The 56,538-nt window shown below is 71.2% G+C and carries 49 protein-coding genes and 5 tRNA genes (1 of these 54 only partly in view); 33 read left to right on the top strand and 21 right to left on the bottom strand.

What is annotated here, in order from left to right:
* A partial coding sequence (locus tag ABD236_RS18110; protein ID WP_344074902.1) for a PucR family transcriptional regulator occupies window positions 1-782 on the bottom strand: 782 nt, incomplete at its 3' end.
* Between the two features lie 184 nt (window positions 783-966).
* On the opposite strand from ABD236_RS18110, the gene ABD236_RS18115 reads away from it, so the two are divergent.
* Window positions 967-1,893 carry a proline dehydrogenase family protein gene (locus ABD236_RS18115; protein ID WP_344074807.1) on the top strand — a complete coding sequence of 309 codons (927 nt, stop codon included), beginning with the start codon at window positions 967-969 and terminating at the stop codon, window positions 1,891-1,893.
* A gap of 34 nt (window positions 1,894-1,927) precedes the next feature.
* Window positions 1,928-3,559, top strand: coding sequence for an L-glutamate gamma-semialdehyde dehydrogenase (pruA, locus tag ABD236_RS18120; protein WP_344074808.1), 1,632 nt, complete (start codon window positions 1,928-1,930; stop codon window positions 3,557-3,559).
* A gap of 78 nt (window positions 3,560-3,637) precedes the next feature.
* Here pruA and ABD236_RS18125 read toward each other — a convergent pair whose 3' ends face one another.
* Together ABD236_RS18125 and ABD236_RS18130 are read right to left on the bottom strand one after the other, a co-directional pair.
* The gene (locus tag ABD236_RS18125) at window positions 3,638-4,504 is read right to left on the bottom strand and encodes an alpha/beta fold hydrolase (protein ID WP_344074809.1); all 867 of its coding nucleotides are present in this window, start codon (window positions 4,502-4,504) and stop codon (window positions 3,638-3,640) included.
* A gap of 113 nt (window positions 4,505-4,617) precedes the next feature.
* Window positions 4,618-5,322, bottom strand: a complete 705-nt coding sequence (locus ABD236_RS18130; RefSeq protein ID WP_344074811.1) for a nitroreductase family protein — start codon at window positions 5,320-5,322, stop codon at window positions 4,618-4,620.
* A gap of 66 nt (window positions 5,323-5,388) precedes the next feature.
* On the opposite strand from ABD236_RS18130, the gene ABD236_RS18135 reads away from it, so the two are divergent.
* Window positions 5,389-5,931 (top strand): GNAT family N-acetyltransferase, encoded by a 543-nt coding sequence (locus ABD236_RS18135; protein ID WP_344074814.1) that lies wholly within the window; start codon window positions 5,389-5,391, stop codon window positions 5,929-5,931.
* An 84-nt stretch (window positions 5,932-6,015) separates the two neighbouring features.
* Here the strand turns inward: ABD236_RS18135 and ABD236_RS18140 are convergent, their stop codons facing one another.
* On the bottom strand, window positions 6,016-6,864 hold the full coding sequence (locus ABD236_RS18140; RefSeq protein WP_344074815.1) for an NAD-dependent epimerase/dehydratase family protein: 849 nt from the start codon (window positions 6,862-6,864) through the stop codon (window positions 6,016-6,018).
* A 124-nt stretch (window positions 6,865-6,988) separates the two neighbouring features.
* On the opposite strand from ABD236_RS18140, the gene ABD236_RS18145 reads away from it, so the two are divergent.
* Entirely contained in the window at window positions 6,989-7,822 is an 834-nt protein-coding gene (locus tag ABD236_RS18145) for a helix-turn-helix transcriptional regulator (protein ID WP_344074816.1), read from the top strand.
* 57 nt (window positions 7,823-7,879) lie between these two features.
* Here the strand turns inward: ABD236_RS18145 and ABD236_RS18150 are convergent, their stop codons facing one another.
* The 3 genes from ABD236_RS18150 to ABD236_RS18160 form a co-directional block, all read right to left on the bottom strand.
* The gene (locus ABD236_RS18150; RefSeq protein ID WP_344074817.1) at window positions 7,880-8,629 is read right to left on the bottom strand and encodes a hypothetical protein; all 750 of its coding nucleotides are present in this window, start codon (window positions 8,627-8,629) and stop codon (window positions 7,880-7,882) included.
* On the bottom strand, window positions 8,626-8,976 hold the full coding sequence (locus ABD236_RS18155; RefSeq protein WP_344074818.1) for a PadR family transcriptional regulator: 351 nt from the start codon (window positions 8,974-8,976) through the stop codon (window positions 8,626-8,628). Before ABD236_RS18155 ends, ABD236_RS18150 begins: the two co-directional genes overlap by 4 nt.
* A gap of 67 nt (window positions 8,977-9,043) precedes the next feature.
* Window positions 9,044-10,045: a zinc-binding dehydrogenase gene (locus ABD236_RS18160; protein ID WP_344074819.1), complete on the bottom strand. Its 1,002-nt coding sequence runs from the start codon at window positions 10,043-10,045 to the stop codon at window positions 9,044-9,046.
* Between the two features lie 119 nt (window positions 10,046-10,164).
* Between ABD236_RS18160 and ABD236_RS18165 the strand changes: the two genes are divergently transcribed.
* Window positions 10,165-11,049, top strand: a complete 885-nt coding sequence (locus ABD236_RS18165) for a LysR family transcriptional regulator (protein WP_344074820.1) — start codon at window positions 10,165-10,167, stop codon at window positions 11,047-11,049.
* A gap of 228 nt (window positions 11,050-11,277) precedes the next feature.
* A complete protein-coding gene (locus tag ABD236_RS18170; RefSeq protein WP_344074821.1) occupies window positions 11,278-11,424 on the top strand; it encodes a hypothetical protein in 147 nt (48 codons plus the stop codon).
* 113 nt (window positions 11,425-11,537) lie between these two features.
* Here ABD236_RS18170 and ABD236_RS18175 read toward each other — a convergent pair whose 3' ends face one another.
* The gene (locus ABD236_RS18175; RefSeq protein WP_344074822.1) at window positions 11,538-13,115 is read right to left on the bottom strand and encodes a purple acid phosphatase family protein; all 1,578 of its coding nucleotides are present in this window, start codon (window positions 13,113-13,115) and stop codon (window positions 11,538-11,540) included.
* Window positions 13,116-13,358: 243 nt separating this feature from the next.
* On the opposite strand from ABD236_RS18175, the gene ABD236_RS18180 reads away from it, so the two are divergent.
* On the top strand, window positions 13,359-14,399 hold the full coding sequence (locus tag ABD236_RS18180) for a 3-isopropylmalate dehydrogenase (protein WP_344074823.1): 1,041 nt from the start codon (window positions 13,359-13,361) through the stop codon (window positions 14,397-14,399).
* Between the two features lie 239 nt (window positions 14,400-14,638).
* Window positions 14,639-15,724 (top strand): branched-chain amino acid aminotransferase, encoded by a 1,086-nt coding sequence (locus tag ABD236_RS18185; RefSeq protein ID WP_344074824.1) that lies wholly within the window; start codon window positions 14,639-14,641, stop codon window positions 15,722-15,724.
* Between the two features lie 207 nt (window positions 15,725-15,931).
* On the opposite strand, the gene ABD236_RS18190 is transcribed toward ABD236_RS18185, so the two are convergent.
* Window positions 15,932-17,359 carry a cytosine permease gene (locus ABD236_RS18190; protein ID WP_344074825.1) on the bottom strand — a complete coding sequence of 476 codons (1,428 nt, stop codon included), beginning with the start codon at window positions 17,357-17,359 and terminating at the stop codon, window positions 15,932-15,934.
* Between the two features lie 146 nt (window positions 17,360-17,505).
* Between ABD236_RS18190 and ureA the strand changes: the two genes are divergently transcribed.
* The 7 genes from ureA (at window position 17,506) to ABD236_RS18225 (ending at window position 26,659) form a co-directional block, all read left to right on the top strand.
* Window positions 17,506-18,207 (top strand): urease subunit gamma, encoded by a 702-nt coding sequence (gene ureA / locus ABD236_RS18195; protein ID WP_344074826.1) that lies wholly within the window; start codon window positions 17,506-17,508, stop codon window positions 18,205-18,207.
* Window positions 18,204-19,937: an urease subunit alpha gene (locus tag ABD236_RS18200; protein WP_344074827.1), complete on the top strand. Its 1,734-nt coding sequence runs from the start codon at window positions 18,204-18,206 to the stop codon at window positions 19,935-19,937. The genes ureA and ABD236_RS18200 overlap by 4 nt, the downstream gene beginning before the upstream one ends.
* Window positions 19,938-19,947: 10 nt before the next feature.
* Window positions 19,948-20,994 (top strand): agmatine deiminase family protein, encoded by a 1,047-nt coding sequence (locus ABD236_RS18205; protein ID WP_344074828.1) that lies wholly within the window; start codon window positions 19,948-19,950, stop codon window positions 20,992-20,994.
* Between the two features lie 40 nt (window positions 20,995-21,034).
* Entirely contained in the window at window positions 21,035-21,652 is a 618-nt protein-coding gene (locus ABD236_RS18210) for a TetR/AcrR family transcriptional regulator (RefSeq protein ID WP_344074829.1), read from the top strand.
* A 102-nt stretch (window positions 21,653-21,754) separates the two neighbouring features.
* On the top strand, window positions 21,755-23,107 hold the full coding sequence (locus tag ABD236_RS18215; protein ID WP_344074831.1) for an MFS transporter: 1,353 nt from the start codon (window positions 21,755-21,757) through the stop codon (window positions 23,105-23,107).
* 280 nt (window positions 23,108-23,387) lie between these two features.
* The gene (cimA, locus tag ABD236_RS18220; protein WP_344074832.1) at window positions 23,388-25,028 is read left to right on the top strand and encodes a citramalate synthase; all 1,641 of its coding nucleotides are present in this window, start codon (window positions 23,388-23,390) and stop codon (window positions 25,026-25,028) included.
* A 227-nt stretch (window positions 25,029-25,255) separates the two neighbouring features.
* Window positions 25,256-26,659 carry a hypothetical protein gene (locus tag ABD236_RS18225; protein WP_344074833.1) on the top strand — a complete coding sequence of 468 codons (1,404 nt, stop codon included), beginning with the start codon at window positions 25,256-25,258 and terminating at the stop codon, window positions 26,657-26,659.
* Between the two features lie 9 nt (window positions 26,660-26,668).
* On the opposite strand, the gene ABD236_RS18230 is transcribed toward ABD236_RS18225, so the two are convergent.
* Window positions 26,669-27,280, bottom strand: coding sequence for a YceI family protein (locus tag ABD236_RS18230; RefSeq protein WP_344074834.1), 612 nt, complete (start codon window positions 27,278-27,280; stop codon window positions 26,669-26,671).
* A gap of 560 nt (window positions 27,281-27,840) precedes the next feature.
* Complete coding sequence (locus ABD236_RS18235; RefSeq protein ID WP_344074835.1) at window positions 27,841-29,187, bottom strand: helix-turn-helix domain-containing protein; 1,347 nt, start codon at window positions 29,185-29,187, stop codon at window positions 27,841-27,843.
* A 112-nt stretch (window positions 29,188-29,299) separates the two neighbouring features.
* Between ABD236_RS18235 and ABD236_RS18240 the strand changes: the two genes are divergently transcribed.
* The 4 genes from ABD236_RS18240 to ABD236_RS18255 all read left to right on the top strand — a co-directional run bounded on the left by ABD236_RS18240 (window position 29,300) and on the right by ABD236_RS18255 (window position 35,024).
* Complete coding sequence (locus ABD236_RS18240; RefSeq protein ID WP_344074836.1) at window positions 29,300-30,646, top strand: M64 family metallopeptidase; 1,347 nt, start codon at window positions 29,300-29,302, stop codon at window positions 30,644-30,646.
* Window positions 30,647-30,745: 99 nt separating this feature from the next.
* Window positions 30,746-33,067, top strand: coding sequence for a polysaccharide lyase 8 family protein (locus tag ABD236_RS18245; RefSeq protein WP_425543899.1), 2,322 nt, complete (start codon window positions 30,746-30,748; stop codon window positions 33,065-33,067).
* A 154-nt stretch (window positions 33,068-33,221) separates the two neighbouring features.
* On the top strand, window positions 33,222-34,805 hold the full coding sequence (locus ABD236_RS18250; protein WP_344074837.1) for an acyl-CoA carboxylase subunit beta: 1,584 nt from the start codon (window positions 33,222-33,224) through the stop codon (window positions 34,803-34,805).
* Between the two features lie 12 nt (window positions 34,806-34,817).
* A complete protein-coding gene (locus ABD236_RS18255) occupies window positions 34,818-35,024 on the top strand; it encodes an acyl-CoA carboxylase subunit epsilon (RefSeq protein WP_067164654.1) in 207 nt (68 codons plus the stop codon).
* Window positions 35,025-35,316: 292 nt separating this feature from the next.
* Here the strand turns inward: ABD236_RS18255 and ABD236_RS18260 are convergent, their stop codons facing one another.
* From ABD236_RS18260 to ABD236_RS18295, 8 genes are all read right to left on the bottom strand, one after another.
* Window positions 35,317-35,898: a GTP-binding protein gene (locus ABD236_RS18260; protein WP_069978110.1), complete on the bottom strand. Its 582-nt coding sequence runs from the start codon at window positions 35,896-35,898 to the stop codon at window positions 35,317-35,319.
* Window positions 35,879-36,448: a DUF742 domain-containing protein gene (locus tag ABD236_RS18265; RefSeq protein WP_067164656.1), complete on the bottom strand. Its 570-nt coding sequence runs from the start codon at window positions 36,446-36,448 to the stop codon at window positions 35,879-35,881. The genes ABD236_RS18260 and ABD236_RS18265 overlap by 20 nt, the downstream gene beginning before the upstream one ends.
* Window positions 36,449-36,563: 115 nt before the next feature.
* Window positions 36,564-36,977: a roadblock/LC7 domain-containing protein gene (locus ABD236_RS18270; protein ID WP_026057603.1), complete on the bottom strand. Its 414-nt coding sequence runs from the start codon at window positions 36,975-36,977 to the stop codon at window positions 36,564-36,566.
* Between the two features lie 10 nt (window positions 36,978-36,987).
* Window positions 36,988-40,323 carry a nitrate- and nitrite sensing domain-containing protein gene (locus ABD236_RS18275; RefSeq protein ID WP_344074838.1) on the bottom strand — a complete coding sequence of 1,112 codons (3,336 nt, stop codon included), beginning with the start codon at window positions 40,321-40,323 and terminating at the stop codon, window positions 36,988-36,990.
* Window positions 40,324-40,663: 340 nt separating this feature from the next.
* A complete protein-coding gene (locus tag ABD236_RS18280) occupies window positions 40,664-41,245 on the bottom strand; it encodes a GTP-binding protein (RefSeq protein WP_190091018.1) in 582 nt (193 codons plus the stop codon).
* The gene (locus ABD236_RS18285; protein ID WP_067164662.1) at window positions 41,226-41,633 is read right to left on the bottom strand and encodes a DUF742 domain-containing protein; all 408 of its coding nucleotides are present in this window, start codon (window positions 41,631-41,633) and stop codon (window positions 41,226-41,228) included. Before ABD236_RS18285 ends, ABD236_RS18280 begins: the two co-directional genes overlap by 20 nt.
* Window positions 41,634-41,745: 112 nt before the next feature.
* Window positions 41,746-42,159 carry a roadblock/LC7 domain-containing protein gene (locus ABD236_RS18290; RefSeq protein ID WP_067164664.1) on the bottom strand — a complete coding sequence of 138 codons (414 nt, stop codon included), beginning with the start codon at window positions 42,157-42,159 and terminating at the stop codon, window positions 41,746-41,748.
* 9 nt (window positions 42,160-42,168) lie between these two features.
* Window positions 42,169-45,837 (bottom strand): sensor histidine kinase, encoded by a 3,669-nt coding sequence (locus ABD236_RS18295; protein WP_344074839.1) that lies wholly within the window; start codon window positions 45,835-45,837, stop codon window positions 42,169-42,171.
* Between the two features lie 584 nt (window positions 45,838-46,421).
* Here ABD236_RS18295 and ABD236_RS18300 point away from each other — a divergent pair.
* The 9 genes from ABD236_RS18300 (at window position 46,422) to ABD236_RS18340 (ending at window position 50,539) form a co-directional block, all read left to right on the top strand.
* Window positions 46,422-46,607: a hypothetical protein gene (locus ABD236_RS18300; RefSeq protein WP_344074840.1), complete on the top strand. Its 186-nt coding sequence runs from the start codon at window positions 46,422-46,424 to the stop codon at window positions 46,605-46,607.
* Between the two features lie 169 nt (window positions 46,608-46,776).
* Window positions 46,777-47,550: a fumarylacetoacetate hydrolase family protein gene (locus ABD236_RS18305; protein WP_344074841.1), complete on the top strand. Its 774-nt coding sequence runs from the start codon at window positions 46,777-46,779 to the stop codon at window positions 47,548-47,550.
* A complete protein-coding gene (gene gltX, locus ABD236_RS18310; protein ID WP_344074843.1) occupies window positions 47,543-49,027 on the top strand; it encodes a glutamate--tRNA ligase in 1,485 nt (494 codons plus the stop codon). The genes ABD236_RS18305 and gltX overlap by 8 nt, the downstream gene beginning before the upstream one ends.
* A gap of 170 nt (window positions 49,028-49,197) precedes the next feature.
* Complete coding sequence (locus tag ABD236_RS18315) at window positions 49,198-49,917, top strand: HAD family hydrolase (protein WP_344074845.1); 720 nt, start codon at window positions 49,198-49,200, stop codon at window positions 49,915-49,917.
* Between the two features lie 89 nt (window positions 49,918-50,006).
* Window positions 50,007-50,078 (top strand) — tRNA-Gln (locus tag ABD236_RS18320).
* Between the two features lie 41 nt (window positions 50,079-50,119).
* Window positions 50,120-50,192: transfer RNA gene (locus ABD236_RS18325), tRNA-Glu, on the top strand.
* A gap of 62 nt (window positions 50,193-50,254) precedes the next feature.
* Window positions 50,255-50,327: transfer RNA gene (locus ABD236_RS18330), tRNA-Glu, on the top strand.
* Between the two features lie 16 nt (window positions 50,328-50,343).
* Window positions 50,344-50,415 (top strand) — tRNA-Gln (locus tag ABD236_RS18335).
* Between the two features lie 51 nt (window positions 50,416-50,466).
* Window positions 50,467-50,539, top strand: a tRNA-Glu gene (locus ABD236_RS18340).
* Window positions 50,540-50,628: 89 nt separating this feature from the next.
* Here the strand turns inward: ABD236_RS18340 and ABD236_RS18345 are convergent.
* Entirely contained in the window at window positions 50,629-51,276 is a 648-nt protein-coding gene (locus tag ABD236_RS18345) for a MerR family transcriptional regulator (RefSeq protein ID WP_344074846.1), read from the bottom strand.
* 84 nt (window positions 51,277-51,360) lie between these two features.
* Between ABD236_RS18345 and ABD236_RS18350 the strand changes: the two genes are divergently transcribed.
* Window positions 51,361-51,846, top strand: coding sequence for a DUF4188 domain-containing protein (locus tag ABD236_RS18350; RefSeq protein ID WP_344074847.1), 486 nt, complete (start codon window positions 51,361-51,363; stop codon window positions 51,844-51,846).
* A 518-nt stretch (window positions 51,847-52,364) separates the two neighbouring features.
* Here ABD236_RS18350 and ndgR read toward each other — a convergent pair.
* A complete protein-coding gene (gene ndgR / locus ABD236_RS18355; RefSeq protein WP_005311436.1) occupies window positions 52,365-53,081 on the bottom strand; it encodes an IclR family transcriptional regulator NdgR in 717 nt (238 codons plus the stop codon).
* A gap of 170 nt (window positions 53,082-53,251) precedes the next feature.
* Here ndgR and leuC point away from each other — a divergent pair, with 170 nt between their 5' ends.
* The 4 genes from leuC to ABD236_RS18375 all read left to right on the top strand — a co-directional run.
* On the top strand, window positions 53,252-54,676 hold the full coding sequence (leuC, locus tag ABD236_RS18360) for a 3-isopropylmalate dehydratase large subunit (protein ID WP_344074848.1): 1,425 nt from the start codon (window positions 53,252-53,254) through the stop codon (window positions 54,674-54,676).
* 6 nt (window positions 54,677-54,682) lie between these two features.
* Window positions 54,683-55,276, top strand: a complete 594-nt coding sequence (leuD, locus tag ABD236_RS18365; protein ID WP_344074849.1) for a 3-isopropylmalate dehydratase small subunit — start codon at window positions 54,683-54,685, stop codon at window positions 55,274-55,276.
* A 247-nt stretch (window positions 55,277-55,523) separates the two neighbouring features.
* Window positions 55,524-55,751: an SCO5555 family protein gene (locus ABD236_RS18370; RefSeq protein ID WP_344074850.1), complete on the top strand. Its 228-nt coding sequence runs from the start codon at window positions 55,524-55,526 to the stop codon at window positions 55,749-55,751.
* A gap of 143 nt (window positions 55,752-55,894) precedes the next feature.
* Window positions 55,895-56,538: the 5' portion of an HU family DNA-binding protein gene (locus ABD236_RS18375; RefSeq protein WP_344074851.1), read on the top strand. 37 nt of this gene lie beyond the right edge of the window; only the first 644 of its 681 coding nucleotides appear in the window; it begins with the start codon at window positions 55,895-55,897; its stop codon lies off the right edge, out of view.

Genomic DNA, 56,538 nt, shown 5'->3' on the forward strand with positions numbered 1-56,538 from the left:
GCGACCCCGGCCGCGGCGCCCGGCCCGGCCATCGCGCGCAGCCGCTCGGCGGCGGTCAGCGCGGGCGCGAGCGCCTCGGCCGAGCGCAGCCGGACCAGCGCGCCCAGCACCTGACCGGCCCCGGGGCCGCTGGGCTCGCCCCCCTCCTCACCGTGCGTCCCCCACGGCACCGAGCACACCGCCGCCGTCCCCGGTACGGCCCGTACGGACGGGGTCTCCTGGGGCCAGGGGCTGACGCAGACCACCGCGTGCAGCCCGTCCGCGTCCGGGCCGAGCGCCGCGCGCAGCGCCGCCGTCGCCATGTCGCGCTGCCAGCCCCGCCCGGCGGTCAGGGCCGCCCGGAACTCCCGGGAGAGGTCGGTGCCCGCCCGCGCCTCGTCGGCGAGCAGCCCGCCGATCCGGGCGGCCACCTCCATCGCCGCGGCCAGCCGGTCCTCGGCCGGGCCCGGGTCGGCGTCGAGCAGCCACACGTAACCGAGCACCACGCCCCGGTGGCGCACCGGCAGACAGATCCGGTCCCGGAAGACGCCCGCCTCGGGGGCGGCCGGGATACGGACGGGGCCGGTCGCCCGGGTGATGCCGAAGCCCTCGAACCAGGCGCGGACGGCCGGGGTGGAGCGGCGGGTCAGGATCGAGCGGGTGCGCACCGGGTCCATCGCCGCGTCGTCCTCGGAGTCGTGCGCGCCGAAGGCGATCAGCGCGAAGTCCCGGTCCTCCAGGGTCGCGGGGGCGCCGAGCAGCGCCGAGATCTCATCGACCAGGTCCTGGTAGTCGCCCTTCACAGCAGCCATTCTCGCGCACTCCGGCCCCGCCTTCATACATCTGTCTGAGATGCGGGGCACGGATGCGTGACAGGTGTCGATGGCCCACGATCGGAAGGATCCTTAGGTTTCACGGTGGTTCTCCGTGCCGTTCCCCGATTGTCGGGTTCCGGCCCCCTGCTACCCCTTTCCATGGAGGTGCCCCGTGCTGGGTCCCGTGATCCTCGCCGCGTCGCGCAGCGACAAGATGCGCCGTTTCATCTCGGCCGCCCCCGGCACCAAGCAGGTCGTCGACCGGTTCATCGCCGGCGAGACGGTCGACCAGGTCGTGCCGATCGTCAAGGACGCCGCCGGCAAGGGCCTGGAGGTCACCCTGGACGTGGTGGGCGAGGACATCACCACCGTGGAGCAGTCCTACGCCGCGCGGGACGCCTACCTCCAGCTGATCGAGCGCCTCAAGGACCTGGACCTGGGCACCCGCGCCGAGATGTCCGTGAAGCTGTCGATGTTCGGCCAGGCGCTGGAGGGCGGCCACGAGCTCGCCCTCGCCAACGTCCGCCCGGTCGTCGAGGCCGCCGCCGCGATCGGCACCACGGTCACCCTGGACGCCGAGGACCACACCACCCTCGACTCGATGTTCGCCATCCACGAGGAGCTGCGGAAGGACTTCCCGCAGACCGGCTGCGTCATCCAGGCCTACCTCTTCCGCACCGAGGAGGACGCCCGCCGCCTGGCCGCCGCCGGCAGCCGCGTCCGCATCGTGAAGGGCGCCTACAAGGAGCCCGCCTCCGTCGCGTACCAGGACAAGGGCGAGATCGACAAGGCGTACGTCCGCATCCTGAAGATCCTGATGGACGGCGACGCGTACCCGATGATCGGCTCGCACGACCCGCGTCTGATAGCCATCACCCAGGAGCTCGCGCGGCGCGCCGGGCGCAAACTGGACGAGTACGAGTTCCAGATGCTGTACGGCATCCGCGGCGACGAGCACGTGCGCCTCGCGGCCGAGGGGCACCGGATGCGCGTCTACACGGCGTACGGCACCGACTGGTACGGCTACTTCATGCGCCGTCTGGCGGAGAAGCCGGCCAACCTGCTCTTCTTCGCCCGCTCCATCCTCACCAAGGGCTGAGCCCACCACCCCTCACCAAGGAGTTCAGAGACTCATGGACGCTGTGACCCAGGTCCCCGCTCCCGTCAACGAGCCGGTGCACGGCTACGCCCCGGGCTCGCCCGAGCGCGCGCGCCTGGAGGCCAAGCTCAAGGAGCTGGCCGAGAACCCGATCGAGCTGCCGATGACCATCGGCGGCGAGAAGCGGATGGGCGGCGGCGAGCGCTTCGACGTCGTGCAGCCGCACAACCACAAGGCCGTCATCGGCACCTTCGCCAACGCCACCACCCAGGACGCGCAGGACGCCGTCGACGCGGCCCTCGCCGCCGCCCCGGCGTGGCGCGCGATGTCCTTCGACGACCGCGCCGCGATCATCCTGCGCGCCGCCGAGCTGCTGGCGGGCCCCTGGCGCGAGACGCTGGCCGCCTCGACCATGCTCGGCCAGTCGAAGACCGCCCAGCAGGCCGAGATCGACACCCCGTGCGAGCTCGTCGACTTCTGGCGCTTCAACGTCCACTACGCCCGCCAGATCCTGGCCGAGCAGCCCCCGGCGAACTCCCCGGGCGTGTGGAACCGGATGGACCACCGTCCGCTGGAAGGTTTCGTCTACGCGATCACGCCGTTCAACTTCACGGCCATCGCGGGCAACCTGCCGACCGCCCCGGCCCTCATGGGCAACGTGGTCGTGTGGAAGCCGTCCCCGACCCAGACCCACGCCGCCGTGCTGCTGATGCAGCTCCTGGAGGAGGCGGGCCTGCCCAAGGGCGTCATCAACCTGGTCACCGGTGACGGCCTGGCCGTCTCCGAGGTCGCGCTGAACCACCGCGACCTGGCCGGCATCCACTTCACCGGTTCCACCAAGACCTTCCAGCACCTGTGGAAGACGGTCGGCACCAACATCGAGAAGTACCGCGCCTACCCGCGCCTGGTCGGCGAGACCGGCGGCAAGGACTTCGTCGTCGCGCACCCCAGCGCCGACCGCGCCGTCCTGAAGACCGCGCTGACCCGCGGCTCCTTCGAGTTCCAGGGCCAGAAGTGCTCCGCGTCCTCGCGTGCGTACATCCCGGCCTCCATCTGGAACGACGGCTTCAAGGAGGAGTTCGCGGCCGAGGTCGACGGCATCACCATGGGTGACGTCACCGATCTGTCGAACTTCATCGGCGCCGTCATCGACGAGCGCTCGTTCGCCAAGAACAAGGCCGCGATCGACCGCGCCAAGGCCGACGCCTCCTGCACGATCGTGGCCGGCGGCACCTACGACGACTCGGTCGGCTACTTCGTCCGCCCGACCGTCATCGAGTGCTCGGACCCCGAGAACGAGGTCTTCACGACCGAGTACTTCGGCCCGATCCTGGCGGTCCACGTCTACGAGGACGACAAGTACGACGAGATGCTGGAGCAGATGGAGTCCGTCTCGGACTACGCGCTCACCGGCTCGGTCATCTCCGGCGACCGCGCGGCGGCCGCGTACACGATGGACAAGCTCCGCTACGCGGCGGGCAACTTCTACATCAACGACAAGTCGACCGGCGCCGTCGTCGGCCAGCAGCCCTTCGGCGGCGGCCGTGCCTCCGGCACCAACGACAAGGCGGGTGCCCCGCAGAACCTGATGCGCTGGACGCTGACCCGCGCCATCAAGGAGACGCTGGTCCCGCCGACCGACTACGCGTACCCGCACATGGGCTGACGCACGGTCACCTCTGAACCCCGCCCCCGTCCTTGGTCCCCCAACCGAGGACGGGGGCGGTTTCCCTTGCCGCGCGGCTCACAGCCTCCGGGTGAGGAAGTCGTCGATCAGCGCGGCGATCTGGGCCGCGTGCGTCTCCAGGGCGAAGTGGCCGGTGGGCAGCAGATGGACCTCGGCCTCGGGCAGGTCGCCCTGGAAGGCGAGTGCCCCGGCCGGGACGAAGATCTCGTCGTGGGCGCCCCAGGCCGCCAGGAGCGGGACCCCGCTAGTGCGGAAGTACTCCTGGAAGGCCGGGTAGAGGTCGAAGTTGGAGCCGTAGTCGGCCATCAGGTCGAGCTGGATGGCGTCCTGGCCCTCGCGGGCCATCAGGGCCGCGTCGTGGTGGTACGCGTCCGGGCTGACCAGGGACGGGTCCGGGAGGCCGTGCAGGTACTGCCACTTGATGCCCTCCAGGGAGCGTATCTCGCGCACCGGCGCCTCGGTCTCGGGCGTGCGCTCGGCGATCAGCGCGAGCGGCGCCGCCCAGGCCTCGCCCAGGCCCTCGGTGTACGCGTTGCCGTTCTGGGTGACGATCGCGGTGATGCGCTCGGGGTGCTTCAGCGCCAGCCGCAGCCCGATCGGCGCGCCGTAGTCCTGGATGTAGAGCGCGAACCTGGTGAGCCCGAGCTGCTCGGTGAACTCCTCTGTCAGGGCGGCCAGGTTGGCGAAGGTGTACGCGAACCGGTCGGCGGGCGGCGCCGAGGAGTGGCCGAAGCCGAGGTGGTCCGGGGCGATCACGTGATGGCGCGCGGCCAGCCGGGGGATCAGGTCGCGGAACATGTGCGAGCTGGTGGGGAAGCCGTGCAGGAGCAGCAGGGCGGGAGCGTCGGGCGAACCCGCCTCCCGGTAGAAGATCTCGTGCCCGCCGACGACGGCCGTCCGGTAGTGGATCCGCTCCGCGCTCATATCTAACCCCTCACCTTCGCTTGACCGGTTGACTCGGTGTGCGAGCAGCCAACCACGGACCGGCCTAACCGGTCAAGCGTTTTTAAGAGGTTAGAAAGAGCGAGAGGTGAGGGTCAGATCTCCACCAGTACCTGCTCCAACGACTTCCGTACGAGGTCGGGGACTTCGCACCCCTCGGCCGGATAGCCGACCGGAATCACCGCGAACGCCTTCTCGTTGACGGGCCGGCCCAGCACCTCGCGCAGGAAGCGCATCGGGCTCGGGGTGTGCACCAGCGCGGCCAGCCCGCTCTGGTGCAGGGCGCTCAGCAGCATGCCGACCGCGATCCCGACCGACTCGTCCACGTAGTAGTGCTTGTGCTTGGTGCCGTCCTCGGCCAGCCAGTAGCGCTGCTGGAAGACCACGATCAGGGCCGGGGCGTCGGTGAGGTGGCTCTTGACGGCGTCCGTGCCCAGCGGGCGCAGCGCCGCCAGCCACTCCTCGCCGAGGCGGCCGTCGTAGGAGACCTTCTCCTCGTGCTCGGCCGCCTCCCGTATCCGCCGCCGCACCTCGAGATCGCGGACCAGGACGAAGGTCCAGGGCTGCTGGTGCGCGCCCGAGGGGGCGGTCGCCGCGCACGCGATGGCGTCCCGGACGGCCTGCTCGGGGATCGGGTCCGGGGAGAACTGCCGTACGGTCCGGCGCTGGTCCATGGTGGTGCGCAGGGCCGCCGCGCGCGCCAGGGACTCGGCGGCGGGCATCCGGGCGGGGCGGTAGGGAACCGGGCGGTAGGGCTCGCCGTGGGTGGGCGTCCACCGCTGCTGTGTGGAGGGTGACATGAAAGCGAGTCTGGTGCAGCCGTGCCCGGTGCGTAAGAGCGCGAAGCGGCCTGCCACAGTGGGCACATGACTGAGTCTCAGCACACCGCGCACACCTCCCAGCTCGGCCCCGACGGCCTGCCCAGGATCCGGGAACTGCTCGACACCGCCTTCGACGGGGACTTCAGCGACGAGGACTGGGACCACGGGCTCGGCGGTGTGCACTCCTTCCTCGACGACGAGAAGGGGCTCGCCGCGCACGGCAGCGTCATCATGCGCCGGGTGCTGCACGGCGGCCGGTCCTACCGCGTCGGCTACGTCGAGGCCGTCGCCGTGCGCGCGGACCGGCGCCGCCAGGGGCTCGGCGGGCGGGTCATGGCCGCCCTGGAGCATGTGATCGACGAGGCGTACGAGTTCGGCGCGCTCTCCGCCTCCGACGAGGGCGCCGCGCTCTACCTCTCCCGCGGCTGGCAGGTCTGGCCCGGCCGGATCGAGGCGCTGAGCCCGGACGGGGTGGTGCACCTGGCCGAGGAGGAGGGCACCACCTACGTCCGCCCGGCGGCGGGCCGCGAACTGCCCGACCCGGCCCAGCCGCTGATCTTCGACTGGCGCGACGGCGACGTGCTGTGACGCCGGGCCGGGGGAGCAGGGGCTGGCGCCGCCCCCCAGTCCGCCCCAGTCCGCCTTCCCCGGTCCGCCCCATGGCGCCCGGTGCTACAGCGCGCCCGCGTCCCGTGCCGTCCACACCGACGGGTAGAGCGGGCGGAAGCCCAGCTCGTCCCGGATCCGCAGGGTCGACACGATCGTGTAGAACGGGTCCGGATCGGTGCGCCGCGCCAGCTCCGGCGGCACCTCCACCCCGTTGAGCTGGTGCAGCTCGACCGCCGTCACCGGGCAGTCGTCCGCGATGTTGTACTTGCGGCCCGCCACGCCCGGCGCGTACAGCAGCCGCGTCAGACCCTGCGCCACGTCTGCGTGGTGCACCATCGGCAGCCGCTGGTGGGCCGCCCACTGGCCCGCCCAGTACACCGACTGCGCCAGATGCGGGTCGCCCTCGCCGTAGACGAAGGCGAGCACGCCCACCCGGACGTCCAGGCCGTGCTCGCGGTGGAGGGCGAACAGGCCCTCCTCGGCGGCCGCCTTGGACTCCGCGTACGTCCCCCACAGCGGGCCGCCGGGCAGCGGCGCGTCGTCCTCGGTCAGCGGGCGCCCGCGCCCCAGCCCGTACGCCAGGTTCGACGACACCTGGACGAACCGGCTCACCCCGGCCTCCAGCGAAGCCCGGCCGAGCGCGAGGGCCGCGTCGCGGTTGACCGCGCGGTTCTCCTCGTCCGTGACGTCGCGGTAGGACACCGCGAGGTTCACCACCGCGTCCACCCCCGCCAGCGCCTTGCGCACCGACTCCTCCTCGCGCACGTCGCCGACCGCGACCTCATGGGCGCCGAGGGCGGCGCCGCGGGCCTCGTCGCGCACCAGAACCCGCACCACGTCGGCCCGCTGGACCAGCCTCGGCACGAACCTGCGGCCGACCGCGCCGGTCGCCCCCGTCACCAGAATCCGCATCACGTGCTCCTCTCGATCGCCTGGTCCGAGCGTGGCGCGCGGTGGCCGGCGGCGGGAGGGACGTCCGTATCCAGGGATCGGCACTCCCTGGATACCTGTGTGTACCGACCGTCATGCTGGGGGCGTGGACAGAGAAGAACTCGCGGACTTCCTGCGGCACTGCCGGGCCCGGCTGGAACCGTCGGACGTCGGCCTCGCGGCCGGGCCCCGGCGGCGTACGGCGGGGCTGCGCAGGGAAGAGGTCGCCCAGCTCACCGGGATGTCGGCCGACTACTACACCCGTCTCGAGCAGGCCCGCGGCTCGCGCCCGTCCCGGCAGATGCTGACCGCGCTGGCGCGGGCGCTGCGGCTCAGCCGGGACGGGCGCGATCACCTCTTCCACCTCGCGGGCGAGGAGCCGCCGCGCGAGCGGCACGGCTCGGTCCATGTGCGCCCGGGCCTGATGCTGATCCTCGACCGGCTGCACGACGCGCCCGCGCAGGTGATGAGCGACTGGGGCGAGGTGCTCGCCCAGAACGCGATGGCGGCCGCCCTGGTCGGCGAGGCCGCGCCGGGACGCAACATCATCCGCGGCTACTTCACCGAGCCCGCGCTGCGCGCCCTCTTCCCGCCCGAGGACCAGGCCGGGCACGCGCGCAGCCATGTGGCGCAGCTGCGGGCGGTGCTCGCGGCCCGCCCGGACGACCCGGAGCCGGCGGCGCTGGTGGCTCAGCTGCGCGCGGTCAGCGAGGAGTTCGCGGCGCTGTGGGACGAGCACGAGGTGGAGACCCGGCACGCCAGGGCGAAGCGCTTCCTCCACCCCGTGGTGGGCCTGCTGGAGCTGGACTGCGAGATCCTGCTGAGCTCCGGCGAGGGCCAGTTCCTGGTGGTCCACTCGGCCCGCCCGGGCACCGAGTCCCACCAGCGCCTGGAGCTGCTGCGGGTGGTGGGACTCCAGGACCTGACGGTCGGCCGCTGACCGGATGGCCGCTGACTGGATGGCCGCTGACCGGACGACCGCGCTCCGGGCGGGGCGTCAGGCGTCCTCGACGCCCTGGGCGACCTCGCGCTTGACGCGCTGCCAGCCCAGCGCCAGCCCCGCCGGGAGGGCGAGCGCCGCGCCGATCAGCACCGGGTACATCACGGAGTCGCCCCCGTAGTGCAGCGCGGCGGCGGTCACGCTTCCCGAGACGAGACCGGCGGCCAGCATCTGCTTGAGCCTGCCCCGGTAGGTGGTGCTTAGGAAGAGCTGCTTGGCGGGCGGCGCCACCAGCTCGTCGAGGCCGGCCGCGGGCCCGGCGCTCGCCGCCTTCGGGCGCTTGAAGTACATGAAGAACATCCAGTGCCCGCACGGCTCCCAGCCGTCCGGGGCGAGCCCGGCCGCGACCGACGCGCGCTCGGCCGCGCTGTTGGCGCTCTCGCGGCGGTACTCCCACCGCATCGCCGCCGCCGGCTCGCGGCGGCAGACGAACCGGCCGAGCCGGTCCAGGCCCTCCACCTCCCAGCCCTGGTCGCCGTAGTGGTTGAGGTGCTTGCGGTCGGTGTAGATGTCGGCGGTCCACTTCCAGGTCTCCGCCTCGGCCGCCGGCTCCTCGGTCGCCCGGCCCCCGGTGAGCCGCGCGGCGAAGTCCTCGGGCGCGCCGAACTCCTCGTACGGGTCGGTGGACCCCGACTCGGCCAGATAGCCGGTGAGCTCGGCGACGGTCGACGCCACCTCGTCCCGCCGCATCCCGGCGGCGCGCAGCCGCTCGGCGAGTGCCCGGAAGTAGTCGCTCTGCTCGCTCATGACGCTCGTCCCCCTGGTGTCGCGCTGGTCAGCATGGTCTGTACGGCGGTGTGGAACTCCAGCCAGGAAGCGCCCTGTTCGGCGAGCGCCCGCCGTCCCTCCTCGGTCAGCCGGTAGTACCGGCGGCCCGGCCCGCGCTCGGCGGCGCGGAACTCCCCGACGGCGAGCCCGGCCTCTTCGAGCCGGTTCAGGACGGGGTAGAGCGTTCCGCCCTTGATCTCCCCGAGCCCGGCCGAGGCCAGGGTCTTGGAGATCTCGTAGCCGTAGCTCTCACCCCCGGTCAGACAGGTGAGGACGAGGAGGTCGAGGACGCCTTTGAGCCAACTGGATCTGCGGTCTGCGGCCATGCATGTATTCCAGCACTAGCTAGGTAGGAATGCAAACTAGATGGCGGTGTTGGGGTAGGTGGCGGTGCTACTCGCCCAGCCGGATCAGCATCTTCCCCGTGTTGCCGCCCCGCAGCATGCCGAGGAAGCCGTCCACCGTCCGCTCGATCCCGTCGACCACCGTCTCGTCCGACACCACCCGCCCCGACCGCAGATGCGGCACCAGGAACTCCTCCAGCTCGCCCTGTGCGTCGCGGTGGTTCCGTACGAGCACGCCCTCCAGGCGCAGGCTCTTCCCCACCACCGCGTAGAGGTTGCGGGGCGCGGCGGGCGGCGAGGCCGGGTCGTTGTACTGGGCCACCGCCCCCACCCAGGCGACCCGGCCGTGGTCGCGCAGCGCCGAGATGGCGCCCTCCAGATGGCCGCCGCCCACGTTGTCGACGTACGCGTCGATGCCGTCGGGGGCCGCCTTCGCCAACTGCTCGCCCACTGGGCCGTCGTGGTAGTCGAAGGCGGCGTCGTAGCCGACCGCCGCCGTCAGGAAGTCCACCTTCGCGGCCGAGCCCGCGCTGCCCACGATCCGGCCCGCGCCCAGCAGCCGCGCGATCCGGCCCGCCGCCGTGCCGACGCCGCCCGCGGCCGCCGAGACGAACAGGTCCTGGCCGGGCCGCAGTTCCAGGGTGCGGGTGAGCGCCACGTACGCGGTGAGGCCGGTGCCGCCGAGGATGCCCAGGTGCGCGGAGAGCGGCACGCCCTCGTACGACCGGATCGTGCGCGTCCCGTCCACCCCCAGGGTGACCAGGGCGTGGGTGCGCCAGCCCTGGCGGTGGAAGACGAGGTCGCCCTCGCGCAGAGCGGGGTCGAGGGAGGCGATCACCCGTCCGAGCGCGCGGCCCTCCAGCGGCTCGTGCAGCGGGCCGGTGTCCATCACCTCGCGGTGGTACGGGTCCACGGAGAGGTAGAGGTTCTCGACCAGCGCGGTGCCGGGCGCGGGCTCGGGGACGGGGCCCCGGACGAAGGCGAAGTCGTCGGGGGAGGGCGGCCCCTCGGGGCGGGCGGTCTGGTGCACGGTGAGCGAGGTGGTCGTCATGGGCCAGACGCTAGGAAGGAATGCGCGGGCCGGGCAGGGGGTTGCGTCGATGGAACCGCCGGATCCATGAATCCTGCTCATACGTCCAGGTGGGAACCTACGTCCAGGTGGGAGCCTCGATGCCGAATGACCTCGCCCCGCGCGAACTGCGGGTGCTCGCCGCCGTCGAGCGGGAGCGCAGCTTCTCCGGGGCCGCCGTACGGCTCGGGATGACCCAGTCGGCGGTCTCGCACTCGGTGCGCTCCAGCGAGGCCAAGATCGGCGCGGTGCTCTTCGAGCGGGGGCGCGGCGGCGCGACCCCGACGCCCGCCGGGACCCGCGCGGCGGCGCACGCCCGGCGGGTGCTGCGGATGCTGGAGGCGCTGGCCGCCGAGGCGCGCGGCGCCGCCCCCGACCCGGCCGGGGACACCGTGGCCGGGCCGCTGCGGATCGCCGCGTTCCGCAGCGCCGCACTGCACCTCCTGCCACCCGCCCTGGAACGGCTCACCGCCCGCCACCCCGGGATCACCCCCGAGGTCCGGCTGGTGCGGGAGCTGGGGGCCGGGACGGCCGGGGAGGTGGCGGCGGGGCGCGCGGACCTCGGGATCGCGACGGTCGGGACGAGCTCGCCGGTGCCGCCGGGGCTGGTCGGGGACGTGCTCCTGGAGGAGGGGTACGCGCTGGTGCACCCCTGCGGGCACCCGGCGCCGCGCTCGCTGCCGCTGGTCGACTGGATGGAGAACTGCTCCTCGTACACCCGCCGGTGGTGGGCCGAGCAGGACTGGATCCCGGCGGCGACGGTGCGGGCCGAGGACGACGGAGCAGTGCTCTCGATGGTGAGCAGTGGTTTCGGCATGGCGATCATGCCGGAGCTGTCACTGACCGGAGCACCGCACACGGTCGAGATCACTGATCTCGGACCGGAGCGCCCGACGCGCTCGGTCGGCTATGTGACCACGCCCGAGCTGGCCGGCACGGTCGCCGTCCGCGCCCTCATCCGGGAGCTGCGCGCACTGCGCCGCTGAGGCGCCGGGCGGCCGCCGGGAAGTCGCCGTCTCAGATAGTAGGAAGTCCGAGTAATTGTGGAGACAGAAGCGGAGTCCTCCCTTAGCTTTGTAGGAGCCGAACGTCTCGCTAGATCCAGCGAATGGCGGTCGCGAGCGCGGTGCCCCTTGGCAGGCAACCCCTGCGGCAGCGCTCCCCGCCCCTTCCGGCGCCTCGATATCCCCGTGATCTCAAGGAGTCGATCCCTCATGTCCGAGACGACGACCGTCCGCCGCCGTGTCCGCCATGTCGCTCGTACGAGCGATGCCGACCGCAAGAACGCCGCTGCCGCGCTTCAGCGCGCGCTGGACCGTAGGGACAACGGAGGCGTCACCGGGCACGTGTCCGCGTCGTAGCGCGCTGTCGTCTGCGGGCCGGCCTGGGCTGGTCGCGCCCGCGCGGCGGAGCCGCACAATGTCACAGCCCCGCGCCCCTGGGGTATGAGGTGGCGCGGGGAAAACGCGGATGCCTACCCGCCTCGGCTGATCTCGAAGTGGTCGATCCTCGCCCCGGATTCCGCCAGGGCCGAGACCGTCATCTTCGGATGGTGGCCCGCCTCGACCCGCACCGCGAGGAACGAGTAGCCCGTGAAGCGCACCCGGGACCACTCCACCGTCTCGGTCGCCTTCGCGCGGCCCTTGAGCCAGTGGTAGCTGGGCACGCTCTCCCGGTCCTTGACGTGGCCCTCGTAGCTGTCGGGGGCCGGGAAGTCGTAGAGCGCGCGGCCCGCGCCGCCGGCCGTGACATACACGATGCCGTCCCGCGTCGGGTCGGTGCGCTCGCCGATCGGGACCTTGCGCCCCACCGCGTTCTTCAGGATCGCGTCGGTGCGCTCGTAGACGTGGTTGTGGCCGTTGATCACCAGGTCCACCTGGTGCTTCTCGAAGAGCGGCACCCAGGCGTCGCGCACCCCGCCGTCGGAGGCGTGCGCGTTGGTGGTCGAGAAGGCGCAGTGGTGGAAGAACACCACGATGAAGTCGACGTGCCGGTCGGCGCGCAGCTCGGCCAGCCGTCGGTCGAGCCACTGGGTCTGCCGGCCCCCGCTGATCCCGAAGTTGGCGGGGATCTCGTACGAGACGTCGTTGGCGTCCAGCGCGACCACGCCCACGTTGCCGTGCACGAACGAGTAGACGCCGGGCTGGTTCACCGGGTCCGGGCCGTTGTCCGGCAGCGACCAACGGGCGTTCTGGCCGCCGTAGCCGTCCGGTGAGTACCAGGCCTCCATGTCGTGGTTGCCGGTGGTCACCATCCACGGCACGGTCTTGGCGACCGACTCCGTCTGGGCGAGGAACTGGTCCCAGGTGCGGGCGTCGTAGGTGTCGCCGCTGGTGCCCGAGCCCGACGGGTCGGCGTAGCAGATGTCGCCCGCGTGCAGATGGAACGCCGGGTTCTGACCGAGGATCAGCTGGTCGTTGCCGAGCGCGTGGTAGCTGACGCCCTGGTCGCCGAAGGCCGTGAAGGTGAACGCCTCGGCGCGCTCGGGCGCGGTGGTGAAGGTGCCGAGGGTGCCCAGGTTGCGCGGGTCGGCCGGGTCGAAGCCGTCGTGGCCGACGCCGTAGTAGTACGTGGTGCCCGGCCGCAGCCGCTCCAGGCCCGCGTGCACGTAGTACTGCTCGGCCGCGGCGATCTTGCCGCCGTTGAGCACCGGCGTACTGAGGTGGCGCACCTCGGCGCCGATCCGGTGGCTGAGCGCCCACGGGCGCAGCCCGATCCGGATGTACGGCCGCCGCACCGCGAACGGCACCTGCCAGGAGACCGCCATCTGGGTCTTCGGGTCGGCGCCGTAGGCGAGGTGCCGCCCGAACGGGGCCACCAGCGAGCCGTCCACCTCGGTGGCGGAGCCCCGCGAGGTGAGCACCGTGGGCGCGGCGTTCGCCGGCGAGGCGACGAGCCCGGTGCCCACCCCGGCACCGGCGACCGCGGCGGTCGCCACCGATGTGCGCAGCACCCCGCGCCGGGTCAGCCGTGTCCGCAGGTACTCGTGCTGTTCGGCCATGCTCAGACGGCCGGCGAGCTTGTCGGGTATTCCGAAACGAGGGATGTCCATGGCCGGAAACGTCCTCTCCTCAGACGACGCGAATCTCACCAGTGGATGAACGGGGCGCGTACAGCACCCCATGCAACTCCCCGGAATCTCCCCGCACATCACCCCGGCCAGCCATTCGGCGGCCGCCCGGAGGAAGTAGGCGGGATCGGCGCGCGCCGCCGGGTCCCCCGGACGAGGGACCCGGCGCTGTCCGCATGGTGGACTCGACATGTCAATGCATGGGACGGGGAGTACGGTGCATTCATGTCTCGCAGCATCGATCTCGCAGTGATCCCCGGTGACGGCATCGGCCAGGAAGTGGTGGCCCAGGGCCTCAAGGTCCTCAACGCCGTCCTTCCAGCGGACGTGAAGCTGGAGACCAAGGAGTACGACCTCGGCGCCCGGCGCTGGCACCGCACCGGCGAGACCCTGCCGGACGCGGAGCTCGACGCGCTGAAGACGCACGACGCGATCCTGCTCGGCGCCATCGGCGACCCGAGCGTGCCGTCCGGCGTCCTGGAGCGCGGTCTGCTGCTGAAGCTGCGCTTCGCCTTCGACCACTTCATCAACCTGCGCCCCTCGAAGCTCTTCCCGAACACCGCGACCCCGCTGGCCGGGCGTCCGGACATCGACTTCGTGGTGGTCCGCGAGGGCACCGAGGGCCCCTACACGGGCAACGGCGGCTCGCTGCGCACCGGCACCCCGGCCGAGGTGGCCACCGAGGTCAGCGTGAACACGGCGTACGGCGTGGAGCGCGTGGTGCGCGACGCGTTCGCCCGCGCCCAGGCGCGGCCGCGCAAGAAGCTGACGCTGGTCCACAAGAACAACGTCCTGGTCTTCGCCGGGCACCTGTGGAAGAACATCTTCGACACGGTGGCGAAGGAGTACCCGGACGTCACCACCGACTATCTGCACGTCGACGCCGCGACGATCTTCTTCGTCACCCAGCCCGAGCGGTTCGACGTCATCGTCACCGACAACCTCTTCGGTGACATCCTCACCGACCTCGCCGCGGCCGTGACCGGCGGCATCGGCCTGGCCGCGTCCGGCAACATCAACCCGACCGGCGCGTTCCCCTCGATGTTCGAGCCGGTGCACGGCTCCGCGCCGGACATCGCGGGCCAGGGCAAGGCCGACCCGACGGCCACGGTCCTCTCCGTCGCCCTGCTCCTGCGCCACCTCGGTTACGAGTCCGAGGCGGCCAGGATCGAGGACGCCGTCCAGGCCGACCTGGCCGCGCGGGACGGCTCGGCCCGTACCACCGACGAGATCGGCGACGCGCTCGCCGTACGCGTATCGGGCTGACCCGAGCGCTCTTCTGCACGAAAGCCGCCGGGTCGCACCAGCACCCGGCGGCTTTTCCTGTACGGCCCCGGGGTGCCACCATCAGTCCCTGGGCCGCATCACACCGTTTCTGCCACGGTCCCGCACGAGCGATAATCGAACGTGGGACCGCGGCATGCGGAAAAGCTCGGACGTCCTAGCAGCAGCGAAGACGGCGTGAGCGCGGTCCGACCCACACAACCGGTGAAGGACACGCAACCATGACGACGCCCACGATCGAGCTCAAGCCCTCCGCGAACCCGCTGTCGGACGCGGAGCGTGACGCGATCCTGGCAAGCCCCGGATTCGGCCGCCACTTCACCGACCACATGGTGACGGTCAAGTGGACCGAGGGCCGCGGATGGCACGACGCGGAGCTCACTCCGTACGCGCCGCTGTCGATGGACCCGGCGAACATGACGCTGCACTACGCGCAGACGATCTTCGAGGGTCTGAAGGCCTACCGGCAGCCCGACGGCACGGTGGCGACCTTCCGCCCCGAGGCCAACGCGGAGCGCTTCCGCTCCTCGGCCCGCCGGATGGCGATGCCCGAGCTGCCGACCGAGCTCTTCATCGCCGCGTGCGACGCGCTGATCCAGCAGGACAGGGCGTGGGTCCCGGCCTCCGGCGAGGCGTCCCTCTACCTGCGCCCCTTCATGATCGCGAGCGAGGTCGGGCTGGGTGTGCGCCCGGCGAACGAGTACCTGTTCATCGTCATCGCCTCGCCGGCCGGGGCGTACTTCCCCGGTGGCGTGAAGCCGGTCTCGGTGTGGCTCTCCGAGGAGTACGTGCGCGCGGTCAAGGGCGGTACGGGCGCCGCCAAGACCGGTGGCAACTACGCCGCGTCCCTGGTGGCCCAGGCCGAGGCGGCGGAGCACGGCTGCGACCAGGTGGTGTGGCTGGACGCGGTGGAGCACCGGTGGATCGAGGAGATGGGCGGGATGAACCTGTACTTCGTGTACGGGGACCGCATCGTCACCCCGTCGCTGACCGGCTCGTTGCTGCCCGGCATCACCCGTGACTCCCTCCTGAAGATCGCCCGGGACCTCGGCTACACGGCCGAGGAGGGCCGGATCTCCACGGAGGACTGGAAGCGGGACAACGAGGCGGGGACGCTGACGGAGGTCTTCGCGTGCGGCACGGCGGCGGTGATCACGCCGGTGGGGTCGGTGAAGTCGGCTCGGGCGAACTGGACGCAGGGGGACGGGGAGCCGGGGGTTGTCACGATGAGGCTGCGCAAGGCCCTCCTCGACCTCCAGACGGGGGTCACGCCGGACACGCATGGCTGGATGCACCAGCTGGGCTAGGGGGTTGGCCCCACCCCCGGGCCCCTGCGCGCGGGGCCTGCGGCCCCCGAAACCCCGCTTTTGTCTGCGGACCGTGGCTGGCTGGTCGCGCAGTTCCCCGCGCCCCTGGGTAGTTAGGGGCGCGGGGAACTGCGCGAGAAGAGGCCACGGTCCGCAGGCGAACGAGGCTTTCAGGGGCGCGGGGAACTGCGCGAAAAGCCGCGTACCTCAGCCCACCTTCACCCCCGGAGGGTTCAGGGAAGGGGTGGGGTGGGGGACACCCCCTCGGGTCAGCGCAGCGTACGCCGCACCTCCCACCACCCCCGACAGCAAAAAGCTGCAATCCACCCCGCCCGTGAACCGGAGCAGCGGCCCCGAATACCCCGGCAGCGACACCGCCAGCAGCCCCGCCCCGGCCCCCAGGGCCCACGCCGCCACGGCCCGCCAGTTCCACCCGCCCCGGAACCAGTACACCCCGCCCCGGGAGCGCCGGTTGAAGACCTGGAGGGCCTCCGCGTCGTAGACGCCCCGGCAGCGGGCGAACCCGATCAGGGTGATGACCGCCCACGGCGTCCCGATCGCCGTCAGGAGCAGCACGAACGACGTCATCGCCGCCTGCGCGTCCCACGCGTAGTGGCCCGCGAAGACGCACACCGTCGCCACCCCCGCCACCGCGAACGTCGCCTGCGTACGCGACGCCCGCGGCAGGATCGCGTCCAGGTCCAGGCCCATGGAGTAGAGCATCAGGCCCGCGTTGCCCACCGAGCCCGCCGACGCGGCGAGCAGCAGCGGCACCAGGTACCAGCCGGGGGCCGCCGCCACCAGCGGGCCCGCGTAGTCCGCCGCCGCCCGCGCCGCGTACGCCGTGAACGTGCCGAACAGCTGCGGCACCAGGAGTCCGGCCGTCAGGCCCAGCCAGGTCGCGTGCAGCACGCGGCGCGGGGTGTGGCGGGCCGGGGAGATGTAGCGCGTGTAGTCGCCGAGCAGCGTGATGAACGCGATCGGGCCGCTCAGCCCCGCCGCCACCAGCGCCAGCAGCCACGTCGGCCAGAACGAGCCGAGCAGGTAACCGCCCGCCTCCGGCAGCGCGGCCGTGGTGAAGTGCGGGGCGTAGGCCGCGACTCCGAGGATCAGGAGGGCCGTCATGCCGACCGCCAGGACCCGGGACAGCCGCAGCAGCACCCGGTACCCGTACACCGCGCCGATCACCGTCGCCCCGGCGAGCACCGCGTACACGATCCCGTACGCGACACCGCCCGTGGGCAGGCCGAACAGCCGGTGCAGCACGCCCGCCATCGCGTCGCCGCCGATCCAGACGGTGAGCGCCGTGTAGCCGAGGGAGAGCAGCAGGCCCACCACCGAGCCGACCAGTCGGCCCCTGACCCCGAACTGCGCTCCCGACGACGTCGACAGGTTCGTCGCCGTGCGCAGGGACACCAGCGCCAGCGGGGCCGTGAGCAGGGTGCCGGCCAGCGTTCCCGCGACGACCGAGGTCACCGACGCCCACCAGCCGAGGCCGAAGGAGACCGGGAGCCAGCCGAAGACGATCACGCCCAGACAGAGGTTGGAGCCGAGCAGGATCGACACCAGGTCGCGCGGACCGCTGGTGCGTTCCGCCTCCGGGATGGTGTCGACTCCGCGCTGTTCTACCGGCATGGGCTGCCCCTGACGCTCGATGGCTTGATTTCGACGTTCCGGTTCTTTGAGTGGCGTTCAATGTCAGGCATAGGTAAGAGGCGCGTCAACCCCTTGTTCTGAGCTCATGTCCGGTTAGAGTGGTGTTCTAACCGGAGGTGTGGTGCGTGCGACTTACCCCTACAGAACGTGACCGGCTGCTGCTCTTCGGCGCCGCCGAGCTCGCCCGGGCCCGCCGGGCGCGCGGACTGAGACTCAACGTCCCCGAGGCGACCGCGCTGATCGCGGACACCGTCTGCGAGGCCGCCCGCGACGGGCGCAGGCTCGCCGAGGCGATCGCCGCGGCCCAGCGCGTCCTCGGCCCCGACGACGTCCTGCCGGGCGTCGCCGACGTGGTCACCGAGGTGCACGTGGAAGCCGTCTTCGACGACGGCTCACGGCTCGCCGTGGTCCCCGAGCCCCTGCGGGGCGCCGCCGGACTCGGCGCGGACGCCCCCGGCGCCGTGCTGCCGGGGCCGCAGCGCCCGGACCCCGAACCCGCCGTCCGGCTGGCCGTGCGCAACACCGCGCCCGTCCCGGTCAGCGTCACCTCGCACTTCCACTTCTTCGAGGCCAACCCGCGCCTCGACTTCGACCGCGCCGCCGCGTACGGGATGCGGCTGTGCGTCCCGGCCGGGTCCTCGGTCCGGTTCGACCCGGGCGGCGAGGGCGAGGTCGGACTCGTACCGATCGGCGGCGCCCGGGTCGCCATCGGCTTCGCCGGTCTCGTCGACGGGCCGCTGGACGCGCCCGGTGCCAAGGAAGAGGCCCTGCGCCGGGCCGCCGCCTGCGGCTATCTGGGCGCGGGAACCGAAGGAGCACGATCATGAGCAGGCCCAGCCCGCACAGCGACCACTGCGCCCCCGGCAGCCGGCACATCGACCCGCAGGAGTACGCGGCCGTCTTCGGGCCCCGGGCCGGGGACCGGATCCGGCTCGGCGACTCCGGGCTCACCGTCCGGGTGGAGTCCGACTCCCAGCGGCCCGGCGACGAGTTCCTCGCCGGGTTCGGCAAGACCGCCCGCGACGGGCTGCACCTGAAGGCCGCCGCCGTCCGCGAGACCTGTGACGTGGTGATCAGCAACGTCGTCGTCATCGACGCGATGCTCGGGATCCGCAAGGTCTCCATCGGCATCCGCGCGGGCCGTATCCACGCCATCGGGCGGGCCGGGAACCCGGACACGCTCGACGGGGTGGACGTGGTCGTCGGCACCGGGACCAGCATCGTCTCCGGCGAGGGGCTGATCGCCACCGCCGGCGCCGTGGACACCCATGTCCATCTGCTCTCGCCGCGCATCATGGAGGCCTCGCTCTCCTCCGGCGTCACCACCCTCATCGGCCAGGAGTTCGGGCCGGTGTGGGGCGTCGGCGTCAACTCGCCCTGGGCGCTGCGCAACGCCTTCGCCGCCTTCGACGCCTGGCCGGTCAACATCGGCTTCCTGGGCCGGGGTTCGTCCTCGGACGGCGCCCCGCTGGTGGAGGCGCTGGCGGAGGGCGGCGCCTGCGGGTTCAAGGTGCACGAGGACATGGGCGCGCACACGCGTGCGCTGGACACGGCGCTGCGGGTGGCGGAGGAGCACGACGTCCAGGTGGCGCTGCACAGCGACGGCCTGAACGAGTGCCTGTCGGTGGAGGACACCCTCAAGGTGCTGGAAGGGCGGACCATCCACGCCTTCCACATCGAGGGGTGCGGCGGCGGTCACGTCCCGAACGTGCTGAAGATGGCGGGCGTGCCGAATGTGATCGGCTCGTCCACCAACCCGACCCTGCCCTTCGGGCGGGACGCGGTCGCCGAGCACTACGGGATGATCGTCTCCGTCCACGGCCTGAAGCCCGACCTGCCGGGTGACGCCGCCATGGCCCGCGACCGCATCCGGGCCGGGACGATGGGCGCCGAGGACGTCCTGCACGATCTGGGCGCGATCGGCATCACCTCCTCCGACGCCCAGGGCATGGGCCGCGCGGGAGAGACCGTGCGCCGCACCTTCGCCATGGCCGGCAAGATGAAGGCCGAACTCGGCCCCCTGGAGGGCGACGGCGAGGGCGACGACAACGCGCGCGTGCTGCGCTACATCGCCAAGCTGACCATCAACCCCGCCCTCGCCCACGGCCTCGCCCATGAGATCGGCTCCATCGAGGTCGGCAAGATGGCCGACATCGTGCTGTGGCGCCCCGCCTTCTTCGGCGCCAAACCCCAGATGGTGCTCAAGTCCGGCTTCCCCGCGTGGGGTGTCACCGGTGACCCGAACGCGGCCACCGAGACCTGCGAACCCCTGGTCCTCGGCCCGCTCTTCGGCGCCCACGGCGCCACCCCGGCCGAGCTCTCCGTCGCCTTCGTGGCCCGCGCCGCCCTCGACCAGGGAAGCGATCTGATGCCGACCCGCCGGCGCCGGGTCGCCGTGCGCGGCACCCGCGGCATCGGCCCCGCCGACCTCGTCCTCAACTCCCGTACCGGAGCCGTGGACGTGGACGGCCGCACCGGCCTCGTCACCCTCGACGGCGACCCGCTGCGCTCGGAGCCCGCCGACTCCGTCTCCCTCAACCGCCTCTACTTCCTGTAAGGACCCCCTGATGTCTGCTGCGACGTCCGCTGCCGCCGACGGCTTCCGCATGCCCGCCGAGTGGGCCCCGCACGAGCGCACCTGGATGGCGTGGCCGGGCCCCAACGTCACCTTCTCCAGCGAGGAGGAGCTCGCCGAGTCCCGCGCCGCCTGGGCGTCCGTGGCCCGCACCGTGCGCCGCTTCGAGCCGGTCACCGTGGTCTGCGGCCCCGGTCAGAGCACCGAGGCGGCCGCCCTGCTCGGCCCGGACATCGAGCTCGTGGAGCGCGAGCTCGACGACGCCTGGATGCGCGACATCGGCCCAACCTTCCTGACCGACGGCTCCGAACTGGCCGCGGTCGACTGGACGTTCAACGGCTGGGGCGCCCAGGACTGGGCCCGCTGGGAGCACGACGCCAAGATCGGCGCGTATGTCTCGGACCTGGCCGGGGCGCGTACGTACACCTCCCGCCTGGTCAACGAGGGCGGCGCGATCCACGTGGACGGCGAGGGCACGGTCCTGCTCACCGAGTCCGTGCAGCTCGGGCCCGAGCGCAACCCGCACTGGACGCGCGAGCAGGTCGAGGCGGAGATCCACAGGATGCTCGGCACCCGCAAGGCGATCTGGCTGCCGCGCGGCCTGACCGCCGACTACCCGCCGCACGGCTACGGCACCCTGGGCCACGTCGACATCGTCGCCGCGTTCGCCCGCCCCGGTGTGGTCGTCGCCCACACCCAGCCCGACCCGGCCCACCCCGACCACGAGGTGTGCAAGGAGAACGTGGCGCTGCTGCGCGGCCAGACCGACGCCCGGGGCCGCAGCATCGAGGTCGTGGAGGTCCCCGCCCCGACCGTGCTCGCCGACGACGAGGGCTGGGTCGACTACTCGTATATCAACCACTACCTCTGCAACGGCGGCGTCGTGCTGTGCGGATTCGCCGACCCCCGCGACGAGAACGCGGCGGGCATCTTCCGCAAGCTGTTCCCCGACCGGACCGTCACCCTCGTCGACGCACGTACGATCTTCGCGGGAGGCGGTGGCATCCACTGCATCACCCAGCAGCAGCCCCGGGTGTGATCACCGGGGTGTGGTCCCGTGTGATCCAGGAGGAGCAGGCATGGCCGGTCCGGCCCGCGCGCGCAGGAACGCGCCGCCGCGCGAGGAGGTGCTGGCCGCCGCCATGGCCACCATCGCGGAGCGCGGTCTGGACAGCCTGACCATGGCCGGGCTCGGCCGCGAGGTCGGGATGTCCAGCGGCCACCTCCTCTACTACTTCCGCAGCAAGGACGAGCTGCTCCTGGAGACCCTGGAGTGGAGCGAGGGCCGGCTCGGCGACGAGCGCCGGGCCCTGCTCTCCCGGCCGGGCCCGGTCCGTGAACGTCTGGACGCCTATGTCGACCTGTACGTTCCGGACGGCGCCCGCGACCCGCACTGGATCCTGTGGCTGGAGGTGTGGAACCGTTCGCAGAACGCCGACGGCGACGCGCGCGCCCGCCAGGCCGCCATCGAGGGAGCCTGGCACCGCGACCTCGTCGCGCTCATCGCCGAGGGCGTCTCGCGCGGCGAGTTCCGCCCGGTCGACGCCGACCGCTTCGCGGCGAGACTGCGGGCGCTGCTCGACGGCTTCAGCGTCCATGTGGCGGTCGGCATACCCGGCACGGGCCGGCCCCAAGTCATGGACCACGTACGGGAGTTCGTGGACGAGTCGCTGACGGCTCGTCGGACCGGGCCCTGACGGGCCGCTGACCGGGCGCTGAACGCAACGTACGCAAGTACGCCTTATCGTTGCGGCCGCGACCCTTGTCGGCCGTGTCGGCCTGGGCCACCGTGATCTTCCATGGGACGAGAGCAGTGGAAGAAGATCTGGGTCGGCTCGGCCGGCAACATGGTCGAGTGGTTCGACTGGTTCGTGTACGCCACCTTCGCGGTGTACTTCGCGGACGCGTTCTTCCCGAAGGGGAACGAGACCGCGAACCTCATGAACACCATGGGGATCTTCGCCGTCGGCTTCTTCATGCGCCCGGTGGGCGGCTGGCTGCTCGGCCGCATCGGCGACCGCCGCGGCCGCAAGGCGGCGCTCACCCTGACCGTCACCCTGATGTCCGCCTCCGCGATCCTGATCGCGGTGGCGCCGACGTACGGGGTGGCCGGATACGGCGGCGTGGCGGTCCTGCTGGTCGCCCGGCTGCTCCAGGGCCTGTCGGTCGGCGGTGAGTACGCGGCCAGCGCCACCTATCTGACCGAGGCCTCCGCCCCGGAGCGCCGCGGCTTCGCCTCCAGCTTCCAGTACGTCTCGATGACCGCGGGCCAGCTCGTCGGCCTCGGTCTGCTGATCGTCATGCAGCGCACGATGTCCGAGCACGCGCTGCACAGCTGGGGCTGGCGGGTCCCCTTCGTCGTGGGCGCGCTGGGCGCGGCGGTCGTCTTCTATCTGCGCCGCAGCATGCTGGAGACCGAGGTGTACGAGCAGTCCGGCGCGGCGCGGGACGAGGAGCGGGGCACGCTGAAGGCGCTGTGGCGCCACCGCCGGGAGGCGTTCCTGGTCGTCGCGCTGACGATGGGCGGCACGGTGGCGTACTACACGTACACCACCTATCTGACGAAGTTCCTCTCCAAGAGCGCGGGCATGCCGAAGCCGACGGCCTCGCTGGTGTCGTTCTGCGCGCTCTTCGTCTTCATGTGCCTCCAGCCGCTGGCGGGCATGCTCTCCGACCGGATCGGCCGCCGTCCGCTGCTGATCACCTTCGCGGTCGGCTCGACGTTCCTGACCGTGCCGATCATGACGATGCTCAAGCACGCGGGCACGTTCTGGCCGGCCTTCGGTCTGGCGCTGCTGGCCCTGGTGGTGGTGACGGGCTACACGTCCATCAACGCGTGCGTGAAGGCGGAGCTGTTCCCGACCGGCATCCGCGCCCTGGGCGTGGCCCTCCCGTACGCCGTCGCCAACGCGCTCTTCGGCGGCACGGCGGAGTACGTGGCGCTGTGGTTCAAGAAGGCGGACATGGAGTCCGGCTTCTACTGGTACGTGGCGGGCTGCGCGGCGGTGAGCCTGGTGGTGTACCTGACGATGAGGGAGACGCGAACGATCGACCTGAGTCGTGTCTCCGCTCCGGCTGGACCGGTGCCGTCCGCTGGGGGCAGCCGTTCCGCTGGAGCGGAGCCCCGGGGGAACGGGGTGCCCGCATCCTGAGACCCCGGTCCACCCCGTGGTGGCCCTGTGGCAGACTGGAACCGTGCTCGCCTTCCTCATGATTATGGACAGCAGCGCGCCGGTCCGCAGTGACCGCTGACCCCGCGGCAAACCCCCGCGGCAGCGGCATCGTGCCCCAGACCCGCGCGCAGACCCTTCGCACCCGCGAGGGGTCTTTTCGTTTCCCGGCCCACCACGGCCGGACGCGAGCCGCACGCGATGATGGGGGCAGTGGAGCCAGAGAATCCGGAGCCACTCACCCGACAGGAGTCACACCAGCATGACGGTCAACGAGGCACCCGAAGAGAGCCATCGCGTCGACAGCGCCGATCGCGTCGACGACGGGTTTCACGTCTTCGACACCACGCTGCGCGACGGCGCCCAGCGCGAGGGCATCAACCTCACCGTCGCGGACAAGCTGACGATCGCCCGGCACCTGGACGACTTCGGAGTGGGCTTCATCGAGGGCGGCTGGCCCGGCGCCAACCCCCGCGACACGGAGTTCTTCGCCCGCGCCAAGCAGGAGATCACCTTCCGGAACGCCCAGCTGGTGGCGTTCGGGGCGACCCGCCGCCCGGGCGGCAGCGCGGCCACGGACCCGCAGGTCAAGGCGCTGCTGGCGTCCGGTGCTCCGGTGATCACCCTGGTCGCCAAGTCCCACGACCGCCATGTCGAGCTCGCCCTGCGCACCACGCTGGACGAGAACCTGGAGATGGTCCGGGACACGGTCTCCCATCTGCGCGAGCAGGGCCGCCGCGTCTTCGTCGACTGCGAGCACTTCTTCGACGGGTACCGGGCCAACCCCGAGTACGCCAAGTCGGTCGTCCGGGCCGCGAGCGAGGCCGGCGCCGACGTCGTCGTCCTCTGCGACACCAACGGTGGCATGCTCCCCGCCCAGATCCAGGCCGTGGTCGCCACCGTCCTCGCCGACACCGGCGCGCGCCTGGGCATCCACGCCCAGGACGACACCGGCTGCGCCGTCGCCAACACCCTCGCCGCCGTCGACGCGGGCGCGACGCACGTCCAGTGCACCGCCAACGGCTACGGCGAGCGGGTCGGCAACGCCAACCTGTTCCCGGTGGTGGCCGCCCTGGAGCTGAAGTACGGCAAGAAGGTCCTGCCCGAGGGCGCGCTGGCCGAGATGACCCGTATCTCGCACGCCATCGCCGAGGTCGTGAACCTGACCCCATCCACCCACCAGCCGTACGTGGGCGTCTCCGCCTTCGCCCACAAGGCGGGCCTGCACGCCTCGGCGATCAAGGTCGACCCGGACCTCTACCAGCACATCGACCCGGGCCTGGTCGGCAACCGCATCCGGATGCTGGTCTCCGACATGGCGGGCCGCGCCTCCATCGAGCTCAAGGGCAAGGAGCTCGGCGTCGAACTCGGCGGCGACCGCGAGCTGGTCGGCCGGGTCGTCGCCCGGGTCAAGGAGCGCGAGCTCAAGGGCTACACGTACGAGGCCGCCGACGCCTCCTTCGAACTCCTCCTGCGCGCCGAGGCCGAGGGCCGGGCCCGCAAGTACTTCCGCGTCGAGTCCTGGCGCGCGATCGTCGAGGACCGCCCCGACGGCACCCACGCCAACGAGGCCACGGTGAAGCTGTGGGCCAAGGGCGAGCGGATCGTCGCGACGGCGGAGGGCAACGGCCCGGTCAACGCCCTCGACCGCGCCCTGCGGGTGGGCCTGGAGCGCATCTATCCCCAGCTCGCCAAGCTGGAACTGGTCGACTACAAGGTCCGCATCCTGGAGGGCCGCCACGGCACGGACTCCACGACCCGGGTCCTGATCACGACGACGGACGGGTCGGGGGAGTGGGCCACGGTGGGGGTGGCGACCAACATCATCGGGGCGTCCTGGGGGGCACTGGAGGATGCGTACACGTACGGGCTGCTACGCGCGGGCGTCGAGCCGACGGAGTAGTTGCCGGGTGCTTCGTCTGCTGCGGAGTGGTGGCTGGTCGCGCAGTTCCCCGCGCCCCTAGGTGCCTAGGGGCGCGGGGAACTGCGCGAGAAGCGGCCACGACCCGCAGACGAAGACCGGGCACAAGAAGGGGCGCGGGGAACTGCGCGACCAGCCACCCACGGTCCGCAGACGAACCCCGGGACCCATTTGCCCGTTTCGCGAGGGACTCGGGTAGCGTCAAGAGCATGAGGCTCCGCGTACTGCCCGCGTCCATCGCCGCCGCCGCGCTCATCGCACTGACCCCCGTGGCCACGGCCACCGCGGCCCCCGCCGCCCCCGCGGCAAGCGGCGTCGCCGAAGTCGCCGCCGCGCTCAAGAAGGCCCCGGTCTACGTGGACCCCGCCGCCACGGCCCAGCTGAGTCCCGCCCAGGCCGACGCCCTGGCCAAGAAGATCAAGGACGCCGACAAGCCGCTCTTCGTCGCCGTGCTGCCCGCGACCGCCGCGTACCCGAAGAACACCCTGCTGCGGAACCTCCGTACGGACACCGGCGTCACCGGCCTCTACGCCGTCCGCCTCGGCGGCGCGTTCAACGCCGGCGCCGACCGCAAGGTCATCTCGCCGCAGGCCGTGGACAACCTGAAGACGGCGGTACGGGATCCCGGTACGGCCACGGACGCGTCGACGCAGCTCAACGCGTTCGTGGACCGGGCCCTGCCCACGATGCGCGGGCACGCCCCGGCCTCGTGGGGCGGCTCGGCCTCGTCCGGCTCGTCCGGCTCGGACGGCGGTGCCTCCGCCACGGCCCTCGTCACCACCGGCGCGATCGTCGTCGCGGGCGGCGCCGGAGCGTACGCCCTGGTGCGGCGCCGTCGGAAGAGGAGGGCCGAGGAGGAGCGGGCCGCGCTCCAGCGGCTCCAGGTGGTCGTGGACGAGGACATCACCGCGTTCGGCGAGGAGCTGGACCGGCTGGATTTCCATCCGGCGGAGGCGGGCGCGGACGACGCGATGCGCGCCGACTACGAGCGGGCGCTCGACTCGTACGAGACCTCGAAGACCCTGATGGCGGCGGCCCGGCACCCCGCCGACGTCCGAGGGGTCACCCAGGCCCTGGAGGACGGGCGGTTCTCGCTCGCCACCCTCGCCGCCCGCCGCGAGCACCGGCCGCTGCCCGAGCGGCGGGCCCCCTGCTTCTTCGACCCGCGCCACGGCCCCTCAGTCGAGGACGCGACCTGGTCCCCGGCGGGCGGCGCCCCGCGCGAGGTCCCGGTCTGCCTCGCGGACGCGACGCGGCTGCGGGACGGGCAGGATCCGCTGGTACGGGAGGTCGAGACGGACGGGGGCCGGCGTCCGTACTACGACGCGGGGCCGGCGTACGGGCCGTGGGCCGGAGGCTACTTCGGCGGGGGCATGCTGCCCGGGCTGCTCATGGGCACGATGCTGGGCTCGATGCTCGCCACCCCCGCGTACGCGGCGGACTACGGCGGCGCGGACTTCGCGGGGGCGGCGGGGCAGGGGTACGGCGGTGGGGACGTCTCCGGGGCCGACTTCGACTCGTCGGACTTCGGGGGCGGGTGGGGCGACGGGGGAGGGTTCGGGGGCGGCGGGGACGGTGGTGGCGGCGGCTTCGACGGAGGCGGCGGCTGGTGAACCAGCTGGTCACGCCGCCTTGATGGCCGAGATGTCGAGGGTCAGCTTGACCTTGTCGCTGACGACGACGCCGCCGGTCTCGAGCGCGGCGTTCCAGGTCAGGCCCCAGTCGGAGCGCAGGATGTCGGCGCTGCCCTCGAAGCCGACGCGCTGGTTGCCGTAGGGGTCGGTGGCCGAGCCGTTGAACTCCAGCTCGATGGCGAGCGGCTTGGTGACATCCTTGATGGTGAGGTCGCCGACGATGCGGTACTTGTCGCCGCCGAGCTGCTGGGCGGCGGTGGAGCGGAAGGTCATGAGGGGGAACTGCTCGGCGTCGAAGAAGTCGGCGCTGCGGAGGTGGGTGTCGCGGTCGCCGATGCCGGTGTCGACGGAGGCGATCTTGACGTCGATGACGGCGGCGGAGGCGGCGGGGTCGGTGCCGTCGAGGGTGAGGGTGCCCTCGTGCTCGCCGAACGAGCCGCGGACGTTGGTGACCATGGCGTGACGGACGGTGAAGCCGATGCTGCTGTGGGCGGGGTCGATGGTGTAGGTGCCGGTGAGGGCGGCGAGGGCGGGGTCTACGGGGGCGGGGGTCGTGGTGGTGGCGGTGCTGGTGGCGGTCTTGCGGGCGAAGATTCCCATGGCGGTGATGCTCCTTCGGCAGTCGGTTGAATGTTCAACAAGGTCGACTGTAGACCTATTCCGTTCAAGTTTCAACAACTGCTGGGGGGTCCTTTCGATGCCTGCGGCGCAGGGTTGAGGTCCGGTGGGGGTGGCGCAGGTCCGGTGGTGGGGTGGGTGGGGGCGCGGAGGGGTGTCTCCTCTCTCGTCGCGCGTACGGCCTCCACAAGCCTTCCGGCCACTGATGCGCTCCTCCTTGCGGGGACACCCCTCCACACCCCCACCCACGCAGGTCATCAGCGACCCCCCCACCGCACACACAAAGGCCACAGACAACACCCCCCGAGCCCCCGTCTTTAATCTTTTAGGGGCGCGAGGAACGGCGCGAGCAACCGACCACGACCCGCAGACAAAGACGGGTTTAGGGGCGCGGGGAACTGCGCGAGCAACCGACCACGACCCGCAGACAAAGACGGGTTTAGGGGCGCGGGGAACGGCGCGAGCAACCCGCCACTCAGTCGCAGGCGAAAGGGGTCGGGGCGAAGCCCGGAGGGGGCGCAGGGCGGGGCGAAGCCCAGGCGTCAGTACCGAGGCGGCGGCCCGGGCGCAGGCCCCAGCGTCGTCGTCCCCGGCGCAGCCCGATACCCCAGCCCCGTCCGATACGCATCGAGCGCCGCCTCCGTACGCCCAGCACGCCGCAACAGATCCCCGAGCAGCCGGCAGAGGTCGGCCAGATCCCCGGTGGCCCCGCTGCGCTCAAGCAGGCCGAGCGCCGTCACATAGTGCTCCTCCGCCACGTCGAGCTCACCGCGCTCCTCGTGGATCAGCCCGAGAAGGCGGTGGGCCCCGCCCGCGTGGACCGCCCCGTGGTGGTCCCCCAGCTCCGGTGCCGGATCCACGAGCGGGGTGAGGAGCGAGGCCGCCTCCTCGTGGCGGCCGAGGCGGCGCAGGACGTCGGCCAGTTCCACCTCGACCTGGCAGGTGAAGAGCATGGCCCGCTTGGCGGCGAGCATGTCGCGAGCCGTACGCAACTCCCGTTCGGCCAAGGCGAGTTCGCCGTCCTGGGCGTACACATAGCCCCGCATCCAGTGGCAGTGCGCCAGATCCGTCCGCAGGCGGAGCTGGCGGTAGACCGCCTGGGCCTTGGCGAGCGAGGCGTCCGCGTCCGCCGTGCGGCCCTCGGCCAGGAAGGTGCGGGCGACCTGGCGGTGCATCCCGGCGACGAGAGCCGGGTCGGAGACCTGGGGCGCCAGGGCGAGGGCCAGTTCGGCGGCGTGCGCGGCGCGGGCCTGGGCGCCCATGTCCAGGTACGGGCCGATGATCGCCGAGTAGAGGAGCACCAGGGATTCCGGGTCGTTGAGACCCGTTGTCCCCAGTTCGTCGATCGTGGATTCCAGCAGGTAGCAGGCATAGCGCAGCTCGCCCGCCAGGACGTGGGCGATCGCCCGGCCCCGGATCGCCCGCGCCCGGCGCGGCAGCGGCTCGCCCACCTGCTGGCGCTCGGCCGCCTCGAAGTGCCGTATGGCGTCGGCCAGTTCGCCGGTCTCCAGGGCGCACTCGCCGAGGCCCAGCAGCGCTTCCGCCTGTTCGGGGAGCAGGTCGTGCAGCTCGGCCTCGGTGAGGAGTTGGCGGTAGCGCACGGCCGCCTCGTCCGCGTCCCCGGTCGCCAGCAGTTGCTGCGCGTCGGTGAGGCCCAGGCGCAGCTCGGTGGCGAGCTGGGCGGGGCGGCCCGTGGCCAGCTCCTCGTAGCTGGTGCCCAGGCGCTCCGCCAGGTGCCGCAGGGCCGCTTCGGACGGCCTGACCCTGCCTGATTCAAGGGTCGACACATAGGCGGGGGTGTAGGCGGGCTCCGCCAACTGCCGCTGGGTGAGTCCCCGTTCGGCGCGCAGCCGCTGCACCCGGCGGCCGATCACGGCAGGTTCGTCCATCGCGTCTCCCTGGTACCGAGGCATTGCGCATGTCCCGTGCGCCCCCTAACTTAAGCGAGCCGTTCAATGGATTTACCCGACTGCTTAACTTCCGTCACTGGGGGAGGACTTCATGCGCTCAGCCTTGCGTCTGCGCAGAACCATAGCGGCGACCGGACTTGCCGGGTCCGTCGTTGCCGCGCTCCTGTCCGGGCCCGCCGCGGCCGCCGGTTCTCCCGCGCCCCGGCCGCGCGTCGAGGTCGAGATACCCGGGCCGGAAGGGGCCTCTGTCGCCGGGTCCGGGCATGTCTCCGTACCGGCTGGTGGTGTCGGTCGGTCGAGTGGCCGGCTCTCGGCGCGGGCCGCTGAGGCCGATGGGGATGTCAGCGAGATCGTCGACAACGGGCCCAGCGCCGACCGGCTCGACGTGGTGATCGTGGGCGACGGGTACACCGTCGACCAGCTGGACCGGTTCCATGCCGATGCCAGGGCCAAGTGGGGGGAGGTGGCGGGGGTCGAGCCCTACACCACGTATCAGAACCTCTTCAACGTGTGGACGGTGGACGCCGTCTCCGCCCAGTCCGGTGTGTCCGGTGACCCCGCGCAGGGCGATGTGAAGAGCACTGCTCTGGGGTCCTCCTTCTGGTGCGATGGCATCGAGCGGCTGTTGTGCGTCGACCAGGACAAAGTTGACTCGTACGTCGCCAAGGCTCCGCAGGCTGATCTGGTGATCGTGCTGGCCAACAGCACGAAGTACGGTGGCGCCGGGTACAACGAGCCCAGTCAGAAGCTCGGTTACGAGGGGATCTCCACCGCGTCCGCCGGCAACGCCAAGTCCGGGCAGGTCGCCATCCACGAGACCGGGCACTCGCTGGGCAAGCTCGCCGACGAGTACTTCTACCCGGGCACACCCGGCTACGAGCACTACTCCGGGCCCGAGGTCGCCGAGTCCAACATCTCCGTGCTGAGCGCCGCGCAGATGTCCGCGCAGCGGACCAAGTGGTACCGGTGGCTCGGGGAGTCCTCGCCCGACGGGGGAGTGGTGGGAGCCTATGAAGGGGGCGGGTACTACGTCACCGGGCTCAATCGGCCCACCGACAACTCGATCATGCGTATTCTCGGCAAGCCCTTCAGCCTTCCCGGGCGTGAGGCGATGATCGCCGGGTTCTATCGGCACGCCTCGATCGCCACCGCCGCCGTGCCGACCGCGCGGACCCTGGGCGTGCGCGACAAGGCGCGGGTGTCCGTGCCCCAGTTGGTGGGAGCTGGCCAGGTGAGGATCCGGTGGTATCTGGACGGGCGTGAGCTCACCCGGTTCGAGGGGCGCACCTGGCTCGGTGTCGCGCAGGCCGTCATCTCCCCGTGGGACCACAAGACCCATCAGCTGAAGGTGACCGTCACCGACGGGACCGCCTCGGTGCGGGATCCGCAGATCCTCGCCGGGCTGACCGACAGTGTGGTGTGGACCGTACGTCGGTAAGCGCTTGCTGCTCGGTGTGTCCGGGGCATTGAAGCTCCGGGCACGCCGTGCTAGACCATCGGGCAGCGGTCTACACCAGTTCCCCTCCGGGAGTTCCCTGTGTCCTTGCTGCCGTCCCGTCGTGCCTTCCTCGCTGTGGCGGGGGCAAGCGCTCTCGCCCTGACTGTTGCGTCCGAGGCCGCCGCCGTCGATGAGTTCGCTCTTCTGCGGGCGCGGTGGCGTGATCTCTCGCTCGGGACCGGCTTCGACCCCGGTGTCGAGCCCTATGTTTCGCGGCTCAAGGAGACCGGTGACCGGGCGCGGGAGCTCCGCGCCTCGATGGTCCTGGGTGACCACTCGCTTTGGGCGGACTGCCCGTTCGATCCGCCCGCCGGGATCACCCAGAGCTATGGGCGGTTGTGGGCCATGGCTCAGGCCTTTCTTCAGCCCGGTACGGGTCTGAGTGGTGACACCGGTCTGCTCCGTGATGTGCTGGCCGGTCTCGATCATGTGGGGGCGAAGGTCTACAACCCTTCGGTCGTCCGGTACGGCAACTGGTGGGAGTGGCAGATCGGGAGTCCTCGGCTGCTGACCGATCTCGTCAACGCGCTCTACGAGTGGGTGGGGGAGGCGCGGGTGCAGGCCGCCTGTGCCGCTGTCGACCATTTCGTGCCGGACTCCGTGTTCGCCGACTACTCGGGCACCTCCACCGGCGCCAACCGCGTCGACCTCTGCCGCTCGGTCGCCGTGCGCGGGGCCATCGGCCGCGCCTCCGCCAAGCTCGCCCTGGCCCGCGACGCCCTCTCGCCGGTCTTCCCGTACGTCACCAAGGGCGACGGCCTCTACGCAGACGGATCGTTCATCCAGCACACCTGGGTCGCCTACTCCGGTACGTACGGACAGGTCCTGCTCGACGGGCTCGGGCGGCTCTTCACGCTGCTCGCCGGGACCAGTTGGGCCGTCACCGATCCGAACCGGCAGATCATCCTCGACAGTGTCGAGCGTGCCTATGCGCCGCTCATCCACAACGGGCTCGTCATGGACAGCGTCAACGGACGTGCGGTGAGCCGGGGGTATCTGCTCGCCGACGATCTGCGGGTCATGCGCAGTGATCACTTCCATGGGGAGGGGCTGATGGCCGCTGTCGCCGTTCTCGCGGGGGGAGCTTCGGCAGGGGAGCGGGAGCGGTGGTACGGGCTGATCAAGGGGTGGGTCCAGCGGGACCCCGGCCACCCGGTGCTCGCCGCCCGGCAGTTCGGGGTCGCCGATCTCGCCCGGCTCCAGGCCGTCGTGGACTCGCCCGTGGCCGCCACGCCCCAGCCCGTCGGGCACACCCACTTCGCCGCCATGGACCGGGTGGTGCACAGACGGCCCGGCTGGACCGCCAACATCGCCATGAGCTCGGAGCGGATCGCGTACTACGAGTGCGGCAACGGCGAGAACCCGCGCGGCTGGCACACCGGCGCCGGAATGCTCTACTGGTGGCCGGGGGAGCAGGGCAACGACCAGTACACGGACTGGTTCTGGCCGACCGTGGACCCCTACCGGCTGCCGGGGACCACCGTGTCCACCAAGCGGCTCGCGGACCGGGCGGGCGGTGAGTGGGGTGCGGCCAGGCCCGCCGTGCAGTGGGTCGGCGGGGTGAGCGACGGGGAGTTCGGAGCCGTCGGCCAGCATGTGAAGGGGCTCGGCTCCACGCTGGAGGCGCGCAAGTCCTGGTTCTGCACCTCGGGGACGGTCATCTGCCTCGGGGCCGGGATCACCGCCAGTGACGGTGTGCCGGTCGAGACCGTCGTCGACAACCGCAACCTGGGGGAGGGCGACAGCGGCGCCTTCACCCGGGGCAGCCGGTGGGCCCATCTGGAGGGGCACGGCGGCTGGGTCCTGCCCGGCGGCACCACCGCCCTGCACACCCTGCGCGAGGCCAGGGCCGGGGCGTGGAGCGACATCAACACCACCAGCTCGACCGAGCGGCGCACCCGGACCTATCAGACGCTGTGGCTGGACCACGGGGTCGACCCGGTGGGGGCCTCCTACAGCTACCAGCTGATGCCGGGCGCCTCCCGGCAGACCGTCGCGGCCCGTGCCGCCGACCCCGGCTGGCTGTCCGTGCTCTCCAACACCGCCGCCTGCCAGGCCGTGTCCGTGCCCGCGCTCGACCTGGTGTGCGCCAACTTCTGGCAGGCCGGTGGCGTCGGGCCGCTGTCGGTCTCCGCGCCCGCGAGCGTCCTCGTACGGAGCAAAGGGGCCACGGCCACCCTCCGGGTGAGCGAGCCGCCGCGCACCGGGCAGCCCTTCGAGGTCGTCTGGAGACATCCTGTCCGGCGGGTGACCAGTGCCGATTCCTCGGTGGAGGTGCTCGCCGCCGGCCAGGAGCTGCGGCTGCGGATCACGCCCGGCACGGCGGGCGCCAGTCATCGTTGTGATGTGGCTCTCATGTGATGCCGTTGTTGGACCTCTACAACGCAGGACCCTGGTGAGCTGGCACTTCGCCTGCATAGCGGGATTGTTCTGTTCAGGGCTACCAGGAAAAAGGTCCGGAGACTGTACGGAGTCGACGGCGGGAAATTCTTGGTCGGCTTCGTAGGGTCGATGCATGACCGTTGTGGACGAAATCCCGGGTGAGCCGAGTGACGCGCGTGGCCGCGTGGCCGAGCTGCTGGCCCTGCGCGAGCAGGCCCGGCGCGGGCCGAGCGGGCGCGCCACCGAGGCGCAGCACGCCAAGGGCAAGCTGACCGCGCGCGAGCGGATCGACCTGCTCCTCGACCCGGGTTCGTTCAAGGAGGTCGAGCAGCTGCGGCGGCACCGGGCCACCGGCTTCGGCCTGGAGGCCAAGAAGCCGTACACGGACGGTGTCATCACCGGCTGGGGCACGGTCGAGGGCCGTACGGTCTTCGTCTACGCACACGACTTCCGCATCTTCGGCGGCGCCCTGGGCGAGGCCCACGCCACGAAGATCCACAAGATCATGGACATGGCCATCGCGGCCGGGGCGCCCCTGGTGTCCCTGAACGACGGCGCCGGCGCCCGTATCCAGGAGGGCGTCAGCGCCCTCGCCGGCTACGGCGGCATCTTCCAGCGCAACACGCGGGCCTCGGGTGTCATCCCGCAGATCTCCGTGATGCTCGGCCCCTGCGCGGGCGGCGCGGCCTACAGCCCGGCGCTCACCGACTTCGTCTTCATGGTCCGCGAGACCTCCCAGATGTTCATCACCGGCCCGGACGTCGTCCGCGCGGTGACCGGCGAGGAGATCACCCAGAACGGCCTCGGCGGCGCGGATGTGCACGCCGAGACCTCGGGCGTGGCGCACTTCGCGTACGACGACGAGGAGACCTGCCTGGCGGAGGTGCGCTACCTCCTGTCGATGCTCCCCTCCAACAACCGCGAGAACCCGCCGTCGCACCCCAGCGAGGACCCGGCGAACCGGCGCGGCGACGTGCTGCTCGACCTGGTGCCCGCCGACGGCAACCGCCCGTACGACATGCACAAGGTGATCGAGGAGCTCGTCGACGACGGCGACTACCTGGAGATCCACGAGCGCTGGGCCCGCAACATCATCTGCGCGCTGGCCCGGCTCGACGGCCAGGTCGTGGGCATCGTGGCCAACCAGCCGCAGTCGCTCGCGGGCGTGCTGGACATCGAGGCCTCGGAGAAGGCCGCCCGTTTCGTCCAGATGTGCGATGCTTTCAACATCCCGATCGTCACCCTTCTGGACGTGCCCGGCTTCCTGCCCGGCGTCGACCAGGAGCACGGTGGAATCATCCGGCACGGCGCGAAGCTGCTGTACGCGTACTGCAACGCCACCGTGCCCCGGATCTCGCTGATCCTGCGCAAGGCCTACGGCGGGGCGTACATCGTCATGGACTCCCAGTCCATCGGTGCCGACCTCACCTATGCCTGGCCCACCAACGAGATCGCGGTGATGGGCGCCGAAGGCGCCGCCAACGTCATCTTCCGCAAGCAGATCGCGGAGGCCGAGGACCCCGAGGCGATGCGGGTACGCATGGTCAAGGAGTACAAGGCCGAGCTGATGCACCCGTACTACGCGGCCGAGCGGGGCCTGGTCGACGACGTCATCGACCCCGCCGAGACCCGCGAGGTGCTCATCGCCTCCCTCGCGATGCTGCGCACCAAGCACGCCGACCTGCCGTCCCGCAAGCACGGCAACCCGCCTCAGTAACGAGGAGCCCGAGTGAACACCCCGACTTCTTCCCCTTCCGTCCTTCGTGTGGAGAAGGGCGAGGCGGCGCCGGAGGAGCTGGCGGCCATCACGGCCGTACTGCTCGCCCGCGCGGCCGCCCAGTCCGCCCCGGCCCCCTCGCGCGGCCGCGACACGGCCGGCTGGCGCCGCCTGGAACGCACCCCGGGCTTCCGCGCCCCGCATTCCTGGCAGGGCTAGCGCTTCGCTGGGGGCGGTGGCGGTCGTCTGCGGGCCGGTGGGGGCTGGTCGCGCCCACGCGGCGGAGCCGCACAATGTCACAGCCCCGCGCCCCTGGTGGTCGCCCCGTACCGCACGGTCATGCGCGAAGGCCCCGGCTGCTCCTCTCGGAGTGGCCGGGGCCTTTTGCTTTTAGGGGCGCGGGGAACTGCGCGACCAGCCACCCACCGGCCCGCAGACGACCCCACGCAAAGGCCCCGCCGCTCCCGCAAGGGGGAGCGACGGGGCCTTCCACGTCATACGCGCGGCAGCGCTACCGCAGCCGTGCCATCAGCGCATGCTCGACCAGCGTGATCAGCGCGCTCTTCGCGTCCGCGCGGTGGCGGGCGTCGGTGGTGATGATCGGGGTGTCGGGGCCGATCTGGAGCGCCTCGCGGACCTCGTCCGGGGTGTACGGCTGGTGTCCGTCGAAGCCGTTGAGGGCGATGACGAACGGGAGGCCGCTGTTCTCGAAGTAGTCGACGGCCGGGAAGCAGTCGGCGAGACGGCGGGTGTCGACCAGGACGACGGCGCCGATCGCGCCGCGGACCAGGTCGTCCCACATGAACCAGAACCGGTCCTGACCGGGCGTGCCGAACAGGTACAGGATCAGGTCCTGGTCGAGCGTGATGCGGCCGAAGTCCATCGCGACCGTGGTGGTCGTCTTGTCGCCCGTGTGCGTGAGGTCGTCGATGCCCGCGGAAGCGGACGTCATGACGGCCTCGGTACGCAGGGGGTTGATCTCCGAGACCGCGCCGACGAACGTGGTCTTGCCCACGCCGAAGCCGCCCGCCACCACGATCTTCGCGGAAGTAGTGGAGCGGGCAGCACCGCCGCTAGAGCTTGCGAAGTCCACTGAGCACCCTTTCGAGCAGTGTCACATCTGGCTGGCCGCCGGCGGACTCGTCGCCGCCGGGCTGGTGGATGGCGACAAGTCCGGCCTCCGCCAGGTCGGCGACGAGGATTCGGGCAACGCCGAGGGGGATGGAGAGGAGTGCCGAGATCTCGGCGACCGACTTGATCTCACGGCACAGATGGCAGATCCGCTGGTGCTCGGGCAACTGCCCTTGCAGCCGGGCGGGCTCCGCCGTGGTGTGCACCAGCGCCTCGATGGCGAGCTGGTAGCGCGGCCGGGTGCGGCCGCCGGTCATGGCGTACGGACGCACAAGCGGGTTGTGCGTGCCGCCCGCCGGGGAAGGCTGGGGGGTCTGCCGCGGCTGCACCGGCTCGATGCGGGGCTGCGGCGGCTGGTCGTACGGGCCCGGCTGGCGGTGGGGCTGCTGGTACGGGTGCTGGCCCTGGCCGCTTCTGCTGGGGGCGGAGGGAAAGTTGAACCGGTTCTGCCCGTGCTCACCCGGAGACTGCTGTCCACCGCTGTATGGGTGTCCGCCTGGGGGTGTTGTCACGTTTCCTCCTCCGACTGCCGGTCGCCCGTTCCTGTGGGACCGCGCCACCGCACCTTATGGCGCGGTGGCGAGAAACGCACTGCTTGTCTGGTAGTTGAGAACGGAAGGTTCACAACTAATTAAGGAGACTGCCCTGGAGTTCCGCGCGCAGGTCCGGGGTGAGGACGGTGCCCGCGCGGTCGACGAGGAGAGCCATCTCATAGCCCACGAGACCGATGTCGGCCTCGGGGTGGGCGAGTACGGCCAGCGAGGAGCCGTCCGAGATGGACATGATGAAGAGGAAGCCGCGCTCCATCTCCACGACCGTCTGGTTGACGGCGCCGCCCTCGAAGATCCGGGAGGCTCCCGCGGTCAGGGACGTCAGTCCGGAGGCAACAGCCGCCAGCTGATCGGCCCGGTCCCGGGGGAAGCCTTCGGACATCGCCAGCAGGAGTCCGTCGGCGGAGACCACCACCGTGTGGGACACCCCGGGGGTGTTGTCCACGAAGTTGGTGATCAACCAGTTCAGATTCTGCGCCGCCTGGCTCATCGGGCTCACACTAACGCTCCTGGTTGTAGGTGTTACTTGTGTCCGACCCCGCGCTGCGGCCCTGCTGGACGCCGCGGCGCAGGTTGCTCAACCTGCCGCGGACGTCCTCGGGAGCGCGGGAGACCTGTGGGCCGCCCTGCGGGGTCTGCTCCGCCGCACCCTCGACCAGATTGGCCTTGGGCACCCGCCGGGGAAGCCCGGAGGGGGTGACCCCGCCGGCCTTCGGCTCACGCAGCTTCTCGGCGCGCGTCCAGCGCTCGTCGTTGGTCGAACGCCAGTCGTCGGCGGGCTCGTCGGTGCCGGACGCGGCGCCGCTCGCGGCTCCGGTACCGGTGCCGTTGACGGTTCCGTTCGCGGATCCGTTCACGGTCGCGGGGCCGGTGCCGTTGACGGGCTGCCGCTGCTGCTCGGGCCGCTGCGGTTCGGACTTCTGCTGCGGCTCCTGGGCGGCGGGCTGCCAGTTCTGCTGGCCGCTGCCGCGCCTGGGCAGACCGGCGCCGGTCAGCTCGTGGGCGGAGGCCGGGGTGGGGCCCGGCCGGTCGAAGCCTACGCGCTCACGGCCGCCTCCGGGAACGTCCGGAGCAGATTCCGCTTCCTCGTTCGCCTGCTGGTAGTCGGTCCCGTAGGAATCCTGGTACGAGCCGTTCTGCTGCCACTCGCCCTGGTGGGACGGGTCGCCGTAACCGCCGTCGTACTGCGGGCCGTCGGCCGCGGGCGCCTGGTAGGCGGCCTCCGCATAACCCTGGTCCGGGTAGCCGTTCGGCTGCTGTCCGTAGGACTCCTGCGGGTACGCCTCGGGGTAGTCCCGCCCGTACTGCGGCTGTCCGTCGAACTGGTTGTCGTAGGAGGCCTGCTGCCCGTTGTAGGCGGCCTCGTCGTACTGGCCGTCGTAGGACTGCTGGTTTCCGTAGCCCTCGTCGTACGCGGCGCCCTGCTGGACACCGTCGACCTCGTCGCGGTAGAGCGGGCGGTCGCCGCCGTGCGTCTGGGCCTCCAGGGCCGCGCGGCGCTCCTCGCGCATCAGCGAGCGGTTGACCGGGTCGAGCTGGAGGGCCTCGCCCTGCTCGCCCGTCTCGTAACGCGAGTCGTCGAAGCCGAGCTCGGCGGCGGTGCGCATGGCCGGGGCCGCCGGAGCCTCGAAGTTCTGCTGCTCCGGGATGATCTGCGAGACCGTGAAGTCGTCGCCGGGCAGCGGCTCGCCACCGCCACCGTGGGTGATCGCGTCCGGGAGCATGACCAGCGAGGTGGTGCCCGCCTGCTCGCCGGAGGGGCGCAGCTGGACGCGGATGCCGTGCCGGTCGGAGAGCCGGCCGACCACGAACAGGCCCATGCGCTGCGAGACGGCGGCGTCCACGGTCGGCGGGTTCGCCAGCTTGTGGTTGATGTCCGCGAAGTCCTCGGCGGTCAGGCCGATGCCCTTGTCGTGGATCTCGATCATGACGCGGCCGTCGGGGAGACGGGTCGCGGTGACCCGGACCTTGGTCTGCGGCGAGGAGAACGTGGTGGCGTTCTCCAGGAGCTCGGCGAGCAGGTGCACGAGGTCGGTCACGGCCTGGCCGTGGATCTCGCTCTCCGGCACTCCGGTCAGCTCGATGCGCTCGTACGACTCCACCTCGGAGGAGGCCGCGCGCAGCACGTCGACCAGCGGGACCGGCTGGTTCCAGCGGCGGCCCGGCTCCTCGCCGGCGAGGACCAGGAGGTTCTCGCCGTTGCGGCGCATACGGGTCGCGAGGTGGTCCAGCTTGAAGAGGCTCTCCAGCTGGTCCGGGTCGGCCTCGTTGTTCTCCAGGTCGGTGATGAGGGTCAGCTGGCCCTCGATCAGGGACTGGTTGCGGCGCGACAGGTTGGTGAAGATCGCGTTGACGTTCCCTCGCAGCAGCGCCTGTTCGGCGGCGAGCCGGACGGCCTCGCGGTGGACCTGGTCGAAGGCGCGGGCGACCTCACCGATCTCGTCCGTGGAGGTGATCGGGATGGGCTCGACGCGGGTGTCGACCCGGCCCGGCTCGGTGCGCGAGAGCTGGTCGACGAGCATCGGCAGTCGGGTTTCGGCCACGTCGAAGGCGGCGGCGCGCAGCCGGCGCATCGAGCGGCTCATCTGGCGGGCCACCATGCCGGCCAGGATGAACGCGGCGAGCAGCGAGACCACGACGATCGCGCCGTTGATGTACGCGGAGGTCTTGGCGTCGTCGGCGATCTGGCCGGCCTCGTTCACGGCCCGGCTGACCAGGTCCTGCTCGACCTCGGTGTAACCGTCGAACTTGGCGGTGGAGGCGGCCATCCAGGCGTCGGGGGTGATGCCCTGCGCCTTGAGCTGCTTGGCGCTCTGGCCCTCGCCGATCGCGGCGGACATGGCGTTGAAGACCGAGCCGTCACGGGCCGGGGCGGCACCGATGCGCGGGCCGTCGTCGGCCTGCTGGCGCACCGCGGGAACGTCCTTGGCGGCCTGCGCGGCCTTGGCCTCCATGACCTGCTTCAGATGGAGGCTGTCCGCGTCCGTACCACCGGCGTCGAACTCGCCGAGGGCGATGAACTCCAGGTAGTTGTACGAGTTGAACGCCTTGACCTGCATCTGGAAGGTCTTGGGGTCCTCGCTCGGCCGGATGATGAGGTGCAGACCAATGGAACGCTGCAGCGACTCGGCGGCCTTGGCGAGGTCGACCGCGTACACCATGCGGCCGTAGCTGGTGATGTTGCCGGTGCCCAGACCGAGCTCGTTGGAGAACGTGCTCAGGTAGTGCGGGATCGCGGTGTAGCCCTCTTCGGTCAGCACCGGGTTCTTCGCCTCGACGCCCTTGGCGTAGGCGGTCTTGCGCAGTGCGTCGAGGTTCTTCTCGGCGTCGCGGACCTTGGCGAGGCGGCGTTGCAGGCTCGCCGTGTCCGGCATGCCCTTGACCTCGTCGTCGAACTTGGCGCGGGCCGCGTCCGAGGTGGCGACGGCCTTGGCGATGCGCTCGTCGTCGCGCTTGTTCTGGAGCAGGGGCTGAGCGGTGAGGTCACGCTCGTTGAGCAGGGCCTGGCCGTACTCCGAGGCGGCGCGCACGATCTGCGCCGTCTTCTCGGCGTCGCGCGCGTCGCGCCAGGTGGATATGGAGTTCTTGACCTCGAAGCCGCCCATGACGAGGCCGACGAGGGCGGGGATGAGGAGGATGGCGTTCAGACGGGCGGCCACCCGCCAGTTGCGCGGCGAGAACTTGCTGCGGCTCCCGGTGTCGGGACCGGCGGCCCGACCCGCGTCCTTGCCCCCGGAGGGGGTCGGCCGCTCGTCCGGCGTCGCCGCACTGCGCTGCGGCGGGGTGAAGTTGCCCCGCGCCTGCTGCGTCGCGGAGCTCGTCGTGCTTCGCCTCACTCGACCAACAACCTCTCGGCGCCGGCACCTCTCGTGGTGTGCCTTTAAATGTTCTGAGCCGTACTACTCGGGAGTTCGTCGAATTCCAGCACGCCAGGGGGGTCGGTTCCAAACAGCTGGAATCCCTGGTTCCGAGTGGCCCACGCCTCAGATAAAACGGGCATAAAGAGCGAGCCCCGTCAAAAGACGGGGCCAATGTGAGCGCAGCGACACCGTGTGAACGCGGCGGGTGGCGGTGACGGGGGAATTCTCTGTCGAAACGTTATGAACACAGGGGCGGATCGTGTCAAAGGACACAGTCCGCCCCCGTTCGTCTACGACAACTGCCGTATACGCCTGCCTACTTGAGTCGTGCCATCAGTGCGTGCTCGACCAGCGTGATCAGCGCGCTCTTCGCATCGCCGCGGTGGCGGGCGTCGGTGGTGATGATCGGGGTGTCGGGGCCGATCTGGAGCGCCTCGCGGACCTCGTCGGGCGTGTACGGCTGGTGTCCGTCGAAGCCGTTGAGGGCGATGACGAACGGGAGGCCGCTGTTCTCGAAGTAGTCGACGGCCGGGAAGCAGTCGGCGAGGCGGCGGGTGTCGACCAGGACGACGGCGCCGATCGCGCCGCGGACCAGGTCGTCCCACATGAACCAGAACCGGTCCTGACCCGGCGTACCGAACAGGTACAGGATCAGGTCCTGGTCCAGGGTGATGCGGCCGAAGTCCATGGCCACCGTGGTGGTGGTCTTGTCCCCGGTGTGGGTGAGGTCGTCGATGCCCGCGGAAGCGGACGTCATGACGGCCTCGGTGCGCAGCGGGTTGATCTCCGAGACCGCGCCGACGAACGTGGTCTTGCCCACGCCGAAGCCGCCCGCCACCACGATCTTCGCGGAGGTGGTAGACCGTCCCGCTCCGCCGCTAGAGCTTGCGAAGTCCACTGAGCACCCTTTCGAGCAGCGTCACATCCGGCGTGCCGCCGGCCTCTCCATTGCCCGGCTGGTGGATGGCCACCATGCCGGCCTCCGCCAGGTCGGCGACAAGAATCCGGGCCACGCCGAGCGGCATCTGCAGCAGCGCCGAGACCTCCGCCACCGACTTGACCTCGCGGCACAGATGGCAGATCCGCTGGTGCTCCGGGAGCAGCGTGGCCAGGTGCGCCGGGTCCGCGGTCGTGCTGACCAGCGCCTCGATGGCCAGCTGGTAGCGCGGCCGGGTCCGGCCGCCCGTCATGGCGTACGGGCGGACCAGCGGCTGGTCGCCTTCACTGTCGTAGTGCGCGTCGTGCAGCGCGCCGTACGAATCGTGTGAGGCGGGTGGCGGGGTCATGGATCCTCCGGGCGGGACAGCAGGGACAGCGAGTGTCTTCGAGCCGTCGGATGTGGCCGGTGGGGGGCGGGGCGCGGCCGGACGGTGGGTTCTGACTGAGGAGTGGGGGGCCTCAGTGGAGCAGGCTCCCCTGGAGCTCCGCTCGCAGGTCCGGGGTGAGGACGGAGCCCGCGCGGTCGACCAGGAGGGCCATCTCGTAGCCGACCAGGCCGATGTCGCACTCGGGGTGCGCGAGCACCGCCAGCGAGGAGCCGTCGGAGACGGACATGAGGAAGAGGAAGCCGCGCTCCATCTCCACCACGGTCTGGGCGACGGTGCCGCCCTCGAAGATCCGGGACGCACCCGCGGTCAGCGAGGTGAGACCGGACGCCACGGCCGCGAGCTGGTCGGCCCGGTCCCGCGGAAATCCTTCGGACATGGCAAGCAGCAGGCCGTCGGCGGAGACCACCACCGTGTGGGACACCCCGGGGGTGTTGTCCACGAAGTTGGTGATCAACCAGTTCAGATTCTGCGCCGCCTGGCTCATCTGACTCAACTATCGCTCCTGCTGGTGAGTGGGGTCCATCGAGAAACTGCCGGTCGACGGGCCGTTTCCGGCCTGCCGCCCCTGCTGGATACCCCGGCGGAGATTGGTCAGGCGGCCGCGCACGTCGTCGGGCGCACGCGAGACCTGGGGGCCTGCCTGGTTCTGCTGCTGCTGTGCGGTGCCCGCGACCAGGTTGGCACGCGGGACCCGCTTGGGCAGACCGGACGTGGTGACACCGCCGGCGGCGGGCTTGCGGGCCCGCTCGGCCTGGCGGACGAGCTCGTCGTTGGGCGACGGGCGCCAGGCGCCGTTGCCGGGCGCGCCGCCCGCGTCACGCTGGGCGGGCGCCGGACGGCGCTCGGGGTTCTGCGGAGCCGGGGCCGGACGCAGGCCCTGCGGCCCGCCCTGACCCTGGTGGGGCTGGCCCTGGTTGCCCTGGCCCTGCTGGGGGCCCGGTGCGGGCTGCCCCGGCTGCTGGCCGTTCTGACCGCCCTGGCCGTGGAACCAGTTGGTCTCCAGGGTGTCGTACAGCGGCGTACGGCCGTCACCGGCGTTCGGGGCCGGCGGCAGCGCCTCGGGCTGCGGCTGCTGCCGCTGGGGCTGCTGCGGCGCCTGGTACTGCTGCGGCTGCTGCTGGGCCTGCGGGGGGCGCGGCGCGTCGAAGTCCGGCCGGGCGAACTCCGAGGTGGCCCCGGGTCCCTGGCGGTCGTCCATCGGCGGGCGGGCGTACTGGCCGGTGTTCTGGCCGGTGCCGAGACCCTGGGCCGGGTTCTGGCCGGTGTTCTGGTCGTACGCGCCGGGGCGCTCGAACTGTCCGTTCGCCTGCGGCGACAGAGGTGTGGGGTCCTGGGCCGGGGCCTGGGCACCCTGCGGCGCGCCGAAGACGTCCGGGCGCACGAACTGGCCAGTGGACTGGGCGTCCTGGCGGCCGGGCGGCGGTCCGTCGAAGTCGGGGCGGGCGAACTCGGCCGTGGAGCCGGGGCCCTGGCGGTCGTCGAGCTGCGGCCGGGGGTACTGGCCGGTGTGCTGCTCGACCTCCTCGTGGCCGCGCGGGCCGTCCTGGGCCTGCTGCTCGTTGCCCCAGCTGGTGGCCTGCGGGCGCTGCGGGGCGCCGCCGCCGGGCAGCTCCGCGCGCGGGGTGGCGGGCGGCGGGGTCAGCGGGCGGTCGCCGCGGCGCGGGGCCGGGGGCTGCTGCTGGGCCGGGATGCCGGTGCCGGTGCCGAAGGCGCCGCCCTGGCCGAAGCCGCCCTGGTTCTGGCTGCCCTGGGGCGGCTGGCCGCCGGTGCGCGGGGGCAGTGCGGCACGGGGACCCGTACCGCCGGCCACCGCTCCGCGCGGGGCGCCCGCGCCGAGCCGGTTGCCGTTGCCGGGGCCACCGGCCGGGCCGTTGCCGAGCGCTCCGGCGAGGCCGGCGCGGGCACCGGGGCCCGGGGTCACACCGGGACGGCCGGCGCCGGGGCCCGAGGGGGACTGCGCCTGGGGGCCGCCGGGCTTGCCGGGGGCCTTCTTGCCGCCCTGGGCGACGTCGACGGGGAGCATGACGAGCGCCGTCGTACCGCCGGAGTCGGAGGGGCGCAGCTGGATGCGGATGCCGTGGCGCAGGGACAGCCGGCCGACCACGAACAGACCCATGCGGCGCGAGACCGAGACGTCCACGGTGGGCGGCGAGGCGAGCCGCTCGTTGATCGCGGCGAGGTCCTCGGGGGAGAGGCCGATGCCGGTGTCGTGGATCTCGACCAGGACGCGGCCGTCGGGCAGCGCGTGACCGGTGACGCGGACCTTGGTCTGCGGCGAGGAGAACGAGGTGGCGTTCTCGAGCAGCTCGGCGAGCAGGTGCACGAGGTCGTTGACCACCCGGCCGGCGACGTCGGTCGCGGGCACGGCGGCCAGTTCGATGCGCTCGTACTGCTCCACCTCGGAGGCCGCCGCGCGGAGCACGTCGACCAGCGGGACCGGGCGGGTCCAGCGGCGGCCGGGCTCTTCACCGGCGAGGACGAGGAGGTTCTCACCGTTACGGCGCATACGGGTGGCGAGGTGGTCGAGCTTGAAGAGCGAGGAGAGCTGGTCCGGGTCGGCCTCGCGGGACTCCAGCTCGGAGATGAGCGAGAGCTGGCGCTGGATGAGGCCCTGGGAGCGGCGCGAGAGGTTGGTGAACATCGCGTTGACGTTGCCCCGCAGCAGGGCCTGCTCGGCGGCGAGGCGGACGGCCTCGCGGTGCACGTCGTCGAAGGCCGCGGCCACCTGGCCGATCTCGTCGCGGGAGTGCACGCCGACCGACTCCACGGACGTGTCGACGTCCTGCGGGTCGGACTCGGAGAGCTGCTTGACGAGCTCGGGCAGCCGGTCCTGGGCGACCCGGGTCGCGGTGTCCTGGAGGCGCCGCAGCGAGCGGATCATGGACCGGGCCACGACGAACGCGCCGACCAGCGAGACGCCGAGGACGACGAGGATCAGGGCACCGTTGAGGATCGCGTCCCGCTGCGACTGGTCGCGCAGCTCGCGGGCCTTCTGCTCCATCTCGCCGAGCAGCGTCTGCTCGATGGTCTTCATCTGGTTGATCTTGTTGGAGTCCTGGTCGTACCAGTCGAGGTACGAGCGCTTGGTCTCCGTGGCGAGGCCGCCCTTGAGGACGCGCTGGGAGTACGCGTTGGCCGCGGTGATCTCCGAGTTGCCCTTGTCGAGCGGGGCCATCAGCTCTTCGGGGTTGCCGTGGTTGCTCTCGTAGACGATCGAGAACGACGACAGCTCCTGGCGCTCGCCGTCCTGCGCCGACTTGGCGTAGAGGCGGTCGGACTCGTTGAGCTTGCCGTTGGTGTCCTTGGTCGCGGGCAGCGCGGCGGCGATGATCGCTCGCTGGATGGAGGCGTACTCCTTGGCGGAGGAGAACGCGGCCAGCGCACGGGTCCGCTTGATCATCTCCGGGTTGGAGGTGGCCTGCGCCATGTCCTGGGAGAGGCTGAGCAGGCTGCGGATGAGGCGGCTGTAGCCCTCGACGGTCTGGGAGTTCGAGACGTCGCCCTGGTAGGCGCTCTTGCGGATGTTGTCGAGGTCCTGGAGCTGGATCGCGATGGCCGTCACGTTACGGCGGATCGACTCCAGGGCGTCGTCGTTGTCCGGGTTGTCGACGTCCTGGGTGGCCGTCATGAACGACTGCTTGACCCGGTCGGTGGTGGCCTTCGCGGTGGCGACCCGGGCGGTGCCACCGGTCTGGACCGCACCGGCCGACTTGTCGCGCTCCTCCTGGAGCGCGGCGGCCAGCTCGGTGGCCTGCTTGGTCATGTCGGTGAGCAGCTGCATGTGGTCGAGCTGCTTCATGTCGTTCATCGACTGGTTGATGCGCAGCCCGCCGAGGGTGGTCGCGGCGACCACGGGCAGGGTCAGCAGCGCGACCAGTCGGGTGGAGATGCGCCAGTTGCGCAGGGCTATTCGCGAGCCGGTGTCCACGGCGGGCTTCGGCTTGGGAGCGGCCGAGGGCTTCTCGCCGCCCGCGGCGGAACGGCCGGTGGGACCGGCGGGGCCGCCGTTGTCGTCACCGCCCGCCGAAGGGGCCGATGGGTTCTGGGGGGCCCGGGGGTTCTGGGCGTGCTGGGGCGAGGAACTGACTGATGTGGGGCCAGTCCCGCCGTGCGGCTCCTGCTCCGCCGCAGCGCTGCCATCCCTCTTGAAACGTCCCTGCACTAGCGTCGCAACCTCTGGACCAGGCGTCCCCCCGCTCTGAACGGAAGGGACGGTGTCGGCGTCGTGGGGCAAGTGTGCGCCCCATGTGTTGGTCGTGAGTGACCGGCGCTTGTTGGTCTCCCCCTCCCCGCCGCCACTCGGCGCTGCGTTGCGCCCCTGCGCGCCGGTCAGTGACCCGCGGCGGTGCCGGAATTCCAGCACAGTGCCGGATCTCCAACAAGGCCCGTGTACCGGGCTGTGACCTGAGTGACACATTGTGAGGAACCTGTCACGAGCCGTAGAAACTACGCCCGGATGAACCGGACTTTTACCCACGAGTCGCTTACGTGGGAGGAGTTACCCAGTCGCCATGATCAAGAGCGGAATGGAAGGTTCAGTGGTGCAATGTCCGTTTCCGGGGCCGAAACTGACGGGTCGTAATGTCCGGAATGTTTACCAAGTCGTGAGCAAACTCACACGATGATCGTCGCCTCTACGGCCGTTTGCCGGGAATTCGAATGTTTAGCCTGACGCTTTACAGGGATGGCCAATCCGACAACCCGGCGCCGCCGCGCGCCCCGCAACCGACAGGGTCCGAACGGCAGATGAAGACGACGATGATGATCCGCACCATAGCCAACCCCCGCCGCACCACCCTGGCGCATCTCGCGGACGCCGAGGAGATGCAGACGGAGCTCCTGCCCGAGCACCCGGTCGACCTGCCGGCCCAGACGGCCAACCCGCGCCGCACCACCCTGATGGACGCCCCGGTCCCGGCCGCCGCCCCGTAGCCCGCGGCGCGGCCCCCTCGGCCCCCGCACGCCACCGGCCCCGGCCCGTACGCCACCGGCGCACCCGCCGCCCCGGACGGCGTCCTCGAAGCGCAGGTCGCCCCCTCACCCGCGTTAGCCTGGAGCGTCAGTCTCCAGCCAGCGACCAAGTGAGGGGCGACAGCATCCCGTGCGCATCGCCAGATTCTCCATCGACGGCAATGTCGCCTTCGGCGCGGTCGAGGACACCCCGCAGGGGCCCGTGCTCGACATCATCAAGGGCATTCCGTACGCCGACTTCGAGCTCTCCGGGACCAAGGTCCCGCTGAGCAAGGTCCGGCTGCTGCCGCCGGTGCTGCCCAACAAGGTCGTGGCCATCGGCCGCAACTACGCGGAGCACGCCAAGGAGCTCGGCAACGAGGTCCCGGAGGTGCCGGTCGCCTTCTTCAAGCCCACCACCTCGGTGATCGGCTCCGGCGACGCGATCGAGTACCCCTCCTTCTCCAACGAGCTGCACCACGAGGCCGAGCTCGCCGTGGTGATCGGCCGGATGTGCCGCGAGGTCCCGAGGGAGCGCGTCAAGGACGTGATCTTCGGCTACACCTGCGCCAACGACGTCACCGCGCGCGACGCCCAGCAGCGCGAGAAGCAGTGGGCCCGGGCCAAGGGCTTCGACACCTCCTGCCCGCTCGGCCCCTGGGTGGAGACCGACATCGACCCGACGGATCTCGCGATCCAGGCGACGGTCAACGGCGAACAGCGCCAGCTGGGCCGCACGAGCGACATGATCCGCTCCATCGAGGACCTGGTCGTCCACATCACCGAGGCGATGACGCTGCTCCCCGGCGACGTCATCCTCACCGGCACCCCCGCCGGGGTCGGCCCCCTCAACGTCGGCGACGAGGTCGCCGTCACCATCGAAGGCATCGGCACTCTCACCAACAAGGTTGTCAAGCGTGGCTAGCGCACCCGGCTCTCCCGTACGCGTCCGTTTCTGTCCGTCCCCGACCGGCAACCCGCATGTCGGCCTGGTCCGCACCGCCCTGTTCAACTGGGCCTTCGCCCGGCACCACCAGGGCACCATGGTCTTCCGCATCGAGGACACCGACGCGGCGCGCGACTCGGAGGAGTCGTACAACCAGCTGCTCGACTCGCTGCGCTGGCTGGGCCTCGACTGGGACGAGGGCCCGGAGGTCGGCGGCCCGCACGCGCCCTACCGCCAGTCCCAGCGGATGGACATCTACCGGGACGTGGCCCAGAAGCTGCTCGCGGGCGGCTACGCGTACCACTGCTACTGCACCACCGAGGAGCTCGACGCGCGCCGCGACGCGGCCCGCGCCGCCGGCAAGCCGTCCGGCTACGACGGCCACTGCCGTGAGCTCTCCGCGGAGCAGAAGGCGGCGTACGAGGCGGAGGGCCGCACGGCCATCGTCCGCTTCCGGATGCCCGACGAGCCGATCACCTTCACGGACCTGGTCCGCGGCGAGCTGACCTTCACCCCGGACAACGTGCCGGACTACGGCATCGTCCGCGCCAACGGCGCCCCGCTGTACACGCTGGTCAACCCGGTCGACGACGCCCTGATGGAGATCACCCACGTCCTGCGCGGCGAGGACCTGCTCTCCTCCACCCCCCGCCAGATCGCGCTCTACAAGGCGCTGATCGAGCTGGGCGTGGCCAAGGAGACCCCGGCCTTCGGCCACCTCCCGTACGTCATGGGCGAGGGCAACAAGAAGCTCTCCAAGCGCGACCCGCAGGCCTCCTTGAACATCTACCGGGAGCGCGGCTTCCTGCCGCAGGGCCTGCTCAACTACCTCTCGCTGCTCGGCTGGTCCTTCTCGGCCGACCAGGACGTCTTCTCGATCGCCGACATGGTCGCGAAGTTCGACGTGGCGGACGTCAACGCCAACCCGGCCCGCTTCGACCTCAAGAAGGCCGAGTCGATCAACGCCGACCACATCCGCATGCTGGACGTGAAGGCGTTCACGGCCGCCTGCGAGCCGTGGCTGAGCGCCCCGCACGCCAACTGGTCGCCCGAGGAGTTCGACCGGGCCGCCTGGGAGGCCATCGCGCCGCACGCCCAGACGCGTCTGACCGTCCTCTCCGACATCACGGCCAACGTCGACTTCCTCTTCCTGAAGGAGCCGGTCGACGACGAGGCGTCCTGGACGAAGGCGATGAAGGAGGGCTCGGACGCGCTGCTGCGCACCGCCCGCGAGAAGCTGGAGGCGGCCGACTGGTCCTCCCCGGAGTCCCTCAAGGAGGCCGTCCTGGCCGCCGGCGAGGCGCACGGCCTCAAGCTCGGCAAGGCGCAGGCCCCGGTCCGCGTCGCCGTCACCGGCCGCACGGTGGGCCTGCCGCTCTTCGAGTCCCTGGAGATCCTGGGCAAGGAGAAGACGCTGACCCGCATCGACGCCGCGCTCGCGAAGCTCGCCGTTTGAGCGCTCAGCGGAACGGGGGGTGACTTCGACTGCGGGCCCGCTGTGGCCGGTCGCGCAGTTCCCCGCGCCCCTGAAGGGCGCGGGGAACCTCCGAGAGTCCACCACCTGTGACGTACGACCCGAAGGGGCGCGGCCGGACCGGCCGCGCCCCTTCGGCGTACCGTCGTGGCATGACCGTCCGCGCCGTCCTCTGGGACATCGACGACACGATCTTCGACTACGCCTCGGCCGCCCGCAGGGGCATGCATGCGCATCTGGAGACCGAGGGGCTGCCCGCCGCCTACGGGTCGATCGAGCAGGCGCTGGCGGTCTGGGACGAGCTCACCGCGTACCACTGGGCCCGGTTCGCCGCGGGGGAGACCGACTGGCCGGGGCAGCGGCGCGACCGGGTGCGCGCCTTTTTGGGCAGCGAGCTGGGCGACGCCGAGGCGGAGACCTGGTTCGAGCGGCACCTGGCCCACTACGAGGCCGCCTGGTCGCTCTTCCCGGACACCGTGCCCGCCCTGGACCTGCTCGCCGACGGCTACCGGCACGCTGTCCTCTCCAACTCCTCCCTCCACCACCAGGAGCGCAAGCTCCAGGTGCTCGGCGTACGGGACCGGTTCGAGGCCGTGGTGTGCGCGGCCGAGCTGGGGATCTCCAAGCCCGACGCCGGGGCCTTCCACGCGGCCTGCCGGGCGCTGGGGCTCGCGCCGGGGGAGGTCGCGTACGTGGGCGACCAGCCGGACATCGACGCGCGCGGCGCCGGCGAGGCCGGGCTCCTGGGCATCTGGCTGGACCGCAACCAGGTGGGCGGGCGGCCCGAACTGATCCGGATCACCGGCCTGGAGGAGCTCCCCGGCCTGCTGCGCCGCGATACCCGTTTTGGAGCGCCGGACACCTTCGGGTAATGTTCTTCCTGCGCCGAGGGGAGCGGGAAGAAAAGCCCGGAACCGACAGCGCAAGCCGAGCAAGACTCCCACCGGGGGTTGCGTTCCGGTGGCCTATGGTGTAATTGGCAGCACGACTGATTCTGGTTCAGTTAGTCTAGGTTCGAGTCCTGGTAGGCCAGCTCGCAGAGCTCATCTGCACCGCGGATTCCAGATCCGCAAAGCCCCCGTTGTGTAGCGGCCTAGCACGCTGCCCTCTCAAGGCAGTAGCGCCGGTTCGAATCCGGTCGGGGGTACAGATCCTTCCCAGGGAGGCAGTCCGGGTCGCACCCGCTGACTCTCATGCAGGATCGCTAGGGCCCCCGTTGTGTAGCGGCCTAGCACGCCGCCCTCTCAAGGCGGTAGCGCCGGTTCGAATCCGGTCGGGGGTACTGGTCTAAACCACCATGGGCTATGGTGTAATTGGCAACACTACGGTTTCTGGTACCGTCATTCTAGGTTCGAGTCCTGGTAGCCCAGCGGATCGAAGGTCGAAAGGCCCTCGGTTCAACGATCTCTCGGGATCATCACGCCCCCGTTGTGTAGCGGCCTAGCACGCCGCCCTCTCAAGGCGGTAGCGCCGGTTCGAATCCGGTCGGGGGTACGTGAACGAAGGGGCCCGGCACACACTGTGTGCCGGGCCCCTTTCGTGTACCCGGGGCCCGTGGCTCGGGCCCTGGCGGGCCCAGGGGCTCACGGCCGGACGAACCGCCGGGCCGACTCCTGCGCCTGGGCGAGGCGTCGCAGGCTGAGCAGCACCGGCTCATAGAGCACGGTCAACGCCACTGCCGCCTCGACCTGTTCGGCGGGGCTCTCGTAGCGCTCCACCAAGTCCAGGTCGGTGACGGCCGTTTGGGCGGCGGCCCGCGCGTACGGGGCCAACTCCTCGGCGCCGCAGGGGTATCCGAGCCGGGCGAGCGCGGTCACCGCCGCCAGCAGCGTGAGGTACGCGCCCGAGCTTCCCCGCGGGTCCGAGCCGCCGTACTGCCAGCCGAGCCCGTCGATCACCGCGTCCACGGAGGCGCGCGCGGCCTGCGCGTACGGGTCGTCCGGGTCGGGCTCCGGGGCGTTCGGCAGGGCCTCGACGGCGACGCCGAGCCGGGCGTGGTGGTCCAGCGAGTCGTCCTCCAGGGCCGCGAGCACGTCCTTGGCGGCGGCCACCGGGACCCGGCCCACCTGGATCAGGGCGCGCACCAGCTTGAGGCGCTGGAGGTGGGCGGTGCCGTAGTCGGCCTGGGTGGCGGTGACCCGGTCGCCGGGCGGCAGCAGCCCCTCGCGCAGGTAGTACTTGATCGTCGCCGCGGCGACCCCGCTGCGCTCGCTCAGTTCCGCCAGTCGCATCGCTCTTGCGCCCTTCCTTGGAGAGTGTCACTATCTAACCATCGGATAGCGCAACTATCCAACGCCACGTCATGGGGGACTGTCATGAGCGCGAAGCTGATCGAGGGACGGATGACCGCCGCGGCCGAGGGGGAGGTGGTGGTCTTCCTGATCGGGATGCGCATCAACCGCTTCCGCGCGCTGCGCAGTTGGCTGCCGGTGACATCCGCGATGCCGCGCATGCTGAAGGAGCTCGTCAAGGAGGAGGGCAGCGGCCTGCTCGGCTTCCAGCCGGTCCTCGCCGGGCCGCGCACGCTGGCGGTGGTGCAGTACTGGGAGTCCAAGGAGAAGCTCCTCGCGTACGCCTCCGCCCAGGACAAGGAGCACCGCCCGGCCTGGGCGGCCTTCAACCGCCGGGCCCGCGGGGCGAAGGGCGCGGTGGGCATCTGGCACGAGACGTACGTGGTCCCGGCCGGGTCGTACGAGTCGGTGTACGTGGGGATGCCGGCGTTCGGTCTTGGCGGGGCGACGGGGGTGGTGCCGGTGGGGCGGCGGGGGGACCGCGCTGCGGACCGCCTCGCGGCGAGCTGAACGTCTGGGCCCGGCCTCTGTCTGCGGGTGTGTGGTGGGTTGCTCGCGCAGTTCCCCGCGCCCCTTCTCCGCCCGGTCTTTGTCTGCGGGCCGGTGGCGGGCTGGTCGCGCAGTTCCCCGCGCCCCTGAAAGCCTGTGGCTGAGCTGGTTTCTCCGCCTGCGGCCGACCCCCTAGGGGCGCGGGGAACTGCGCGAGAAGAGGCCACGGTCCGCAGACGGGCGCGGGTTTTCGGGGTGCGGAGTATCGCCCGTACGAGCCGGACTACCTAGGGGCGCGGGGAACTGCGCGAGAAGAGGCCACGGTCCGCAGGCGAGCGAGGGTTTTCAGGGTGCGGAGTACCGCCCGTACGGGCCGGACTACCTAGGGGCGCGGGGAACTGCGCGATCAGCCGCCCACCGGGCCGCAGACGAAGGCCGGGCCAAGGCGGCGGCGCGGCCAGCCCCCGCCGGGCCGCAGGTGAAGTCCGGGCACAAGATGGCCCACCGCTGCGGCGTTGGAGCGGTGGGCCGGGGTTGGGTCAGCCGTTGCGGCGGAGGGCCTCGGAGAGGCGCGCGGCGGCGTCGATGACCGCCTGGGCGTGCATACGGCCGGGATGGCGGGTCAGGCGCTCGATCGGCCCGGAGACCGAGACGGCCGCCACCACCCGGTTCGACGGCCCCCGCACCGGCGCCGACACCGAGGCCACCCCCGGCTCGCGCTCGCCGATCGACTGGGCCCAGCCCCGGCGCCGTACACCCGACAGGGCCGTCGCCGTGAAGCGCGCGCCCTGGAGCCCCCGGTGCAGCCGCTCCGGCTCCTCCCAGGCCATCAGGATCTGGGCGGAGGAGCCCGCCTTCATGGTCAGGGTCGAGCCGACCGGCACGGTGTCCCGCAGGCCGGACAGCCGCTCGGCCGCCGCCACACAGATCCGCATGTCTCCCTGACGGCGGTAGAGCTGCGCGCTCTCGCCCGTCACATCGCGCAGATGCGTGAGCACGGGCCCCGCCGTGGCCAGCAGGCGGTCCTCGCCGGCCGCGGCCGCGAGCTCCGCGAGCCGGGGGCCGAGGATGAACCGGCCCTGCATGTCCCTCGCCACCATCCGGTGGTGTTCCAGTGCCACGGCAAGGCGGTGTGCCGTGGGTCGTGCGAGCCCGGTGGCCGCGACCAACCCCGCGAGGGTGGCCGGACCGGACTCCAGGGCGCTCAGGACGAGAGCCGCCTTGTCGAGAACGCCGACGCCGCTAGAGTTGTCCATGAAACGATACTCGCGTCTCACTCTGTGAAACGCAAGTTCAATTTTCTCCGGAACTTGCGACCCTGTACTTGGCGGTCCGCACAACGGCCGCAGCCACCGTCCGGCCCCGGGCCCGGCGGTGCACCCGGTCTCTATTTGGGCCGGCGACGACGTCGGCCGGAGGGAAAGCGATGGGTAGGACACTCGCGGAGAAGGTCTGGGACGACCATGTCGTCAGGCGCGCCGAGGGCGAGCCCGACCTCCTCTACATCGATCTGCACCTGCTGCACGAGGTGACCAGCCCGCAGGCCTTCGACGGGCTGCGCAAGAGCGGCCGCCCGGTGCGCCGGCTCGACCTCACCATCGCGACCGAGGACCACAACACCCCGACCCTCGACATCGACAAGCCCATCGCGGACCCGGTCTCCCGGGCCCAGCTGGAGACGCTGCGCAAGAACTGCGCCGAGTTCGGCGTGCGGCTGCACCCGCTCGGCGACGTCGAGCAGGGCGTCGTCCACGTGGTGGGACCGCAGCTGGGCCTGACCCAGCCCGGCACCACCGTGGTCTGCGGCGACTCGCACACCTCCACGCACGGCGCCTTCGGGGCCCTGGCGTTCGGGATCGGCACCTCACAGGTAGAGCATGTGCTCGCCACCCAGACCCTGCCACTGGCGCCGTTCAAGACCATGGCCATCACCGTCGAGGGCGAGCTGCCCGACGGCGTCACCGCCAAGGACCTGATCCTGGCCATCATCGCCAGGATCGGCACCGGCGGCGGCCAGGGCTACGTCCTGGAGTACCGCGGCCCGGCCATCGAGAAGCTCTCGATGGAGGCCCGGATGACCATCTGCAACATGTCGATCGAGGCCGGCGCCCGGGCGGGCATGATCGCCCCGGACCGCACCACGTTCGACTACCTGAAGGGCCGTGCGCACGCCCCCGAGGGCGCGGACTGGGACGCGGCGGTCGCGTACTGGCAGACCCTGAAGACGGACGAGGACGCGGTCTTCGACGCCGAGGTGGTCATCGACGCCTGCGCGCTCTCGCCGTTCGTCACCTGGGGCACCAACCCGGGCCAGGGCGCCCCGCTTTCGGCGTCCGTCCCCGACCCGGCTTCGTACGAAGACGCTTCGGAGCGCCTGGCCGCCGAAAAGGCCCTGGAGTACATGGGGTTGAGCGCGGGCCAGCCGCTGCGGGCCATCGACGTCGACACCGTCTTCGTAGGTTCGTGCACCAACGGCCGCATCGAGGACCTGCGCTCGGCCGCCTCGGTCCTGGAGGGCCGCAAAGTCGCCGACGGCGTACGGATGCTGGTCGTGCCGGGCTCGGTGCGGGTCGCCCTCCAGGCCGTCGAGGAGGGCCTGGACAAGGTCTTCACCGCCGCCGGCGCCGAATGGCGGCACGCGGGCTGCTCGATGTGCCTGGGCATGAACCCGGACCAGCTGGCCCCGGGCGAGCGCTCCGCCTCCACCTCCAACCGCAACTTCGAGGGCAGGCAGGGCAAGGGCGGCCGCACCCATCTGGTGTCGCCGCAGGTCGCCGCCGCGACGGCGGTTCTCGGCCACCTGGCGTCCCCCGCCGACCTGTCCGACGCCCGTACGCCCGCTGGAGTCTGATCAGCCATGGAAGCTTTCACCACGCACACCGGCCGGGCCGTCCCGCTGCGCCGCTCCAACGTCGACACCGACCAGATCATCCCGGCCCACTGGCTGAAGAAGGTCACCCGGGACGGCTTCGAGGACGGTCTGTTCGAGGCCTGGCGCAAGGACCCCGAGTTCGTCCTGAACAAGCCCGAGCGCCAGGGGGCGTCGGTGCTGGTCGCGGGCCCCGACTTCGGTACGGGATCGTCGCGCGAGCACGCCGTCTGGGCGCTCCAGAACTACGGCTTCAAAACCGTGATCTCGTCCCGGTTCGCCGATATCTTCCGGGGCAACTCGCTCAAGAACGGCCTGCTCACCGTGGTTCTCGACCAGAAAGTCGTGGACGCGCTCTGGGAGCTGACGGAGCGCGACCCGAACGCCGAGATCACCGTTGACCTCCAGGACCGCCAAGTGCGCGCCGACGGCGTCACGGCGGCCTTCGAACTCGACGAGAACGCCCGCTGGCGGCTGCTGAACGGCCTGGACGACATCAGCATCACCCTCCAGAACGAGGCGGACATCGCCGCGTACGAGGCGCAGCGGCCCTCCTACAAGCCCAGCACCTCGCTGGTCTGACGCCGGGACACCGCCTCTTGGGCGGGCCCCGGGCAGTCTTTCGGCCCAACACGCCCCCTGTCTTTCGGGACAGGGGGCGTGTTGCGTTGCGGGGTGTCAGGGTGGCGTCAACTAGCCTAGGCTGCACAGCAGATGGCCGGATTGGGTCTTGCGCAACCGGTGGCCGTAGGGAGGCCGGAAACCGCCCGGAATCCCTCAGTTGCCCCCGCCGGAGGCGACAACTCGCCCCAGATGGCACAATCGGCGCATGGAACGCGACAGCCAACTCGAGCTCTACCGGGTCGTCGCGGACCGACTGAAAGAAGCGCACACAGTGGTGCGCGAACTGCAAGTCCCGGAGGGCGTACGGATGGCGCTGTCCCGGAAGCTGCTGGTCATCACAGCGGCTGCCAAACACGATCTCGCCGATGCGGCAAGGCGTCTGGACCGGTTGATGAAGGACCTCGAAGAGGGCCGATTCCCCGAAGACGACTGAGTCACAAGGAGTTCGGTGAAGCCGACTTCGTTGCGGCACTAGGGTGATTAGCCCGTTTCGTGTTTGATTTGCGGTATATATCTGCCTAACGTGCGAAAAAGCCAGAACAGATTCGTTCCGGCAATGTCTCCGAAGGGGAAGACGTGAACAAGGCGCAGCTCGTAGAAGCGATTGCCGACAAGCTCGGCGGCCGTCAGCAGGCCGCGGACGCCGTGGACGCGGTTCTGGACGCGGTCGTCCGGGCCGTCGTCGCCGGCGACCGGGTCTCGGTCACCGGTTTCGGTTCGTTCGAGAAGGTCGACCGCCCGGCCCGTTACGCCCGCAACCCGCAGACGGGTGAGCGCGTGCGGGTCAAGAAGACCTCGGTTCCGCGCTTCCGTGCGGGTCAGGGCTTCAAGGACCTGGTCAGCGGCTCGAAGAAGCTCCCCAAGGGCGACGAGGTCGCCGTGAAGAAGGCGCCGAAGGGCAGCCTCTCCGGCGGCACCTCCAGCCGGAGCACGGTCAAGAAGGCCGCGGCGAAGAAGGCCACCGCCGCGAAGAAGACGACCGCCGCCAAGAAGACCACGGCGAAGAAGACGACCGCCGCCGCCAAGAAGACCACGGCGGCCGCGAAGAAGACCACGGCCACGAAGAAGGCCACCCCCGCCAAGAAGACCACCGCCACCGCGAAGAAGGCGGCCCCGGCCAAGAAGGCCACCACCGCCAAGAAGGCGACGGCCAAGAAGACCGCGCCCGCGAAGAAGACCGTCGCGAAGAAGGCGCCCGCCAAGAAGGTCACCGCGCGCAA

The organism is Streptomyces crystallinus, assembly GCF_039521265.1.
In the GTDB taxonomy this organism is placed as follows: domain Bacteria; phylum Actinomycetota; class Actinomycetes; order Streptomycetales; family Streptomycetaceae; genus Streptomyces; species Streptomyces crystallinus.

What these genes read in the sequence shown, in the direction of transcription:
- pruA (WP_344074808.1), top strand. Translation starts at nt 1,928, where the DNA reads ATGGACGCTGTGACCCAGGTCCCCGCTCCCGTCAACGAGCCGGTGCAC.
- ABD236_RS18125 (WP_344074809.1), bottom strand. Translation starts at nt 4,504, where the DNA reads ATGAGCGCGGAGCGGATCCACTACCGGACGGCCGTCGTCGGCGGGCAC.
- ABD236_RS18130 (WP_344074811.1), bottom strand. Translation starts at nt 5,322, where the DNA reads ATGTCACCCTCCACACAGCAGCGGTGGACGCCCACCCACGGCGAGCCC.
- ABD236_RS18135 (WP_344074814.1), top strand. Translation starts at nt 5,389, where the DNA reads ATGACTGAGTCTCAGCACACCGCGCACACCTCCCAGCTCGGCCCCGAC.
- ABD236_RS18140 (WP_344074815.1), bottom strand. Translation starts at nt 6,864, where the DNA reads ATGCGGATTCTGGTGACGGGGGCGACCGGCGCGGTCGGCCGCAGGTTC.
- ABD236_RS18150 (WP_344074817.1), bottom strand. Translation starts at nt 8,629, where the DNA reads ATGAGCGAGCAGAGCGACTACTTCCGGGCACTCGCCGAGCGGCTGCGC.
- ABD236_RS18155 (WP_344074818.1), bottom strand. Translation starts at nt 8,976, where the DNA reads ATGGCCGCAGACCGCAGATCCAGTTGGCTCAAAGGCGTCCTCGACCTC.
- ABD236_RS18160 (WP_344074819.1), bottom strand. Translation starts at nt 10,045, where the DNA reads ATGACGACCACCTCGCTCACCGTGCACCAGACCGCCCGCCCCGAGGGG.
- ABD236_RS18165 (WP_344074820.1), top strand. Translation starts at nt 10,165, where the DNA reads ATGCCGAATGACCTCGCCCCGCGCGAACTGCGGGTGCTCGCCGCCGTC.
- ABD236_RS18170 (WP_344074821.1), top strand. Translation starts at nt 11,278, where the DNA reads ATGTCCGAGACGACGACCGTCCGCCGCCGTGTCCGCCATGTCGCTCGT.
- ABD236_RS18175 (WP_344074822.1), bottom strand. Translation starts at nt 13,115, where the DNA reads ATGGACATCCCTCGTTTCGGAATACCCGACAAGCTCGCCGGCCGTCTG.
- ABD236_RS18180 (WP_344074823.1), top strand. Translation starts at nt 13,359, where the DNA reads ATGTCTCGCAGCATCGATCTCGCAGTGATCCCCGGTGACGGCATCGGC.
- ABD236_RS18185 (WP_344074824.1), top strand. Translation starts at nt 14,639, where the DNA reads ATGACGACGCCCACGATCGAGCTCAAGCCCTCCGCGAACCCGCTGTCG.
- ABD236_RS18190 (WP_344074825.1), bottom strand. Translation starts at nt 17,359, where the DNA reads ATGCCGGTAGAACAGCGCGGAGTCGACACCATCCCGGAGGCGGAACGC.
- ABD236_RS18200 (WP_344074827.1), top strand. Translation starts at nt 18,204, where the DNA reads ATGAGCAGGCCCAGCCCGCACAGCGACCACTGCGCCCCCGGCAGCCGG.
- ABD236_RS18205 (WP_344074828.1), top strand. Translation starts at nt 19,948, where the DNA reads ATGTCTGCTGCGACGTCCGCTGCCGCCGACGGCTTCCGCATGCCCGCC.
- ABD236_RS18210 (WP_344074829.1), top strand. Translation starts at nt 21,035, where the DNA reads ATGGCCGGTCCGGCCCGCGCGCGCAGGAACGCGCCGCCGCGCGAGGAG.
- ABD236_RS18215 (WP_344074831.1), top strand. Translation starts at nt 21,755, where the DNA reads ATGGGACGAGAGCAGTGGAAGAAGATCTGGGTCGGCTCGGCCGGCAAC.
- cimA (WP_344074832.1), top strand. Translation starts at nt 23,388, where the DNA reads ATGACGGTCAACGAGGCACCCGAAGAGAGCCATCGCGTCGACAGCGCC.
- ABD236_RS18225 (WP_344074833.1), top strand. Translation starts at nt 25,256, where the DNA reads ATGAGGCTCCGCGTACTGCCCGCGTCCATCGCCGCCGCCGCGCTCATC.
- ABD236_RS18230 (WP_344074834.1), bottom strand. Translation starts at nt 27,280, where the DNA reads ATGGGAATCTTCGCCCGCAAGACCGCCACCAGCACCGCCACCACCACG.
- ABD236_RS18235 (WP_344074835.1), bottom strand. Translation starts at nt 29,187, where the DNA reads ATGGACGAACCTGCCGTGATCGGCCGCCGGGTGCAGCGGCTGCGCGCC.
- ABD236_RS18240 (WP_344074836.1), top strand. Translation starts at nt 29,300, where the DNA reads ATGCGCTCAGCCTTGCGTCTGCGCAGAACCATAGCGGCGACCGGACTT.
- ABD236_RS18250 (WP_344074837.1), top strand. Translation starts at nt 33,222, where the DNA reads ATGACCGTTGTGGACGAAATCCCGGGTGAGCCGAGTGACGCGCGTGGC.
- ABD236_RS18270 (WP_026057603.1), bottom strand. Translation starts at nt 36,977, where the DNA reads ATGAGCCAGGCGGCGCAGAATCTGAACTGGTTGATCACCAACTTCGTG.
- ABD236_RS18285 (WP_067164662.1), bottom strand. Translation starts at nt 41,633, where the DNA reads ATGACCCCGCCACCCGCCTCACACGATTCGTACGGCGCGCTGCACGAC.
- ABD236_RS18290 (WP_067164664.1), bottom strand. Translation starts at nt 42,159, where the DNA reads ATGAGCCAGGCGGCGCAGAATCTGAACTGGTTGATCACCAACTTCGTG.
- ABD236_RS18300 (WP_344074840.1), top strand. Translation starts at nt 46,422, where the DNA reads ATGAAGACGACGATGATGATCCGCACCATAGCCAACCCCCGCCGCACC.
- ABD236_RS18315 (WP_344074845.1), top strand. Translation starts at nt 49,198, where the DNA reads ATGACCGTCCGCGCCGTCCTCTGGGACATCGACGACACGATCTTCGAC.
- ABD236_RS18345 (WP_344074846.1), bottom strand. Translation starts at nt 51,276, where the DNA reads ATGCGACTGGCGGAACTGAGCGAGCGCAGCGGGGTCGCCGCGGCGACG.
- ABD236_RS18350 (WP_344074847.1), top strand. Translation starts at nt 51,361, where the DNA reads ATGAGCGCGAAGCTGATCGAGGGACGGATGACCGCCGCGGCCGAGGGG.
- ndgR (WP_005311436.1), bottom strand. Translation starts at nt 53,081, where the DNA reads ATGGACAACTCTAGCGGCGTCGGCGTTCTCGACAAGGCGGCTCTCGTC.
- leuC (WP_344074848.1), top strand. Translation starts at nt 53,252, where the DNA reads ATGGGTAGGACACTCGCGGAGAAGGTCTGGGACGACCATGTCGTCAGG.
- leuD (WP_344074849.1), top strand. Translation starts at nt 54,683, where the DNA reads ATGGAAGCTTTCACCACGCACACCGGCCGGGCCGTCCCGCTGCGCCGC.
- ABD236_RS18370 (WP_344074850.1), top strand. Translation starts at nt 55,524, where the DNA reads ATGGAACGCGACAGCCAACTCGAGCTCTACCGGGTCGTCGCGGACCGA.